The 57,671-nt window shown below is 55.9% G+C and carries 53 protein-coding genes (2 of these 53 cut by a window edge); 30 read left to right on the top strand and 23 right to left on the bottom strand.

Annotation, left to right across the window (positions count from 1 at the left end):
- Positions 1–1,098: the 5' portion of a tRNA (N6-isopentenyl adenosine(37)-C2)-methylthiotransferase MiaB gene (miaB, locus tag ACR0DU_RS16465; RefSeq protein ID WP_480876020.1), read on the bottom strand. Its footprint begins 222 nt before the window's first position; 1,098 of the gene's 1,320 nt are visible here — the first part of the coding sequence; the start codon lies at positions 1,096–1,098; its stop codon lies beyond the left edge, outside the window.
- A gap of 120 nt (positions 1,099–1,218) precedes the next feature.
- Between miaB and ACR0DU_RS16460 the strand changes: the two genes are divergently transcribed.
- On the top strand, positions 1,219–2,082 hold the full coding sequence (locus ACR0DU_RS16460; protein WP_170781539.1) for a hypothetical protein: 864 nt from the start codon (positions 1,219–1,221) through the stop codon (positions 2,080–2,082).
- A gap of 3 nt (positions 2,083–2,085) precedes the next feature.
- Here the strand turns inward: ACR0DU_RS16460 and ACR0DU_RS16455 are convergent, their stop codons facing one another.
- Complete coding sequence (locus tag ACR0DU_RS16455) at positions 2,086–2,883, bottom strand: phytanoyl-CoA dioxygenase family protein (protein WP_029621670.1); 798 nt, start codon at positions 2,881–2,883, stop codon at positions 2,086–2,088.
- Between the two features lie 85 nt (positions 2,884–2,968).
- Here ACR0DU_RS16455 and ACR0DU_RS16450 point away from each other — a divergent pair, with 85 nt between their 5' ends.
- Positions 2,969–3,865, top strand: coding sequence for a LysR family transcriptional regulator (locus ACR0DU_RS16450; RefSeq protein WP_480876018.1), 897 nt, complete (start codon positions 2,969–2,971; stop codon positions 3,863–3,865).
- Between the two features lie 3 nt (positions 3,866–3,868).
- Here ACR0DU_RS16450 and irrA read toward each other — a convergent pair whose 3' ends face one another.
- Positions 3,869–4,285 (bottom strand): iron response transcriptional regulator IrrA, encoded by a 417-nt coding sequence (gene irrA, locus ACR0DU_RS16445; RefSeq protein ID WP_170477572.1) that lies wholly within the window; start codon positions 4,283–4,285, stop codon positions 3,869–3,871.
- A gap of 187 nt (positions 4,286–4,472) precedes the next feature.
- Here irrA and fabA point away from each other — a divergent pair, with 187 nt between their 5' ends.
- From fabA to ACR0DU_RS16425, 4 genes are read left to right on the top strand one after another with little or no spacing between them, the layout of a single operon-like run.
- Complete coding sequence (gene fabA / locus ACR0DU_RS16440; RefSeq protein ID WP_170477575.1) at positions 4,473–4,982, top strand: bifunctional 3-hydroxydecanoyl-ACP dehydratase/trans-2-decenoyl-ACP isomerase; 510 nt, start codon at positions 4,473–4,475, stop codon at positions 4,980–4,982.
- 30 nt (positions 4,983–5,012) lie between these two features.
- Positions 5,013–6,242, top strand: coding sequence for a beta-ketoacyl-ACP synthase I (gene fabB / locus ACR0DU_RS16435; RefSeq protein WP_480876016.1), 1,230 nt, complete (start codon positions 5,013–5,015; stop codon positions 6,240–6,242).
- A 5-nt stretch (positions 6,243–6,247) separates the two neighbouring features.
- Positions 6,248–7,039 carry an enoyl-ACP reductase FabI gene (locus ACR0DU_RS16430; protein ID WP_170477581.1) on the top strand — a complete coding sequence of 264 codons (792 nt, stop codon included), beginning with the start codon at positions 6,248–6,250 and terminating at the stop codon, positions 7,037–7,039.
- A 59-nt stretch (positions 7,040–7,098) separates the two neighbouring features.
- Positions 7,099–7,287 (top strand): hypothetical protein, encoded by a 189-nt coding sequence (locus ACR0DU_RS16425; RefSeq protein WP_170477585.1) that lies wholly within the window; start codon positions 7,099–7,101, stop codon positions 7,285–7,287.
- Positions 7,288–7,298: 11 nt separating this feature from the next.
- Here ACR0DU_RS16425 and ACR0DU_RS16420 read toward each other — a convergent pair whose 3' ends face one another.
- Entirely contained in the window at positions 7,299–7,727 is a 429-nt protein-coding gene (locus ACR0DU_RS16420; protein WP_480876014.1) for an FKBP-type peptidyl-prolyl cis-trans isomerase, read from the bottom strand.
- Positions 7,728–7,851: 124 nt separating this feature from the next.
- Between ACR0DU_RS16420 and ACR0DU_RS16415 the strand changes: the two genes are divergently transcribed.
- The 8 genes from ACR0DU_RS16415 to ACR0DU_RS16380 all read left to right on the top strand — a co-directional run bounded on the left by ACR0DU_RS16415 (position 7,852) and on the right by ACR0DU_RS16380 (position 14,904).
- Positions 7,852–8,538, top strand: coding sequence for a haloacid dehalogenase type II (locus ACR0DU_RS16415; protein WP_480609266.1), 687 nt, complete (start codon positions 7,852–7,854; stop codon positions 8,536–8,538).
- Positions 8,538–9,365, top strand: a complete 828-nt coding sequence (locus ACR0DU_RS16410; protein ID WP_480876012.1) for an alpha/beta fold hydrolase — start codon at positions 8,538–8,540, stop codon at positions 9,363–9,365. Before ACR0DU_RS16415 ends, ACR0DU_RS16410 begins: the two co-directional genes overlap by 1 nt.
- Entirely contained in the window at positions 9,362–10,336 is a 975-nt protein-coding gene (locus tag ACR0DU_RS16405; RefSeq protein ID WP_480456825.1) for a threonine ammonia-lyase, read from the top strand. The genes ACR0DU_RS16410 and ACR0DU_RS16405 overlap by 4 nt, the downstream gene beginning before the upstream one ends.
- Positions 10,337–10,411: 75 nt before the next feature.
- The gene (gene pcaD / locus ACR0DU_RS16400; RefSeq protein ID WP_480456827.1) at positions 10,412–11,200 is read left to right on the top strand and encodes a 3-oxoadipate enol-lactonase; all 789 of its coding nucleotides are present in this window, start codon (positions 10,412–10,414) and stop codon (positions 11,198–11,200) included.
- 11 nt (positions 11,201–11,211) lie between these two features.
- Positions 11,212–11,925 carry an alpha/beta fold hydrolase gene (locus ACR0DU_RS16395; protein ID WP_480876011.1) on the top strand — a complete coding sequence of 238 codons (714 nt, stop codon included), beginning with the start codon at positions 11,212–11,214 and terminating at the stop codon, positions 11,923–11,925.
- Positions 11,926–12,155: 230 nt separating this feature from the next.
- Positions 12,156–13,250 carry a Zn-dependent alcohol dehydrogenase gene (locus tag ACR0DU_RS16390; RefSeq protein ID WP_480876010.1) on the top strand — a complete coding sequence of 365 codons (1,095 nt, stop codon included), beginning with the start codon at positions 12,156–12,158 and terminating at the stop codon, positions 13,248–13,250.
- Between the two features lie 20 nt (positions 13,251–13,270).
- Positions 13,271–14,503 carry a mandelate racemase/muconate lactonizing enzyme family protein gene (locus ACR0DU_RS16385; RefSeq protein WP_480456833.1) on the top strand — a complete coding sequence of 411 codons (1,233 nt, stop codon included), beginning with the start codon at positions 13,271–13,273 and terminating at the stop codon, positions 14,501–14,503.
- Between the two features lie 113 nt (positions 14,504–14,616).
- On the top strand, positions 14,617–14,904 hold the full coding sequence (locus ACR0DU_RS16380; protein ID WP_170477613.1) for an ArsR/SmtB family transcription factor: 288 nt from the start codon (positions 14,617–14,619) through the stop codon (positions 14,902–14,904).
- A gap of 5 nt (positions 14,905–14,909) precedes the next feature.
- On the opposite strand, the gene ACR0DU_RS16375 is transcribed toward ACR0DU_RS16380, so the two are convergent.
- A complete protein-coding gene (locus ACR0DU_RS16375) occupies positions 14,910–17,951 on the bottom strand; it encodes an ABC transporter transmembrane domain-containing protein (RefSeq protein WP_480876007.1) in 3,042 nt (1,013 codons plus the stop codon).
- A 169-nt stretch (positions 17,952–18,120) separates the two neighbouring features.
- Here ACR0DU_RS16375 and ACR0DU_RS16370 point away from each other — a divergent pair, with 169 nt between their 5' ends.
- Positions 18,121–18,510: a DUF3307 domain-containing protein gene (locus ACR0DU_RS16370; RefSeq protein WP_480876005.1), complete on the top strand. Its 390-nt coding sequence runs from the start codon at positions 18,121–18,123 to the stop codon at positions 18,508–18,510.
- Positions 18,511–18,513: 3 nt separating this feature from the next.
- On the opposite strand, the gene ACR0DU_RS16365 is transcribed toward ACR0DU_RS16370, so the two are convergent.
- Entirely contained in the window at positions 18,514–18,975 is a 462-nt protein-coding gene (locus ACR0DU_RS16365) for an Lrp/AsnC family transcriptional regulator (protein ID WP_010437964.1), read from the bottom strand.
- A 144-nt stretch (positions 18,976–19,119) separates the two neighbouring features.
- Here ACR0DU_RS16365 and ACR0DU_RS16360 point away from each other — a divergent pair, with 144 nt between their 5' ends.
- Positions 19,120–22,515: an indolepyruvate ferredoxin oxidoreductase family protein gene (locus tag ACR0DU_RS16360; protein ID WP_480876003.1), complete on the top strand. Its 3,396-nt coding sequence runs from the start codon at positions 19,120–19,122 to the stop codon at positions 22,513–22,515.
- On the opposite strand, the gene ACR0DU_RS16355 is transcribed toward ACR0DU_RS16360, so the two are convergent.
- From ACR0DU_RS16355 to ACR0DU_RS16330, 6 genes are all read right to left on the bottom strand, one after another.
- On the bottom strand, positions 22,512–23,816 hold the full coding sequence (locus ACR0DU_RS16355; RefSeq protein ID WP_480456838.1) for an NAD(P)/FAD-dependent oxidoreductase: 1,305 nt from the start codon (positions 23,814–23,816) through the stop codon (positions 22,512–22,514). The two genes, ACR0DU_RS16360 and ACR0DU_RS16355, sit on opposite strands and share 4 nt — an antisense overlap.
- Positions 23,803–24,486, bottom strand: coding sequence for a TetR/AcrR family transcriptional regulator (locus tag ACR0DU_RS16350; RefSeq protein WP_480876001.1), 684 nt, complete (start codon positions 24,484–24,486; stop codon positions 23,803–23,805). The genes ACR0DU_RS16355 and ACR0DU_RS16350 overlap by 14 nt, the downstream gene beginning before the upstream one ends.
- A complete protein-coding gene (locus tag ACR0DU_RS16345; RefSeq protein ID WP_480876000.1) occupies positions 24,487–26,031 on the bottom strand; it encodes a trimethylamine methyltransferase family protein in 1,545 nt (514 codons plus the stop codon).
- A gap of 2 nt (positions 26,032–26,033) precedes the next feature.
- On the bottom strand, positions 26,034–28,436 hold the full coding sequence (locus ACR0DU_RS16340) for a GcvT family protein (protein ID WP_480875998.1): 2,403 nt from the start codon (positions 28,434–28,436) through the stop codon (positions 26,034–26,036).
- Between the two features lie 98 nt (positions 28,437–28,534).
- On the bottom strand, positions 28,535–29,164 hold the full coding sequence (locus ACR0DU_RS16335; RefSeq protein WP_480875996.1) for a glutathione S-transferase family protein: 630 nt from the start codon (positions 29,162–29,164) through the stop codon (positions 28,535–28,537).
- A gap of 91 nt (positions 29,165–29,255) precedes the next feature.
- Positions 29,256–29,753 (bottom strand): class I SAM-dependent methyltransferase, encoded by a 498-nt coding sequence (locus ACR0DU_RS16330; RefSeq protein ID WP_029621662.1) that lies wholly within the window; start codon positions 29,751–29,753, stop codon positions 29,256–29,258.
- Between the two features lie 230 nt (positions 29,754–29,983).
- On the opposite strand from ACR0DU_RS16330, the gene ACR0DU_RS16325 reads away from it, so the two are divergent.
- Genes ACR0DU_RS16325 through ACR0DU_RS16305 form a run of 5 tightly spaced genes read left to right on the top strand, consistent with a single transcriptional unit; the run spans position 29,984 to position 37,208 of the window.
- Entirely contained in the window at positions 29,984–31,756 is a 1,773-nt protein-coding gene (locus ACR0DU_RS16325) for an ABC transporter ATP-binding protein (RefSeq protein WP_480875994.1), read from the top strand.
- Positions 31,749–33,662 (top strand): ABC transporter substrate-binding protein, encoded by a 1,914-nt coding sequence (locus ACR0DU_RS16320; protein WP_480875992.1) that lies wholly within the window; start codon positions 31,749–31,751, stop codon positions 33,660–33,662. Before ACR0DU_RS16325 ends, ACR0DU_RS16320 begins: the two co-directional genes overlap by 8 nt.
- 14 nt (positions 33,663–33,676) lie before the next feature.
- On the top strand, positions 33,677–34,705 hold the full coding sequence (locus ACR0DU_RS16315) for an ABC transporter permease (protein WP_010437945.1): 1,029 nt from the start codon (positions 33,677–33,679) through the stop codon (positions 34,703–34,705).
- Positions 34,702–35,856: an ABC transporter permease gene (locus tag ACR0DU_RS16310; protein ID WP_170774972.1), complete on the top strand. Its 1,155-nt coding sequence runs from the start codon at positions 34,702–34,704 to the stop codon at positions 35,854–35,856. Before ACR0DU_RS16315 ends, ACR0DU_RS16310 begins: the two co-directional genes overlap by 4 nt.
- Complete coding sequence (locus tag ACR0DU_RS16305; RefSeq protein WP_480875990.1) at positions 35,853–37,208, top strand: CoA transferase; 1,356 nt, start codon at positions 35,853–35,855, stop codon at positions 37,206–37,208. Before ACR0DU_RS16310 ends, ACR0DU_RS16305 begins: the two co-directional genes overlap by 4 nt.
- A gap of 85 nt (positions 37,209–37,293) precedes the next feature.
- On the opposite strand, the gene ACR0DU_RS16300 is transcribed toward ACR0DU_RS16305, so the two are convergent.
- Positions 37,294–39,681 carry a mechanosensitive ion channel domain-containing protein gene (locus ACR0DU_RS16300; protein WP_480875989.1) on the bottom strand — a complete coding sequence of 796 codons (2,388 nt, stop codon included), beginning with the start codon at positions 39,679–39,681 and terminating at the stop codon, positions 37,294–37,296.
- A gap of 382 nt (positions 39,682–40,063) precedes the next feature.
- Here ACR0DU_RS16300 and ACR0DU_RS16295 point away from each other — a divergent pair, with 382 nt between their 5' ends.
- From ACR0DU_RS16295 to ACR0DU_RS16260, 8 genes are all read left to right on the top strand, one after another.
- The gene (locus ACR0DU_RS16295) at positions 40,064–41,278 is read left to right on the top strand and encodes a glycosyltransferase family protein (RefSeq protein ID WP_480875987.1); all 1,215 of its coding nucleotides are present in this window, start codon (positions 40,064–40,066) and stop codon (positions 41,276–41,278) included.
- Complete coding sequence (locus ACR0DU_RS16290; RefSeq protein ID WP_170781575.1) at positions 41,275–42,522, top strand: glycosyltransferase family 4 protein; 1,248 nt, start codon at positions 41,275–41,277, stop codon at positions 42,520–42,522. Before ACR0DU_RS16295 ends, ACR0DU_RS16290 begins: the two co-directional genes overlap by 4 nt.
- Positions 42,522–43,598, top strand: a complete 1,077-nt coding sequence (locus ACR0DU_RS16285) for a glycosyltransferase family 4 protein (RefSeq protein WP_170781577.1) — start codon at positions 42,522–42,524, stop codon at positions 43,596–43,598. The genes ACR0DU_RS16290 and ACR0DU_RS16285 overlap by 1 nt, the downstream gene beginning before the upstream one ends.
- On the top strand, positions 43,595–44,173 hold the full coding sequence (locus tag ACR0DU_RS16280) for a histidine phosphatase family protein (RefSeq protein WP_170781579.1): 579 nt from the start codon (positions 43,595–43,597) through the stop codon (positions 44,171–44,173). The genes ACR0DU_RS16285 and ACR0DU_RS16280 overlap by 4 nt, the downstream gene beginning before the upstream one ends.
- Positions 44,174–44,175: 2 nt before the next feature.
- Positions 44,176–45,318, top strand: coding sequence for a glycosyltransferase family protein (locus tag ACR0DU_RS16275; protein ID WP_480875984.1), 1,143 nt, complete (start codon positions 44,176–44,178; stop codon positions 45,316–45,318).
- Positions 45,315–46,088 (top strand): polysaccharide deacetylase family protein, encoded by a 774-nt coding sequence (locus ACR0DU_RS16270; RefSeq protein WP_480875982.1) that lies wholly within the window; start codon positions 45,315–45,317, stop codon positions 46,086–46,088. The genes ACR0DU_RS16275 and ACR0DU_RS16270 overlap by 4 nt, the downstream gene beginning before the upstream one ends.
- On the top strand, positions 46,085–46,561 hold the full coding sequence (locus ACR0DU_RS16265; RefSeq protein ID WP_480875980.1) for a class I SAM-dependent methyltransferase: 477 nt from the start codon (positions 46,085–46,087) through the stop codon (positions 46,559–46,561). The genes ACR0DU_RS16270 and ACR0DU_RS16265 overlap by 4 nt, the downstream gene beginning before the upstream one ends.
- A gap of 293 nt (positions 46,562–46,854) precedes the next feature.
- A complete protein-coding gene (locus ACR0DU_RS16260) occupies positions 46,855–47,013 on the top strand; it encodes an Arm DNA-binding domain-containing protein (RefSeq protein WP_480875978.1) in 159 nt (52 codons plus the stop codon).
- Between the two features lie 588 nt (positions 47,014–47,601).
- Here ACR0DU_RS16260 and ACR0DU_RS16255 read toward each other — a convergent pair.
- Positions 47,602–47,862 carry a hypothetical protein gene (locus ACR0DU_RS16255; protein ID WP_139056590.1) on the bottom strand — a complete coding sequence of 87 codons (261 nt, stop codon included), beginning with the start codon at positions 47,860–47,862 and terminating at the stop codon, positions 47,602–47,604.
- A gap of 256 nt (positions 47,863–48,118) precedes the next feature.
- Positions 48,119–48,538: a DUF3010 family protein gene (locus tag ACR0DU_RS16250; protein ID WP_480875976.1), complete on the bottom strand. Its 420-nt coding sequence runs from the start codon at positions 48,536–48,538 to the stop codon at positions 48,119–48,121.
- A gap of 646 nt (positions 48,539–49,184) precedes the next feature.
- Between ACR0DU_RS16250 and ACR0DU_RS16245 the strand changes: the two genes are divergently transcribed.
- The gene (locus ACR0DU_RS16245) at positions 49,185–50,345 is read left to right on the top strand and encodes a hypothetical protein (protein ID WP_480875974.1); all 1,161 of its coding nucleotides are present in this window, start codon (positions 49,185–49,187) and stop codon (positions 50,343–50,345) included.
- A gap of 140 nt (positions 50,346–50,485) precedes the next feature.
- Here ACR0DU_RS16245 and ACR0DU_RS16240 read toward each other — a convergent pair whose 3' ends face one another.
- The 8 genes from ACR0DU_RS16240 to ACR0DU_RS16205 all read right to left on the bottom strand — a co-directional run.
- On the bottom strand, positions 50,486–51,118 hold the full coding sequence (locus tag ACR0DU_RS16240) for a tyrosine-type recombinase/integrase (protein ID WP_170514420.1): 633 nt from the start codon (positions 51,116–51,118) through the stop codon (positions 50,486–50,488).
- A 347-nt stretch (positions 51,119–51,465) separates the two neighbouring features.
- Complete coding sequence (gene doeB, locus ACR0DU_RS16235; protein WP_170514416.1) at positions 51,466–52,458, bottom strand: N(2)-acetyl-L-2,4-diaminobutanoate deacetylase DoeB; 993 nt, start codon at positions 52,456–52,458, stop codon at positions 51,466–51,468.
- On the bottom strand, positions 52,455–53,642 hold the full coding sequence (gene doeA / locus ACR0DU_RS16230) for an ectoine hydrolase DoeA (protein ID WP_170514412.1): 1,188 nt from the start codon (positions 53,640–53,642) through the stop codon (positions 52,455–52,457). Before doeA ends, doeB begins: the two co-directional genes overlap by 4 nt.
- 11 nt (positions 53,643–53,653) lie before the next feature.
- Positions 53,654–54,646, bottom strand: a complete 993-nt coding sequence (gene eutC / locus ACR0DU_RS16225) for an ectoine utilization protein EutC (RefSeq protein ID WP_170514409.1) — start codon at positions 54,644–54,646, stop codon at positions 53,654–53,656.
- Between the two features lies 1 nt (position 54,647).
- The gene (eutB, locus tag ACR0DU_RS16220) at positions 54,648–55,637 is read right to left on the bottom strand and encodes a hydroxyectoine utilization dehydratase EutB (RefSeq protein WP_170514406.1); all 990 of its coding nucleotides are present in this window, start codon (positions 55,635–55,637) and stop codon (positions 54,648–54,650) included.
- Between the two features lie 17 nt (positions 55,638–55,654).
- Positions 55,655–56,419 carry an ectoine utilization protein EutA gene (eutA, locus tag ACR0DU_RS16215; RefSeq protein ID WP_480875971.1) on the bottom strand — a complete coding sequence of 255 codons (765 nt, stop codon included), beginning with the start codon at positions 56,417–56,419 and terminating at the stop codon, positions 55,655–55,657.
- Between the two features lie 7 nt (positions 56,420–56,426).
- Positions 56,427–56,864 (bottom strand): universal stress protein, encoded by a 438-nt coding sequence (locus ACR0DU_RS16210; RefSeq protein ID WP_170514399.1) that lies wholly within the window; start codon positions 56,862–56,864, stop codon positions 56,427–56,429.
- An 11-nt stretch (positions 56,865–56,875) separates the two neighbouring features.
- Positions 56,876–57,671, bottom strand: partial view of a TRAP transporter large permease gene (locus tag ACR0DU_RS16205; protein ID WP_170514396.1) — the 3' portion only. It continues 491 nt past the right edge of the window; the window shows 796 of its 1,287 coding nt (coding positions 492–1,287); its start codon lies beyond the right edge, outside the window — the gene reads right to left on this strand; the stop codon is at positions 56,876–56,878.

The raw sequence follows: 57,671 nt of genomic DNA, 5'->3' as shown, positions 1-57,671 counted from the left end.
TTGTAACCGTTGCAGACGCTCGTCTGCCACTTCGGCATCGACCTGTGGCCGTTCTGCCGCAGGCGTACCGGGGCGGGTAGAATACTTGAATGAATACGCGTAGCCGTATTTGACCTCTTCCACCAAATCCAGAGTAGCCTGAAAATCCTCATCTGTCTCTTCGGGGAAGCCTACGATGAAATCGCCGGACATTAGAATATCGGGCCGCGCTTCGCGGATGCGTTCGATCAATCGCAGATAGCTTTCAGCCGTATGACTGCGGTTCATGCGTTTCAGAATTTTGTCCGATCCCGACTGCACCGGCAGGTGCAGATAAGGCATCAGTTTTTCGCAGGTCCGATGTGCCTCGATCAGCGCATCGTCCATGTCGTTCGGGTGCGAGGTGGTAAAGCGGATGCGCTCCAACCCATCGACCTTGTTCAACTCCCAGATCAGGCCCGCAAGGGTCATGTCCCCATTCGGCCCAGCCCCGTGATAGGCATTTACGTTCTGCCCCAGCAACGTGATCTCGCGCACGCCGCGTTCGACCAGATCCAGCGCCTCACGAATAATGCGGTCTGCAGGCCTGCTGACCTCGGCCCCGCGGGTATAGGGCACCACGCAGAATGCACAGAATTTATCACAGCCTTCCTGCACGGTCAGAAAAGCAGTCGGGCCACGCTTCGCTTTGGGACGGTTCTTGAGCTTTTCGAATTTGTCTTCTTCGGGGAAATCGGTATCCAGCGCCTTTTCACCCGCGCGCGTCTTCGCCTCCATCTCAGGCAGGCGGTGATAGCTTTGCGGACCCACCACCAGATCGACCAGAGGCTGACGGCGCATGATCTCTTCGCCCTCGGCCTGGGCTACGCAGCCAGCGACACCAATCTTCAAATCCGGCTTGTCTGCTTTCAGACCCTTGAACCGGCCCAGTTCGGAATAGACTTTCTCAGCTGCCTTTTCACGGATGTGGCAAGTATTGAGAAGGATCATATCCGCATCATCGGCCGATTTGGTCTCGACATACCCCTGCCCGCCCAGCGCCTCGGCCATGCGTTCACTGTCATAGACGTTCATCTGACAGCCATAGGTCTTGATAAACAGCTTTTTCGGTTCAGACATGACTTGGCCTTTGCAGTCGCTGGGTCGGCGTCGTCTATACGTATCGAACGCCGCTTGCAATGCTGGCGCAATTACCCGAATTTGGCGGGAATTTCCAGCGAGGCGGAAACAAAGCCAACGATGCAGTACGATTCCCTTGATCACCTTCTGAAATCCGGCGGTGATGCCCTAAACAAGGGCCCTATAGCGCTGATCTTCGCCGAAGATGAAGTCGAATTGGAAAGCACGCTTCATCACCACCTTAAACTGGGGTTCAAATCGGTGATTGCGTTCCTGCCAAGGGAATTTGCGATCGACGATGATCTGAGCGAGAGGGTCTACAGGGTTGTGATGACATGCGCGCCCAGAACAGTCGTTTTTGACGCCGTCAACCGGATCATCCAAGCCACGCAAGGCGTCTGGATATACTACTGCTACAACGCCGAATACCTGTTCTATCCGTTCTGCGAGACCCGCTCGGTTGGCGAGTTGCTCGCCTTCCATTCAGAAGAGCGGCGTCAGGCGATGTTGACCCACGTGATCGATCTGTATGCGAACGATCTAACGGCCTTTCCCAACGGCGTGGCCCCCGATCAAGCAATGCTGGACAAGACCGGATACTACGCCCACACGCGGCATGATGCATCTGGCAAGCCGCTAGAGCGGCAGCTGGATATGTCTGGCGGCCTGCGCTGGCGGTTCGAAGATCATATCCCCTATGAACGGCGCCGCATCGATCGGATTTCGCTGTTTAAAGCAAAACCCGATCTGAAACTTCTGCCGGATCACACGTTCAACGAGGCGGAATACAACACCTACGCCTGCCCTTGGCACAACAACCTGACCGCCGCGATCTGCTCCTTCCGTGCGGCCAAAGCACTAAAAACGAACGCCGGATCGACGTTCGATATCTCTGATTTCCGCTGGAACCATTCAACTCCGTTCGAGTGGGATTCGCGCCAGTTGCTGGATCTGGGCCTGATTGAATCGGGCCAGTGGTTCTAGATCCTAACGCTGCAACAGAACCGGGAACCAGTCCTCGCGTAGCCTTTGCCCCGGCACCATGTCATGCCCCGGAAATGGCGGCGATGTCCGCCCCGGACGTTCAACATAGCGCGCATCATCACCAACCAACCGCAGCGAGAAGGCCCTGCGCCGACTGTCGGAAGTATTGCCACGGGCCCCGTGGAGCGTGCGGTAGTTGAATGCCACGGCGTCGCCTGGCTCCATCTCGAATTCGACAACCTTCATCCCTTCTGCATCCGGGTCGGGGATCGGCATGTACTGCCCCTCATCAGGGAAGAACCCTTCCTCCGAGACCCAGCGAGTAGGCAGCACTTCTTTTTCCCAGCGGTGCGATCCGGCGACGCAACGCAAGGTCGCTTGTTTCACCGGGTCCAACGGTGACCAGAAGCTTATATTTTGTTGGCCATCGACAAAATAGTAGGGCCCATCCTGATGCCACGGAGTCGCCATTGAGGTCCCGGGCTCCTTCACCAGTACATGGTCGTGGAACATCTGCACGGATTGCGATTGCATAAGGTCGGCTGCAACTTCGGCAGCAGGGGATGTTTCGATCACTTCACGAAACTGCGGGATACGAGACCAGTTGCAATAGTCGTCGAAAAAACGGCCGGTCTCACCGTCTTTCTTGTTCTCTGACGCATAGGGACCCGGTTCATCCATATTTGCCGCAACCCCAGCCCGCAGGGTTTCTATGTGATCGGCGAACAGGCCTTTGACCAACACAACACCGTCCGTCTGGAAGTCGTCAATCATGGCTTGGGAAACAAGAGGGTGAGTCATCGCGGTCTCCTTGGATTTGTCACCCGATCTGCGCATGAATGAGCCCTCTGTTCAAATCATATCTTTCGATTTAGGTATTAACCTAATGTTATATCTTACACTCCGCCAATACGAATATGTCTGCGCCATTGGTCGACATGGCAGCCTGTCTGCGGCAGCACAGCGCCTGAACGTCTCGCAACCCGCCTTGTCCAATGCGCTGACCCGGGTCGAATCACATTTGGGATATCCACTCTTTGCCCGAAGGCAGGGTGCCGCGATGGCATTAACCCCGCAAGGCCGCAAGTTTATCGAAGAAGCCGAAGCCGTGTTGAACCGAGCAGCCCTATTAGAACAGTCAAAACAGCCGCTAACCGGCGAGAACCGATTGCGCCTGGGATGCTTCGTCGATCTGGCTCCCTTTCTTCTGGCCCAATCTCTGCACCGTCTGCGAGAGGCCTTGCCCGATGTCGTCCTGACACACGGGGTTGAAACGTTCGAAGGTCTGATTTCCGGCCTGATCGATGGCAGATATGATTTTGCGCTTACGTATGATCTGGGCATGGACGCCGGTTTTTTGTGCAAGAAGCTGTTCGACAGCACGCCACATGCACTGCTTTCACCCGATCATACACTGGCGAGGGCCGAACAGGTGACCCTAACCGAGCTCGCGGCACATCCATTGATTCTGTCCAAAGAGGGTCTGTCCGCGCAACATGTGCTCGCGCTCTTCAGACGCAAAGGTCTGAATCCCACAATCTCGCACCGGGCGGAATCACTCGAGCTTTCGCGTAGTCTGGCTGCTCATGGGGAAGGTATCGGGATAAGTTATGCCAGCCCTAAAAGCGGCTTCAGCTATGATCAGGTCCGCCTGGTAAGCCTGCCGATCACCGATCCGGACGCAACCGAATCCGTCGTTTTGGCGCGGCATGGCACGGGGCCTACAGATCCACTGATCACGCAGGCCGAACATGCATTGGTCACTCTGTTACGAAAGGACTAGCTGTTATTTCTTCCGCAAGCGGATCACCACATCGACCGATGCGATTTCGACGCCTTCAGGAGCTTCCGGCAATTGCTGAATCACCAATTGATCTGACGGCGCATCGCTTAGACGGCTCTCGTCTTCCCAATAGAAATGCGGATGGTCGTGCGTATTGGTGTCGAAATAGCTTTTGGATCCGTCCACAGTTATTTCCTGCAGAACCCCGGCATCGCAGAACGCGCGTAATGTGTTGTATACGGTCGCCAGCGAAACCGCGTCACCTTTGGCTTTTGCGGATTCAAACAGGCTTTCTGCGGTCACATGACGATGCAACCCGTCACCCACAAGCAATTCGGCCAAGGCAACCCTTTGGCGCGTGGGGCGCAAACCTGCGTCAACCAACCAATTTGCAGCGATGTCACGGCTCTGAGGTGTCATGAATCCGATACCTGTGTTTTGCTGCCCTTAATATAAGTGCGCCCGACCTGCAATTTCAAATGAAATTCATTCGCAAGAAGTATACGTGTCACGACATGATATGGCGTGCTGGTCTTGCAGGACCTTGCAAACGGGTGCTAGACGAGACCAGATATAACGAACAGACCCAGGCAGGAGAGGCGGCAGAATGGCCCAATTCCCAAGCAGTTTTGACAAGGACGATCTGCTGAAATGCGCCCGCGGCGAGCTTTTTGGCCCTGGCAACGCGCAGTTGCCCGCCCCGCCGATGCTGATGATGGACCGGATCACCGATATCTCGGGCGATGGTGGTGCGCACGGCAAAGGCCATGTACTGGCCGAATTTGATATTAAACCCGACCTTTGGTTCTTTGACTGCCATTTCCCCGGCAACCCGATCATGCCCGGCTGTCTGGGCTTGGACGGTCTGTGGCAACTGACCGGCTTCAACCTCGGTTGGCGCGGATGGCAAGGCCGTGGCATGGCCGTTGGCGTCGGCGAGGTCAAGCTTACCGGGATGGTACGCCCTGACCGGAAGATGCTGACCTATAAAATTGATTTCAAAAAAGCGATCCAAACGCGCCGTCTGACAATGGGTGTGGCAGATGGCATCGTCGAAGCCGATGGCGAATTGATATACGACGTCAAGGACATGAAGGTCGTTCTGTCAGACGCCTGAGCCTGACCGGCCGAAACAAGGAGTACGCACATGCGTCGAGTAGTCGTCACCGGTTTGGGGGTTGTGTCCTCGATCGGGAACAACGCTGAAGAGGTGCTTGCCTCGCTGAAAGCAGGCAAATCCGGCATTGAGGCCAACGAACAGATGGTCGAACATGGCTTTCGCAGCCAGATCGCCGGATCGCTGAAAATCGACGTGGCTGATCACGTCGACAAGCGCACGCTGCGGTTCATGGGACCGGGCGCAGCTTATGCCCATATCGCGATGAGCCAGGCCATCGCTGATGCCGGGCTGACCGAAGATCAGGTCGTCAATCCGCGCACCGGTCTGGTCGCGGGTTCGGGCGGGCCTTCGACCAGCGCGATGCTGACCGCACACCAAACCGTGCTGAAAACCGGCGCGACCAAACGGATCGGCCCGTTTGCAGTGCCTAAATGCATGTGCTCGACGATTTCAGCGAACCTTGCGACCGCGTTCAAGATCAAGGGCATCAACTATTCGATTACCTCTGCCTGCTCGACGTCGCTGCACTGCATCGGCAACGCGGCTGAACAGATCATGCTGGGCAAGCAGGACGTGATGTTCGCAGGTGGCGGCGAAGAACTGGACTGGACCCTGTCCTGCCTGTTCGACGCGATGGGTGCGATGTCGTCCAAATATAACGACACGCCCCACAAAGCCTCGCGCGCATTCGATCAGAACCGCGACGGGTTCGTAATTTCCGGTGGTGGCGGCATCGTAGTTCTTGAGGAGCTCGAACATGCGCTGGCCCGTGGCGCCAAGATTTATGCCGAAGTCACGGGTTATGCCGCGACATCTGATGGGCACGACATGGTAGCACCCTCTGGCGAAGGCGGCGAACGCGCGATGCGTCTGGCGCTGTCGACCGTGCCCGAAGGCCGCAAGGTCGACTATATCAACGCCCACGGCACCTCGACCCCGGTTGGCGATGTAGGCGAAGTCGAAGCCGTACGCCGTATCTTTGGCGAAGGCAGCGTACCTCCGATTTCATCAACCAAATCGATGACCGGCCACGCGCAGGGCGCGGCTGGCGCGCTTGAGGCAATCTTCTGCCTGTTGATGCTGGAACATGATTTCATTACTCCGTCGATCAATGTCGACACACTTGCCGAAGGCATCCTGCCCGGTGAAATTGCAACTCAAGTAGTTGAAAACGCAGGCCTGGACAGCGTGATGACCAACAGCTTCGGCTTTGGCGGCACCAACGGATCCATGGTTCTGTCGAAGTATAACGGGTGAACAAGATGTCGGATATTCTCAAGGGTAAACGCGGCCTGATCATGGGCGTGGCAAATGACCGCTCGATTGCATGGGGCATCGCCAAAGCCATGCACGAGGCGGGCGCTGAACTGGCTTTCACCTATCAGGGCGAGGCGTTCGGCAAGCGGCTTGAACCTCTGGCCCAGAGCCTTGGCAGCGACTTCATGGTCGATGCGGATGTCACCGATGACGCATCACTAGACCGCGCATTTGGCGAGTTGGGAAAGCGCTGGCAGACCATCGATTTTGTCGTCCACGCTATCGCCTATTCGGACAAGAACGAACTGACGGGCCGTTTCCTGAACACCACACGCGCAAACTTCAAGCATTCAATGGATGTGTCGGCCTATTCGTTTATCGAGGTCGCGCGCCGCGCCTATCCCCTGATGAAGGACAATGGCGGCACGCTTCTGACCCTGACCTATCAGGGCTCGAACAAGGTGGTGCCGAATTACAACGTCATGGGCGTAGCCAAAGCGGCGCTGGAATCTGCGACCCGTTATCTGGCAAACGATCTGGGCCCCGACGGCATCCGCGTCAACGCCATCTCACCCGGCCCTATGAAGACGCTGGCCGGTGCCGCCATCGGCGGAGCGCGCAAGACCTACAAGTTCTGCGACCAGAACGCCCCCATGCGTTCAAATGCAACGCTTGAAGCTGTTGGCGGCACTGCCGTTTATCTGGCTTCAGATGCGGGAAGCTACACCTCGGGTGAGATCATCCGCGTCGATGGCGGGTATCATATTCTGGGTATGCCTCAGCCCGAGGCCATGTGACCATATCTTTCCCTGCGGGTGCCAAGATTTGACCATCTTTGCCCCGCAGGGATTACGATATGAGCAAACTTGAACAAATCCTTGCGAGTAACGCACGCTCGCCAGCGTTGAAACGCAAGTCAGGAAGCGGACGTGCACGTCTGTTCCTGCTAATACTCACATCGCTGCTGATTGCCTTTGTGTTTCTGACCCAACCGCCCGTACGCGATGCGGTTGAGCCTATGTTGTCACATATCCCCGGCCTTTGATCTGAACGGGATCAGTTGATCGAAACTATTTCAATATCAAAGACCAGATCCTGCCCCGCCAATGGATGATTTGCATCCAGGGTCACCGTCGCCTCATCTACTTCGACAACAGTCACTGGCAGTGCCTGACCGTCCGGCGTTTGCATCTGCAACTGCGTACCAGGCTCTAGAGGTATGTCGTCCGGAATACCTTCGCGCGGGATCTGCTGTCGCATTCCCGGGTTGATTGGTCCATAGGCATCAGTGCAGGCAATCTCAACGCGCTTTTTCTCACCGACCTCCATGCCAGGCAGAGCCACATCAAGACCCTTGATGATCTGGCCTGAACCAACCGCAAACTCAAGCGGATCACGCCCCTCGGAACTGTCGAAGACTTTGCCGTCCAACAGAGTTCCGGTGTAGTGGATGCGAACCGTGTCGCCTTGTTTGATTGCGGTCATGGTGGCCTCCGGCCTGAAAAGAAATGAACGGCGCAGCCTAGAGGCTGACACGGCATTGTAAACCCTGCCCTCTTTAACCCCGGAACCGGTTGTGTTTACCTGCGCCCGATCAGGGGAGGATCGGATGGCTATCACCACTTGTGTGTTCGACGCGTATGGCACTCTGTTTGACGTGGCCGCTGCTGCCCGGCAGGCCGCAGCGGAACCGGGGTTCGAGGCGCTGGCGGATAAATGGCCTGAATTGGCCAATCACTGGCGTCTGAAGCAACTGCAATACACTTGGCTGCGTGCTGTCGCTGATGCGCACTGTGACTTTTGGGACGTCACGCAAGATGGGCTGGATTGGGCGTTGGAAGCGGTTAGCCTGCAAGGGGATAACACCCTTCGGCAGCGCCTGCTGGATTTGTATTGGGAGTTGCAGGCCTTTCCCGAAGTCCCCGAGATGCTGAAGGCGCTAAAAGAGGGCGGGATGCAGACGGCCATCCTGTCCAACGGTTCACCTCCTATGTTGGATGGTGCGGTTCAATCTGCTGGGATCGGAGATGTGCTTGATGACGTGTTGTCGGTTGAAAGCGTCGGGGTCTTCAAACCCCATGCCAGCGTCTATGACCTCGTGCAAAACCGGTTTGGCTGCGCGCGTAACGAAGTGCTATTCGTCAGTTCAAACGGCTGGGACGCCGCTGGGGCAAGCGGCTATGGATTTGTTACCGCTTGGGTGAATCGCGCAGGGGAACCGATGGACCGCCTGCCCTGGAAACCTGCCCATGTACTGTCTGACCTGACAACGATCCCGCAATTGGCGGAGCTTTGATGGCGTATTTCACCACTTCGGACGGCAGGCGCCTCTATTACGAAGATACAGGTACAGGTCAGCCACTGCTTTGCCTGGCGGGTTTGACCCGAAATTGCCGAGACTTTTCATTTCTTGCACCGCATGTGGCGGATCTTCGAATGATTTCGATGGATTATCGCGGGCGCGGAAAATCCGATTTTGATGCAGATTATACGAACTACAACATTCTGCGCGAGGGGCAGGATGCAGTTGAACTGCTGGATCACCTGGGCTTGGGCAAAGTGACACTATTGGGCACCTCGCGCGGCGGCCTGATCACCATGGTGCTGGCCATGAGCCTTCCTGACCGGCTGGCAGGCGTGATCCTGAATGACGTCGGACCGGTGATCGAACTCGGTGGTATTGCCAAGATCATGGACTATGTCGGCAACCGCCCAACCCCAAAAACCTACGACGATGCGGCTCACGCCCTTGGGGTCATGATGGAATCGCAATTCCCAGGTGTCTCTTTGGACATCTGGAGACAGCAGGTTGAGAACCAATACATCCAGACCGATACCGGACTGGAACTGCGCTATGACCCTGCCCTGAGAAACGCTCTGATCGAACAGGCGGCAAACACGCCCGCTCCTGACCTTTGGCCCATGTTCGACGCGTTGCACGATATCCCGACTGGCGTTATCCGGGGTGCGAATTCCGACCTGCTGAGCACTGCCACAGTACAAGAAATGCACGCGCGCCACCCCAAACTGATCTCAACCGAAGTACCGGACCGTGGTCACGTACCGTTCCTGAACGAACTGCAATCCCTCAACCTAATCCACCAAATATTGGATGCCACATGAGCAACATTGACATGATCGAAGCCGCAGCCAACAGGCTGAAAGGGCACGTGCGCGAGACCCCGCTTCTGTCATCACCTTTTCTGGATGAAATCGCGGGTCGCCGCGTATTGGTAAAACCCGAATGCCTGCAACACACCGGTAGTTTCAAGTTTCGCGGCGCGTGGTCCGCAATCTCTGCGTTGGATGACGCGGCGCGCAACCGCGGTGTGATCGCCTATTCCTCGGGCAATCACGCGCAAGGCGTTGCATATGCAGCAGCTCAACACGGGATATCTTCAGTCATCGTCATGCCGTCGGATGCGCCGAAGCTGAAGATTGAAAACACCCGCGCGCTGGGGGGTGAAGTTGTCCTCTACGACCGTGCAACCGAAAGCCGCGAAGACATCGGTGAAGCGTTGGCTACTGAGCGCGGTTTGACGCTGATCCGACCCTATGATGAGCCGCAAGTGATTGCAGGGCAAGGTACGACGGGATTGGAATTAGCGCGTCAAGCGCACGAGCTTGACGTGACCGAAGGCGATGTCCTCGTGTGTTGCGGCGGAGGTGGGTTGACCTCTGGCATTGCACTGGCTCTGGAACATCATGCGCCCGGCCTACGCGCGCGCCCATGTGAGCCCGAGTGTTTTGACGATGTGAAACGCTCTTTGCAAATTGGCGCAATCCAAAGCAACAATGCCTCATCCGGTAACATCTGCGACGCAATCCTGACACCGCAACCGGGGCGAATTACCTTTCCGATTCTTCAACGGCTTTGCGGCCCAGGACTTGCAGTATCTGAACAGGAGGCACTGCACGCCGTGGCCCTCGCCTTTTTGCGCCTCAAGATAGTGTTGGAACCAGGTGGAGCGGTGTCTTTGGCGTCAGCGCTGTTTCGGAAAGATCAGATTGAAGGGGATACCGTGATCGTCGTGGCCTCGGGCGGGAATGTAGATCCGCAGATATTTGAACAAGCGTTGGAATTCCTTACCTGACAATCGGAAGCGATCAGTGCAAAATCTGATCGAGTTTGTTTTATTAGGCACCCTGAACAGACGGGGACCGATTACATGCGTATCGCTGACCTGAAAGACGTAAGTCTACACTATCGAATTGACGGAGATGTCGATGGAGCCCCCATTGTATTCGCCAATTCACTGGGTACCGACATGCGCCTTTGGGACCCGATAATACATTTTCTGCCTAAGGGGTTACGGATCATCAGATTCGATAAACGCGGACACGGATTATCGTCCCAACCAGCCGCCCCCTACTCGATGGGGAGCTTGGTACGAGATGCTGAACAACTACTGGATCATATTGAGGTAAAAGACTGCGTGTTTGTCGGCCTGTCCATCGGCGGTATGATTGCGCAGGGATTGGCGGTAAAACGCATGGACCAAATCCGCGCACTGGTGCTGTCGAATACCGCTGCCAAGATTGGGACGCCTAAGATCTGGCAAGATCGTATGGCAGCCGTTCGCGCCGGCGGCATCGAAGCCCTTGCTGACGCCACAATGGAGCGTTGGTTCTCGAAACACTTCCAGTCCGGCCCTGAGATGCCCTTGTGGCGAAACATGATGGTTCGGCAACCAGTTGAGGGCTATCTGGGGTGTTGTGCCGCAATTTCGGGCACAGATTTCTACACGCCCACCAGCGGCCTGCGGCTGCCCACATTGGGAATTGCCGGCAGCGAGGACGGTTCGACTCCGCCCGATCTAGTACGTGAAACGGTTGATCTGATACCTGGCTCGCGCTTTGCACTGATTCGACGGGCGGGTCATCTGCCATGTGTCGAGCGCCCGCAGGAATATGCCGAATTGCTTGGCAATTTCCTGATCGAGATCGGCCATATCTGAGGGAGAAAGAGTTGGCGGACTTCTTACTAGTCCACGGGTCATGCCACGGTGCCTGGTGCTGGCGTGACCTGATTCCGGAATTGACTACATTCGGGCATTCTGCCCGCGCTATCGATATGCCAAGCCATGGTTCGGACCCAACTCCAATTCAGGATGTGACCCTCGAGTCGTGCCGGGATGCAATTTTGAAAGCCTCAACACCACAATCGATCATCGTGGCACACTCCTGGGGCGGTTATCCCGTCAGCGCCGCTGCCGAGGCTGATCCGGACGCCATGCGGGGTGTAATTTATCTCAGCGCATATGTCCCGCAATCCGGGCTTTCCATGATTGAAATGCGTAAACGCGCGCCTCGCCAGCTGATAGGTGATGCCGTCGAAAAATCTTCTGATGGTCTATCGTATACGGTTGTGCCGGATCGGGTTCATGATCTGTTTTATCATGACTGCCCGCATGAGGTTGTGGCCTACGCGTTTGGTCGCTTATGCCCCCAAGCTATCGCGCCGCAAGCGGCACCATTAGATACAGGCAAAAACTTCGCCAGCGTCCCAAAAGGATACATCCGGACGACTGATGACCGTACAGTGCCGACCGAGTATCAAGCCGAAATGGCTGGATGCGCAGACGCCGGTATGCGCCTGACCATCGACAGTTCTCATTCACCGTTCTTCTCGCACCCTGAGCATCTGGCCGGATTGATGCACCAGATCTCGGAACGAATGTGACCGGGGCCCGATGACAAGCGATCGCAATCACCGCGAAGGCGGGGTCCAAAACTGGCGCAGCTATTCGTTCGGCTCTTGTGGAATGCGAGGCGGAAAGATTGATAGCAGCCTGCTGCATTTATGAACGCGCGCGCCGCATTGGCATAACAACGACATATACGTGACGGAAACCACCTTGCAGGTTAGGCCAGGACGCGCCACCGTGAGCTCAAACGGGAACGGGGAAAAACATGCAATCCATCAAAGCAGCCGTGTGCCGGGCGTTCGGCGAACCGCTGATCATCGAAGACATTCTGATCGCGCCACCTGGAATGGGTGAGGTAGAAGTTACGCTTGAGGCCGTGGCAATCTGCCATTCGGATATCTCATTCGCCAGCGGGGCATGGGGCGGTCACCTACCTGCCGTCTACGGGCATGAGGCCGCTGGGATAATCTCGGCAGTCGGAGACGGTGCGGGCGATTTTAGGGTTGGTGATCCGGTGGTCGTGACACTGATCCGTGCGTGCGGGTCATGCCCCTCGTGCGCTGGGGGAAAACCCACCATTTGCGAAACGCCCTATGACACGATCAAAGGACCGCTACGAACCGCAGACGGGGGCGCATTGGAACAAGCGATGGCATGCGGTGCATTCGCCGAGAAGGTCGTGGTCAGCCATCGTCAGATCGTCAGAATTCCCGAGACTTTACCAAAGGATCTCGCCAGCCTGCTCTCGTGCGGCGTGATCACCGGGGTCGGTGCAGCCGTAAACGCCGCTGAATTGCGCCCCGGGCAGGATGTTGTAGTGATTGGTGCCGGTGGGGTTGGTCTAAATGCGATTCAAGGCGCACGTATCGCCGGCGCGCGCCGTATCGTTGCCGTCGACATGACCGAAGAAAAGCTTGAGATCGCTAAAGAGTTCGGAGCGACGCATGGCGTTCTGGGCAGCCTCAAGGAACCTTGGAAAGCCGCGTATAAAGCGCTTGGCGGGCGTGGAGCAGACGCGGTTCTGATCACCGTTGGCGCTATCCCAGCCTATGACCAGGCCCCGCGCTATCTGGGCCGCGGTGGCAAAGCGATCATGATCGGGATGCCGCATTCTGGTGACATGTCCAGCTATGAACCCGTCGTTTTGGCAGCGCTTGGGCAAGGCATGGTTGGGTCAAAAATGGGGGACGTTGTGATCCAGCGCGATATTCCGTGGATGATTGATCTCTATGAACAGGGGCGGCTGAAACTGAACGAGTTGATCTCGGGTCGCTGGTCCCTTTCACAGATCAACGAAGCCATCGAGGATACCAAGACCGGTGCTGCCAAGCGCAATGTGATCATGTTCGACCACGACTGAATCCCTGAAAGGAGCGCCTGATGAAACTGCAGGATCTCGATGTCATCGTTACCGCCCCTCCGGCCCCAGGCTGGGGTGGGCGTTATTGGATTCTGGTCAAAGTCTCGACCGATACGGGTGTGGTGGGATGGGGAGAATGCTATGCATCCTCGGTCGGACCGGATGCTATGACCCATGTCATCCGCGATGTGTTCGAGCGGCACATGCAAGGGGAGAATCCCGAGAATATCGAATTGATGTTCCGCCGTGCCTACTCCAGCGGATTTACCCAGCGCCCGGATCTAACTGTCATGGGCGCGTTTTCGGGCTTAGAGATCGCGTGCTGGGACATTCTTGGCAAAGATCGGGACCGACCGGTCTATGCACTTCTGGGCGGCAGGATGAACGACCGTATCCGGGCCTATACCTATCTCTACCCGCTTCCTCAGCACGATCTGGCTGACTTCTGGACCTCGCCGGAACAGGCCGGTGAAAGTGCGGCAGAAATGGTTCGACGCGGCTACACAGCTATCAAATTCGATCCGGCGGGGCCCTATACGATCCGCGGCGGGCATATGCCTGCTATGTCGGATATCTCAATGTCAGTTGCATTCTGTAAGGCCATCCGCGAGGCCGTCGGAGACAAGGCCGACTTGCTATTCGGCACCCACGGTCAGTTCAACACCGCCGGAGCAATTCGCCTGGGGCAAGCGCTGGAACCCTATTCTCCGTTGTGGTTTGAGGAGCCCACTCCTCCGGACATGATCGAAGATATGGCTCGCGTGGCGCGCAATGTCCGCATACCTGTCGCGACGGGTGAGCGGATGACGACCAAGGCCGAATTCGGCGCGGTATTGCGCGCAGGCGCCGCCGAAATACTGCAACCCGCACTTGGCCGTGCAGGCGGCATCTGGGAGATGAAGAAGGTCGCCGCCATGGCCGAGGTTTTTAACGCGCAGATGGCGCCGCATCTATATGCGGGCCCGATTGAATGGGCTGCCAACATTCATCTGGCGGCATCGATTCCAAACCTGTTGCTTCTGGAAAGTATCGAAACGCCGTTTCACGACCAACTGATCAAAGGAAGCATCCGCGTCAACGAGGGCTTTGTCACTCCTCCCACCAAGCCCGGGCTTGGTATTGACGTTGACGAGGACCTTGCACGCGCACACCCCTACATAGGTGATGGTCTGCACTTAGAGATGCAGGAAGCGCCCTGCGACTATGTAAATGGAAATGCATTTCAGGGCGGCGCTCCTGTGGTCGAGGGGTGACAATCGGACGGCAAGTAAGGCATATTGATCCGACCCAGAAGTAGATCTTAGGTTGTTGCGTGAGACCTCAGGATAACGACACTCAAATTTTGTCGGGGGAAACCCCCGCAGATATGAAAGAAAGTGCGGCACGGGCAGCGGTATTCCTCAAGGCCCTGGCACATGAAGGTCGCCTGATGATCCTGTGCCACCTGGGAGACGGCGAGCGTTCTGTAGGAGAGTTGGAGGATTTGCTGGAGCTTCGGCAGGCAGCGGTCAGCCAGATGCTTGCACGCTTACGCGACGAAGGACTGGTGAAAACCCGACGCGATGGCAAAACGATCTATTACGCACTGAATGATGGCAAAGCTGCGCAGATGATCGAACTTCTCTATAGCCTGTTTTGTGAGCCAGATGCCTAGGCCGATCAGTTCGAGACATATCCTGCAATCACCTGCAGCAGCTTGAAGGCTGTGGCAGCATCATTTTCGACCACGGCCAGGAATTCTTCTTCACCAATTCGCAGACAGGACAGGTCCGTTTCTGCCACCATGCTCAAGGCCCGTGGCTCTTTACGGATCAATCCGAGCTCACCAACCAAAGCACCCGCGCCAACGGTTATGATAAGTTGGTCGTCCTCGCCCGAACGCGGCAGATAAAGACCCGCTTCGCCCTCGAGGACGACATAGGCCCCATCGGTTGGCTGGTCGTCCTTTAGGAACACCACCTGGCCAGCCTTGGCCTCGAACCAACGCGCACCAAAGGCCAGCAGGCGGAGCTGACGGCGGTCAAGACCCGAGAACAACGGTGTTTGTTCCAGCGCTCGCAATTTGCGACTCAGGTCGGCAGATGCAGCGCTGTCACCCTCGACGTCGGTTGGGCCTTCGCCAGTCACGACCCGACCCTGACGAATTTCGACATGCATGTCGAAAACATCTGGATTTTCGAACGTATCATTCAGGTAGATTACCGTAGTTTCGGGCAAAAGTTCACGCAGATTTTTGTAAACCGCGACCTGCGTTTCCATGTCATAGCTGGCCAACGCAGTTTCCAGGATCAAAATGTCCGGCTTTTTGATCGTTGCGCGCGTAAAGGCCAAGGGTTCAGCAAACACCGCCGGCAAGTTCTGACCACCAAGTGAAACCGGCACATCATAGATCAGTTCAACCACCAACGGACGCGCGCCATTTTCAGCCAACGCATCGACGATCAGCTTGCGTGCCTCATCGGTTCGCGCACCACCAATCTGGCTGACCTTACCGAATAACACATTTTCCATGACAGTCAGGCCGGGTGCAAAGGCGTTCTCATTCAAAGGCACAAAAACATCGTGCAGAGGTTCCAGCAATTTTTCCGAGTGGCTGTGGCGAAGCTCGAGGATGCGATTTTTCAGCTCGTCCGAAAACGCAGGACCGATCTGTTCCGCCGAGATCACAAACGGCACCGACAACAAGGTGGCCAATTGCTCGTCGTCCAAGCCCTGTGCGCCTTCTTTGCGGGTTTGCTCAACCAATTCGACCGCAGCCTCGTAGGTTTGAGCCTCAAGCCCGAGTTTGCGGAACAATGGGTGGTCGGTTCCATCCAGTCCGAAGATCTGGCGCAGCATTTCAATCACGTCACGGGTCAGACTGACCAGAGTTTCATCCAGCCCCAGTTCACGCAACTGACCCAGAAACACGGTTTGGCGCGCCAGAAGTTGTTGATTGACTGGCACGCAGGGCGTCGCGAACAAGAGGTTTTCAGCAACCGGTAATGCGGGGTTATAAGTGGACCGGTCAAAAACCAAAGCTTGCTCGGCCAGACCAGCCTCGCGCACTGCCTGTTGTACCAATGGCCGCAGCTCAATCAGTTTGGCCGCCAACTCCGGATGTTCATTGGGATCAAAGGCCTGTTCTGCTCCGCGCTGAAACAGAGCGGCACCTGAACCCATGCCGTCTATCAACTGCAGCCACCATTCACGCAACTGATCGGTATCGTCAAAACCGGCCAATCCCGGATCAAACCATTTGGTATCTATTGGATCCGCGCTGTTACCCGCGCGCAGCGTTTCCGCGAAATTCGGATCATCAGATGAAGTGGACAATGGGCGGGGGCGCATCGGCATAATCACGTTCTCGCCCAACGTACCCTGAAACATCACCGGCCGAGAGGTAGCCAGACCGATCCGCGCTGCCACAACGCTCTGATGCAGGCTTGCCAAATTGATGCCGCCGATTTCGATCCGTCCAGAGGTCGGTGCAATCTCTCGGATCAGCAATTCGGTCAGTGCATCACGATCTTCTTCGCTGGTTGCCGAGATACCAATGGTCTTACCCGCCGGAAAAGTCAGGTTCAGATCGTCAAGCACCTGATTGCCATCAATATCGCGAACCGAGACCCGGTCCAGCACGATATCACCATTCAAATGGGGGCGTTCAGAAGGCTCGCCTTCGAACAGCGCCTCGTCAATCATGCCTTCCGGTGCGAATCGCTCGATCACAACATCCCATCGCAGCGACATGTCCTGCGTTTGGTTGTAGTAAGTCAGCAGTTCCTTCCAGGGAGAGCTCAGGTCCTTGTACGCGGCCAGCGCGGCCACCAATGCGCCCAGAGAAACCGACCCCTGCAATACCAGCAGGCCTCCGACGAGATAAAACATGAATGGCGTCAGCTGCGAGATGAAGTTGTTGATGAACTTCATAAAGAACTTTTTCTGATAGATCTCAAAGCGGATGGCGAACAACCGCCCCAGCTGATCCGAGATCATCGCACGACGATACCGCCAGCCCCCATTGGCACGCAAAGTCGATGCACCGGCGGCATTCTCACCGATCTGGGCGGCCAGTACGCGGACCTCCTGAATGCGCTTCTTGTTCAGCAAATTGATTTGGCGCTGCAGTTTGGGGATCAACCAGGCCTGTAATGGAATCAAGGCGACGGCAGCCAGACCGAACCAGACGCTTTGCAGAAACAGAAAGGACAGAATCGTGATCATCTGACCCGCCTGCAGCACAGGCTGACTGATCGCATCCCCCATCAAGCCTCCCATGGGCTCGCTTTCAGCGGTGACCATCGACACCATTTCGCCCTGACTCACACGCTCAAAATAGGGCTGCGGAAATCTAAGCGCGCGATTGATCAACTGATACCGAAATCGACGCAGCATCCGTTCGCTCAAAACACCCTTCATGGTGTTGATGCGCATTTTCATCAGACCATGCGCCAGCACCGCAGCCAAAAAGGCAAAGCAGAGAATCGTCAGGAATGCGGTTTGTGTCAGGCTATATCCCCAAACGTCGACAATCTGACTGGTCGCGCCGATTGCATCATTGATGATGCGTTTGGGGAGCTCCAAGGTGAGATAGAGTAATGGAAATAGCGTCGCGGTCACGGCCAGTAGAATCAGCTGATCGCGTTTCGAGTATTTCCAGATGAACCGAAAGATCGTTCGCTCGATTGAACCCGCCCCTACTAATGACCCACCGCTCAAATCACTGATTTTGGTGTGAATACAACGGCACGAATTTACCGCAATCGTATCCTCAGACGCAAATAAAAATCCGATTTGCGCTTATTTCGCGTTGTGTGAACAAGTTCATTTGCGCGGCAGGCCATTACCCCCTAATCTTCTGATTCAGGACGATATCGGGAGGATTCATTTGCCTGCCAACTTTGGCGCTGTGTTTCTGTTGCTCTGCCTGCTTCAGATCAAGCACATGTTCGCCGATTATTATTTACAGACGCCCAAAATGCTTTCCGGGCGTGGCACGTATTTCCACATGGGACGCGCGCAACATGCAGCTGTGCATGTTGTGGGATCGGTTATTATCTTTACGCTCTTTCGTGCGCCGATAGAATTTATTCTGATCATTGCTGCATTGGAATGGATCGTGCATTTCCACATAGATTTCGCAAAAGCCAATTACTCAGATCGCAAACAGCTACAACCCAATCAGGCAGCTTTCTGGCGCGCTGCTGGTCTGGATCAATTGCTTCATAACCTGACCTATATCGGGATGGCCTGGGCTTGGGTGGTCTTCGCAGCCTGAAGCTTAAGGCACGATCGGTTGATTTCTTTTGATTGTACGCAACACCACATTGGTCTGCGCACTGGCAACGGCTGGCAGTCGAAACAGGAAGTCCTCCAGAAACGTATTGTAAGCCGCCAGATCTCGGCAAAGGACACGCAAGTGGTAGTCCGCCTGCCCCGTAGTTGCATAGCATTCCTGGATTTCGGGGCTTAGTTCCACCGCTCGGATGAAGTCGACGATTTTGTCCGGATCGTGTCGCGTCAGATGCACATGTACGATTGCTTCGAACGTCAATCCCATCGCCGGTGGATTCACCAAGGCACCATAGCGTTCGATTATCCCTGCGTCTTCAAGAGCGCGCACTCTGCGCCAAAGCGCCGAGGCCGACATCCCCACTGTGTCGGCTAAATCTGCATTCGAAATTCGACTGTCATTCTGCAGCAGCGTCAGAATTCGGCGGTCTCGGTCATCTAGAGTAATCATATTGGATGTTCTAATCTGTATTTTGATCCATTGTGAGTTTTTTTTCCAAAATATCGTATCTCGGCACACAAAATGGAACGGTTAACCATTCGAACTGGGTTAAAATTTCCTCAACCAAAGGCATAATCCCATGGACCCGATGCAATGAGCCACCTCGACCGAAATATTCGCACCTATCAACTCGACGATCGCTATTCCCTAACTCAAGGCCGGGTCTTTTTGACGGGCACTCAGGCCCTCGCGCGGATCATGATGGATCAGGCGCGGCGCGATCGGCAGGCAGGTTTGAATACATCAGGTTTTGTCTCTGGCTATCGCGGATCGCCACTGGGCGGGTTGGACCTAGAGCTGTGGCGCGCCAAAGAGCGATTAATAGCTGACAGAATCACCTTCATGCCCGCTGTGAACGAGGACCTGGGCGCAACAGCCGTACTGGGTGCTCAGCAGGCCACGTTGGACCCACATTGCGAAGTCGAGGGCATCTTTTCGATGTGGTACGGCAAAGGCCCTGGCGTCGACCGCTCAGGCGATGCGCTAAAACATGGCAATGCTTATGGTTCCGCCCCGAAAGGCGGCGTGCTTGTGGTGGCGGGCGACGACCACGGTTGCGTCAGTTCGTCGATGCCGCACCAATCGGACGTGGCCTTCATGGCGTGGTTTATGCCCACATTGAACCCGGCCTCGGTCGAGGAATATCTGGAATTCGGCGAATACGGATTCGCTCTTTCCCGCTTTTCAGGCACGTGGGTCGGGTTCAAGGCGATCTCGGAAACAGTCGAAAGCGCGCGTTCGGTCGATCTGCGCCCGGACCGCAGTTTCACCCTACCCCGGATCGATCTTCCAGAACGCGGCTTGCATGTGCGGACAGCCGACCTGCCCTCGCCTGAAATCGAGACCCGCATACAACACAAGCTGCGTGCCGTCCGGGCATTTGCCGAAGAAAACCCCATCGACCGGCGCATCTATGACATCGACAACGCCAAGTTCGGATTTGTGACCACCGGCAAAGGTCACCTTGATTTGATGGAGGCGCTGCGTCTACTCGGCCTTGATGAAGCCGCTTGCCGCCGCTTGGGGATCGACATCTACAAGGTCGGCATGGTCTGGCCGCTGGCCCGCCGCAACGCGTTGCGCTTTGTGAAAGGCAAGGCCGAGGTTCTGGTTGTCGAAGAAAAACGCGGCATCATCGAAAGTCAGTTTAAAGAGTACTTCTATGACTGGCCCGGCGATAAACCCCATAAGATGGTGGGGAAGTATGACAGTCACGGCGAGCCGCTGATCCCGTGGACCGGGGAACTTAGCCCATTGATGCTGGCCCCCATAGTGGCCGCCCGCCTTGACACGTTCTTTCCAGAAGAAAACCTGCCCGCCAAGGCACAGGCTTTAACCGAGACTCCTCCGCCCGAAATCAAAGTCTCGGGCGCGACGCGGACGCCTTACTTCTGCTCGGGATGTCCTCATAACACTTCGACCAAAGTTCCCGACGGGTCCACCGCTGCTAGCGGGATCGGCTGCCATGTCATGGCCTCGTGGATGGATCGCGAAACCGTCGGCTACGCACAGATGGGCGGAGAAGGCGTGCCTCACGTGGTGGCCTCACAATTCAATGGCGACAAGCATATCTTTCAGAATCTGGGCGAAGGAACATGGTACCATTCGGGATCCCTCGCGATCCGTCAGGCGGTCGCGGCAGGAACGAACATCACCTATAAAATCCTCTACAATGATGCGGTCGCAATGACCGGAGGGCAGCCGGTGGACGGGCCAGTCAGCGTGGCAGGCATCGCGCAAACCTGCCGCGCCGAGGGGGTCGAGCGGATCGCACTGGTCTCGGATGACATCACCAAGTTCGGCCGTGCCGAATTCCCTGCGGGAACTACATTTCATGACCGGGCAGAAATGGACAGCCTGCAACGCGAGCTGCGCGACATACCCGGTGTCACCGTTCTGATCTACGAACAGACTTGCGCGACCGAAAAGCGACGCCGCCGCAAGCGCGGCACGATGGAAGACCCACAGAAATTTGTTTGGATCAATGATCTCGTCTGCGAAGGCTGTGGCGATTGCTCCGTCGCGTCGAACTGCCTAAGCGTTGAGCCGCGTGAAACGCCGCTGGGCCGCAAGCGCAAGATTAATCTGAGCTCCTGCAACAAGGATTTCTCGTGCCTGAACGGGTTCTGCCCCAGTTTCGTCACCATTGAGGGCGCAACTCGGCGCAAGCAGAGCGTTAATATGGATCTTGATGCGCTTGAGGCGGAACTGCCCCTGCCCTCAGCCGCATCTTTGGAGTCCCCCTTTGATCTGCTGGTGACAGGCGTCGGAGGCACCGGAGTGGTTACAGTCGGGGCCTTGATCACCATGGCGGCGCATCTAGAAGGTAAGGGTGCTTCGGTTCTGGATTTCACCGGATTTGCACAAAAATTCGGAACCGTACTGAGCTATATCCGCCTCGGTAAAGAACCTGATACGCTCAACCAGGTGCGCATTGATAAGGGCGCTGCGGATGCGGTGATCGGATGCGATGTGGTCGTAAGCTCGGCCCCCAAAGCATCGGCTCACTATGCGCCGGGGACGCGCGTCGTTCTGAACCGAGCCGAGATGCCTACCGGAGATCTTGTGCTGCATCGTGATGCCCAACTACGGGTTAACGCGCGGGAGCAGGCGATTGCAGACGTAGTGGGTGCGGAAAATTTAACCAGCCTTGACGCAAACGCGATGGCCGAGGCGCTTTTAGGCGATACGGTCTTCGCCAATGTCATTATGTTGGGCTATGCTTGGCAAAAGGCGCTGGTGCCTGTGTCACATACCGCTCTGTCTCAGGCCATCCTCCTCAACGGAGTTGCGGTTGAGAAGAACCGGTTGGCTTTTGCTCTTGGGCGATGCTTAGTCGTCGACCCCGATCGGGTTCAGGGATTGACGCAGCCGATCCAGGCAGAAGAAACACTGGACCAAATGATCGCGCGCCGGATTGCATATTTGACTAACTATCAGGACGCCGAATATGCCAACCAATACGCACAGCGGATTAAGGCAATCCGATCGTCAAACTCAGACATCCCGGACGGACTTGCTGAGACGATTGCCCGAAATCTGTTCCGTTTCATGGCCTATAAGGACGAATTTGAGGTCGCCCGACTGCAGACATCCCCGGACTTTTCCGCGGAACTCTCACAGCAGTTCGAAGGAGATTACAAAACCAAATACCATTTTGCCCCGCCACTGCTGAGTTGGCGCAAGGATGAGCGCGGGCGACCGGTCAAGTTTGCGGTGGGCGTATGGATGCGCCCGGTTCTGCGTGGGCTTTCGAGGCTGCGCAGATTGCGCGGATCACCTCTGAACCCGTTCGGATATCACGCCGAAGCGCGGCTGCACCGTAATATCCTGAATTGGTTTGAAGGGCTTCTGGACATGTATCAGACCAATCCGACAGCACGATCAGAAGCAGAGTGGTTGCGCGCGTTCTCGGCGGCGGACCAGATACGAGGGTTCGGACCGGTACGCGAAGAGAGCTTCGAAACAGCGCGCGCAGAGGTGTCTTAACCGAGAACCGAAAAGCTGCTTTCGGTATTGATGGGCCGTTTGCGGGAATAAAATCCGGTGTCGATTGTCCGGCCTAAATAGGGCAACTCGAACCGCAACGGATTGGCATCATGATCTGCGCCGCCTTCGACATAGCCGATCAAAGCGGTCATCATCTTGCCCGCGATCGGAGCATTTTTGTATTGGTTCCCGCTGGTGCCGCAGGCCATATAGAAACCCGGAAGGCTGGATTTATCATAGATCGGAATCCAATCTGTCGATGCATCGTACAAATCCACGACGCCCCGGGTGCGTGAAGGTATCCCCAGGCTGGGAACGCGCTGCGCGTATCGCATGGCTTGCGTTGTCCACTGGTCTGTAAATTCGTGGTTATAATTCACGTCATCTTCGCACCACTGATGCGGATCGCACGCCGGATCTTCCGAGCCGATCAGAATGTGGTTGCCATGCTCAGGGCGGCAATAAAGGGCGATGTCGCTATCTGAGACAATTGTTCCTTGTGTCTCAAAATCAAACCCTTCGGGTGCCGGGACATGCACGACTTCCTGCCGCAGCGGGCGAGTCTGGATGGTCATGTCACCCAGAACCCCAGCCATTTCGTTAACAATTGCCGACCCGGGCCCAGCGACGTTTACAACCACTTTGGCATGGATCTCTTCACCCGAGGCAAGTTTGACGCCCGCAACGCGGCCCTCGCTGGTCAGTATTTCACGCACCTCAGCACCGGTGCGAACGTCGGCACCATGCAACTTTGCCGCATCCATCAGGTTTTGGGCCGACAACGCCGGATCTGTCACATATCCCGCGTTCGGCCAGAAAACCGCGCCTTGAACATGTGCCCCGTTCGATTGCCCAAACTCTGGATCATCCATGCGCCGCGCCGGAGCGAAGCTGTCTAACGTGTAAATCGGCATACGTTCAGTGATCTTCTCCGGTGTCCATTCTTCAAAAGGACAATCCAGTTCGGTACTATACTTCTTATGGTTTTCAAGAAATCCATTGGCCTCCGTCTTCATGACCATACAGCCGGTTTCACGGAACTGTGCCAGATTGGCATCATCGGACAATCCCAGATAATCTGCCCAATCACGCCAATAATGGTATCCCTCCCAGGCGAAGGCCGTGCCATCAAAAGTCGAATAATGCATCCGGACGATGGCGCATGAACCGGCGGTCGATCCATGCCCAACTTGCGTATTGCGGTCCAGTGACAGAGTCTTCCAACCCGCCTTTGCCATCTCGAAGGCGATGGCGGCCCCAATTACGCCGGTTCCGATAATGATTGCATCAGGTTGGCTCATGTCCTGTCCTCTCCCAAAGGCGTTTCGCATAGTCGCTGAATTCGGATACTTCTTCGGGTCGCGGCTCAACCCCAGTGAAGACGTAAAGATAGTGTGCCACCATCGATAGCCTGGTCGCCATCGGCTCATTCAACTGTGCTAGATCATATCCGATCTGCATATAGTACAGTACGCGTGCACGAGTCTCGGCTTCGATCTCATCATAGTTGAAACGGATGAACATCGTGCGCAGCGCTGCCAGACGTCTCGCGTCGGATTGATCCAACATGCGTCGCACCTTTCCCGATCGTCGCGCCCAATCTCGAACGGCAAAATCAAGCGCCGTATCAAAAAGCTCTGAGTTCACGACACAACGCTGAACATTGCAAACAGCCGCCGTTATCGTCTCTGCAGGCAGTTCGGATTGTGCTATCAATGCTGCCGTGTTGGTTGCCTGCCATCGCGCCAGCAACGCATCCAACAACTCCTGCCTAGACTTGAAGTACCAGTAGAACGAGGAGCGCGAGACCGCCATACGTTCCGCCAGGTTCATGACCTTCACCTGCTCGACCCCATCCGAGATCAAGACGTCCATGGCGACGTTCAACCAGTCATCACGTGTGACCTTGATATTGCCGGTCAAGGGTTCAGCTTCCGGATCGTCCCGGTGGAGGATTGGTTTTGTGCTCATTCAACTCTCCGGCGGTGCACCGCCTGCTTCCGTGCGACGTGCGACGAAATCATGCAACGCGCCAAGGCGGCTCACATCCTGGGCTGGGGCTTCGAAATTCGCTAGAATTTCTTTCCAAACGCCTGTCGCCCGGTGATTTGCGTCGACCGAACCACGCTCGGTCCAAGTCCCGAAATTGGCGTAGTCATGAATATGTGGCTCGTAAAATGCAGTGTTGTAGCGTTCCATCGTCTGGCTGGTCGCGAAGAAATGCCCGCTGGGTTCAACTTCGCACAGCGCGGAATCGAAACCTATCTCTGAATTCCCTGCCTGCGCTCCGGCGCAAAGTTCGGCCACCATGTTCAGGACTTCTGCATCACAGATCATCTTTTCGAAGGACACCGTCAGGCCACCTTCAAGCCAACCGGCTGAGTGAATGATCACTGTCGCTCCGGCCATCAGACATCCCCAGAGACCGAACTGGTTCTCGTTGGCTGCCTGTACGTCATTGAGGTTCGAAGCCGACCCTGCCGCCGATCGCCAAGGCAGGCCTAAGTATCGTGCGAGTTGCCCCGCGGCCAGTGAAGCCTGAAAATGCGATGGTGTTCCAAACGCGGGCGCACCGGATTTCATATCAACGTTGCTGGTGAAGGTCCCATAGCACACTGGCGCGCGGGGGTTTGTCAGCTGCGTCAGGGTCAAAGCCGCGAGCACCTCGGCATGCGACAGGGTGATGGCCCCCGCAACAGTGATTGGCGCCATCGCGCCCATCAGGGTAAATGGAGTGATGATCGACATCTGCCCGTGGCGCGCAAAATCGATCAGCCCCTGCGCCATCGGAATATCCAGCGTCCGCGGGCTATTGGTGTTGATAATCGTGTAACAATGCGGATTACCCCGGAACTCATCATCGCTAAGCCCGCGCGCCATGGACAGCATCTCAAAACAGTCCATCACCTGAGGCGTTCCGCGCGAGAAGAAGAAGGGGAATTTGTCCGTCAATTCCATTTGCGCTTGGGTGGTGAAATAGTGCCTGACGTTGGTCGGTACGTCCTGCGGTTCGACCTGAGGCGAGATCATCTGGAAGACATCAAAATGATGCGTGAGCTTGAGGAACTCCAGATAGTCTTGCCCGTTCGCAGGCCTGCGCCCGCGCTCCAGGTCAGTCGCATTCGGAGCACCAGCCCCGGGTTGGAACACCAAAGAACCGAGCTCCAGCGTGAAATCCCTGCGCCGCGCCCCGGCGCGGCAGGCAATGGATTTCGGGGCCGACGCCACCGCAACCTCGACCATGTCGCGCCCGATGAAGACCATCTCATTATCTTCATTCACACGCGCACCGCCCTGCGCATAAATCCGGCGCGCCTCGGGCAGCAGGACCTTCACACCCAATTCTTCCAGCGTGCGCAAGGCCGTCTCGTGCATGTCAGCAATCTGATCCGCCGGAAATACTTCCATCTGCGGAAACGGATTGCGCAGCTGACGATAGTTCACGTCACGACTGGGTTGCGGGACCGCCTCTGCCCCACGCCCTCGGCGACGGCGTCTTCCGGCCTCTGCTTCCATGATCAACCTCGCATCGCTTTGCCCTGCGGGTCGTACGGCGACGGCTCAACCACGCGGGCTGGGCGTTCAACGCCAACCACATGCACCGACAGCTCTGTCCCTGGGTTAGCCTTGTCGCGATCTACCAGAGCCATCGCCAGGGACTTGCCGGTGTGGTGTCCAAAGCCTCCTGACGTCACAAAACCCACACGTTCGCCGCCTGCCCAAATGGGTTCATACCCGCTGGCATCCGCGTCCAACGCGTCGACTTCAAGCGTCACCTGTACCTGCGCTGGTCCGTTGCCATCGCGCTCGGCTAGCGCCGCATCTTTGCCGACAAAATCCTTGTCCCAGTCGATCCAGCGATCCATCCCGGTCATGCCGGGTGTATAGAGCTGGGTGAATTCTGCAGACCAGATACCAAAGCTCTTCTCAAGCCGCGTCGACAGCATCGCGTTGAAACCGCATTCGCGGATTTCCTCATCGGCCCCGGCCTCCAACAGCATACGGCGTAGCTTGATATGGTCGCCATAGCGGCAGTTGATCTCGTACCCCTTCTCGCCCGTCACTGACATCCGGGCAACGCGGGCGCGAACCAGTCCAATATCGAAGTCGCCACAGCCCATGAATTTCAAGCCCGAGATGTCCTGTTCTGCCAGTTTCTCGACCACGGTCTCTGACCTCGGCCCAACCACGGCTAATCCACAGTATTCTTCACCCAGATCGCGGACCGTGACGCCATCCATCATGTGATCATCGAACCAACGCATATGCCAGGCACGCAGATAGTAGCTGCCCATGATCCACCAGGTGCCATCGCCCCAGTTGAGCACAGTCAGATCACCCTTGAGCCGTCCGTTCTCGCCCAGCATTGGAGCCAGTTTAGCCCGACCCGGCGCGGGGAGTTTTGAGGCCATGACTTTGTCGAGCCACGCCTCGGCATTCGGACCTGAGACCTCAAACCGCGAGAAACCCGAGATATCAAGCAGGCCCACACCTTCGCGGATGGCCTTGCATTCCTCAGCCACGATGTCATGCGCGTTGGACCGCTTGAGCGTCGGCGTCTCCTCGAACCCGTTCGGCGCGAAATAAAGCGGCACTTCAAGGTCCCAGCTAACTCCCCATTTACAGCCTGCCTCGGTCATCGCGTCATGGGCCGGAGCCATTTTCAGCGGGCGGCCTGCGGGCAGCTGCTCGTTCGGGTAGGTCATCACGAACCGGCGCGAATAGAACTGTCCCGTTGTCTCGCGGATATAACGTTTGTTCTGAGCGAAATCGCCATAACGTGCCACGTCCATCGGCCAAGCGTCGGCTTCGGGCTCGCCATGGATCATCCACTCGGCCAGCGTCTTGCCGACGCCACCACCCTGCAGGAACCCGGCCATCACCGCACAGGCTGACCAATAACCGCGCTTGCCCGGGACCGGACCGACCAACGGGTTGCCATCAGGCGAGAAGGTAAACGCGCCATTCACCCATGTCTTGATGCCGACATTCTGGATCGACGGATAGCGTTCAAAGCCCAGCGTCAATTCGTTCTCGATCCGGTCAAGCTGTTCCTGAAACAGCTCTTCGCCGTAATTCCAAGGCGCACCGTCCATGGCCCAGTGTTCATGATCGACTTCGTAGATGCCAACCAGAACACCCTTCTGGTCCTGCCGCATATAGGTAAAACCTTCGAGGTCGACAGTCATCGGCATCTCAAAATCAGCCTCGGCGACCTCAGGCACTGTATCAGTGATCAGATAGTGGTGTTTGAGTGGCGACACCGGCAGTTCCACCCCTGCCATACGGCCCACCTGCTTGGCCCAAAGACCTGCGGCATTGACGACATGCTCACACGTGATGGTGCCCTTGTCGGTCACAACTTCCCAACCATCCGCGGTCTGCGTCAGGCGTTCGACCTTGGTTTCCTCATAGTACTCGGCTCCGCGCTTTTTAGCCGCCGTGGCATAGGCCTGAACTGTTCCAGTGGTGTCGATATAGCCTTCGCGGTCCGCCCACATTGCGCCTAGCACGCCGTCGGTTGACATGATCGGGCAGCGTTTCTGTGCCTCTTCCGCGGATAACAATTCGCAATCATCAATGCCGATAGATTGAAAGATGCGGTAGTTGGCCTGCAACCACTCCCACCGTTCAGGCGTTCCGGCCAACGTCAGGCCGCCGGTCATATGCAGGCCGATGTTCTGACCCGATTCCTTTTCGATCTCGCTTAGCAGATCAATCGTGTAGGCCTGAAGCGATGCCATGTTGGGATCGGCGTTCAACGCATGGATGCCACCCGCCGCATGCCAGGACGAGCCCGAGGCCAGGCGCCGACGCTCCAACATCACCACATCCGACCAGCCGAACTTGGCAAGGTGATACAGAACCGAAGCGCCCACAACGCCGCCGCCAATTACCACTACGCGATACTGCGATTTCATCCCAACCTCCCTGGATGACTCGCAAGGGACGCTAGACGCACTGTTCACTTCTGTCTAGACATTTCTGTACAGTTCTGTGCCTTCTATAAAAACGCGCGTTAAATCCGGGCACTTGGTCGCGCGCGAATGGAATCAAACCAAGCTTGTGTGGCTGTGTTGTCGTCAGGAATGCGCATCTTGATGACACGTGCAAAATCGACAAATACAAATGCGGTGATGTCGGCGAGCGTGAATGAGCCCCCTGATACGAAATCATTTTCGCGCAGACGAACTTCTAATAAATCAAAAAAAGCACCCACCCGTGCAATTCCGCGCTGCGCCATTTCGGGAATCTGCGCATGGTTCGTGGGGCCTGTAATGGCGCGGTCTTTGAACGAGGGATGGGTATTGCGCAACGTCTCGGCAATCGGCGCACCGCATTGCTGCTCGGCAATGGCGCTCCACATCAAAACTTTGCCCTTTTCATCCGCTGTTCGGCCCATCAACGCAGGCTCAGGAAAACGCGCTTCGAGATAGGCCGCAATGCCGAGATTTTCGGTGAGCACGGTACCTTCATCCGTGATCAGCACCGGGATCGTCGCGCCGGGGTTCACCGCCCGAAAAGCATCACTCAGTTGCTCGCCATTTACGATCGAGATTTCGCGCGTCTCAATCTCCAACCCTTTTTCTGCAATGAACATCCGGGCTCGGCGTGGGCTGGGCGCGGTCGAGCAATCATAGAACAGCATTTGACGATCCCCTCTGAGGCTTCACACCCCAAACGTTAGACCGCCCCAGTGCAACAGCGCGAGTCCGATCACAAAGTGACCCTACGGCAGATCAGCGTTGATAGATGAAGCAGCGACCCTCAACCGCACCACTCGGCAGCGGCAGCTCGGTCAAATCCTCGAAATACATGCGATCACTCGAGACCATCAACCCACCACGCGCCAACAGCGGCTCGATCAAAGGTGAGACGAGACGGGCAAATGTATCGTTCTTTTGCCGGTTATGTCCCCCTAGATCGGCGTGGATCAGACTGGCCGACGCGCCAAACTGCGCGACCGATGCGGGCAGCGTTTCACGCACGTCACCCAAAATTACGCGATCATCGGGCGGTGTTGAATCGGGGTGCGAGGCGACCGCACGTTCAAAAACATAAACTGGGCGGTCCTTTATATGCTGAACCATGTGATGATAAGTGCGCCCATTTCCCAGCCCAAGCTCAAATACCGGGCCTTCATGCCCAGTGGTCTGCGCGATTGCATAATCCAAACAAGCACGCTGCGAGACCATGCGATCAATAAACAAATCTAGACGACTTTGAGCTTCTGGCACAACGATTACCCCTATTTGTAGACACGGCACATTACGTGTGCCTTTCGACCAGGTAGTGACAAATTCTCAAGGGAATGTGTAGGCGCACTGCCAAGAATTCACGATTCCGCGACGTTTCAGGTGCAGAAGGTGTTTGACTACCCCGCCCGAACCGCGCGAAACTACGAAAAAAAAGACAGGGAGTTCACAAAGCCGATGTTACCTAGCGGCCAGACGGGTGGAAAACCCGCATGAGTGCGTTGTTGTCCGTTCGGAACCTCAGCATCGGCTTCGGCAAGGGTCCTTCCGTGGTTCGAGATGTCAGCTTTGATGTCGAGCCTGGACAGACGCTTGCATTGGTTGGTGAATCTGGATCGGGCAAGACGATTTCGTGTCGCGCTGCTCTACGCATTCTGCCCCGCACCGCTCAAATCCGCAGCGGTACGATTACCCTGAACGATTCCAGAGGCACAGCGGAGTTAACTCAACTCAGCGAACGTCAAATGCGTGACATTCGAGGCAATCGGGTGTCGATGATCTTTCAGGAGCCGATGCGCTCGCTCTCTCCGCTTCACAAAATTGGAAACCAGGTCAGCGAAGTTCTTTGGCTGCACCGCGGCGCATCTGAATCTGAGGCACGCAAAGAAGTACTGACGCAATTTGAACGGGTGGGCTTTCCCGACCCGGCCCGCGCCTATGACAGCTATCCGTTTGAATTGTCCGGCGGCATGCGACAGCGGGCCATGATCGCGATGGCGATGGTTTCCAAACCTGAATTGCTCATCGCGGACGAACCAACCACTGCGCTGGATGTAACAACTCAGGCGCAGGTTCTTGGGCTCATCAAAGAACTGCAGCGTGAAACCGGTATGGCGCTAATTCTGGTCACGCATGATTTGGGTGTCGTCGCCAACATGGCCGAGCAGGTTGTTGTCATGCACAAAGGTCGTGTGATGGAGGCCGGTCCAGCCGCCCTGATCCTGAACGACCCGGCCCATCCCTACACCCAGCAACTGTTCGATGCAGCGCCAGAAATACCTGACCAGGATGCGGTGGGCATGCCGATGCCCGATGAAGACCTGATATTGCAGATGACCGGGGTTTCGAAGACCTACACAATGCGGTCCAGCAAAGGCTGGAGAGCCGACAAGCTGATCCACGCTTGCCGCGGCGTCGATATGAAGCTGGCGCGCGGCAAAACACTTGCGATCGTAGGCGAAAGCGGATCGGGCAAAACCACCGCAGCGCGTATCGCTCTGGGTGCCGAACTGCCGGACCCTGGCGGAGAGGTGCTGTTCCGGACAAACAAGGAAGCCGAGCCGCTCACAGTTCACAACATGACGCGTGCTGAGCGTACTGCCTTCCAGCGCAAGGCGCAGATGGTGTTTCAGGACCCCTACAGTTCACTAAGCCCCCGAATGCGCATTCAGGATGCTATGACCGAACCGTTGGAAATTCACCACCTCGGAACAGTAGCAGAACAACGCGATAAAGCAGCCGAAATGTTACAGAGGGTCGGACTGAACGCGGACATGCTCAAACGTTATCCGCACGCGTTTTCAGGCGGGCAGCGGCAACGTCTGTCTATCGCCCGCGCGATGATGTTGGACCCGGCTTTGATCGTTTGTGACGAGCCTACTTCGGCCTTAGATGTATCCGTGCAGGAACAAATTTTGACCCTGCTTGAAAACCTGCAAGACAGTCTGAACCTGTCTTACCTGTTCATCTCGCATGATCTCGCCGTTGTCGCGCGCATCGCTGATGAAGTTGCCGTAATGCGTCGGGGGCTGGTGGTTGAACAAGCCCCACCTGAAACTCTCTTCTATAATCCACGTCATCCTTACACAAAGGCATTGATCGCCGCCCAGCCCGAACCGGATATCAATCGTCCGATAGACCTGAAACTGGTTGCTTTGGGCGCGGGTTCGCCCGACAGTTGGGATGACGCCTTTCGATTTTCCGACACCATGATACCCTCGCTGGTAGAGTTGGAGCCCGGCCATAAGGTACGTTGCCATGTTTAAGACCACTCATCGATTGTTTCTGGCGACCGCGCTGGTCGTTGCAGCAGGTCTGCCCGCCACGGCAGAAATCCCGGCCAATCTTCAGGAAATCCCCTACTGGGAAGCCGAAGTTGAAGGTGGAAAGCTGCCACCTGTCGCCGACCGCATTCCGCAAGACCCGCTAATCGTTGATCTGACCGCAAAGGGGCGCGATTTCGGAACGCCCGGCGGAACGTTGCGAACCATGGTTACCCGGTCCAAGGACATTCGCCAGATGGTGGTATATGGCTATGCGCGGCTTGTCGGCTTTGACCATGAATACAACATCGTGCCTGATCTGCTGGCCTCTTTCGAAAACGAAGACAATCGCAAGTTTACCTTGAATTTACGCCCTGGCCACAAATGGTCGGACGGCACTCCGTTTACGTCTGAGGATTTCCGATATTGGTGGGAAGACGTCGCCAATAACGAGTTGCTCAGCCCATCAGGCCCACCTGATTTTTTGCTGGTTGAAGGTAAGGCTCCCACTGTCACTTTCCCTGATGAAACGACCGTCGTGTTCGAGTGGGCAAATCCGAACCCGGATTTTCTGCAATCTCTTGCACAGGCACGCCCACCGTTTATCTACCGCCCATCAGAATTTCTCAAAAAATACCACGAGAAGTTTGCCGATCCTGAAGAACTGGCTTTTCAGGTCGAAGACGCGCGGGTCAAAAGCTGGGCGGCGCTGCATAACAAGTTGGATAACCTGTACAAATATGACAATCACGAATTGCCCACATTGCAGCCCTGGCTCAATGCAAGCTCGGGCAAGAAAATCCGGCACAGCTTCGTCCGCAACCCCTACTATCACAGGGTCGATTCAAATGGGGTGCAGCTCCCTTATATCGATGTGGTCGAGATGGAGATTGTTGCCCCAGGTCTTGTCGCGGCCAAGACCAACGCGGGTGAAAGTGACCTGCAAGGGCGTGGGCTGGCATTCCGCGACGCGTCGATCCTGAAAAAAGGTGAAGCGCAAGGAGACTACAAAACGCTCTTATGGAAGACCGGGGTCGCCTCCCAAATCGCCATCTATCCCAACCTGAACTTCGAAGACGAAGCCTGGCGCAACGTATTGCGTGATGTGCGCGTCCGCCGGGCCCTTTCCCTCGCGATAGACCGCAAAACAATCAATCAAGCGCTCTATTTTAAGCTGGCCCATCCCGGCGCGATGTCGGTTTTGCCTGCGTCGCCATTCTATGACGAAGCAAATGCAAAGGCTTGGGCAGACTACGACGTCGATATGGCGAATGCGCTGTTGGATGAGGCTGGATTGACCGAGCGGGATAAAGACGGCATTCGCCTACTGCCTGACGGACGTCCGATGGAGTTGATTATCGAAACTGCAGGCGAGAGGCAGGAAGTAGAAAATGCCCTCCAAATCGTTACGGATACCTGGCGCGAGATCGGTGTCGAACTTGTGATGCGCCCCTTGGATCGGGACATTCTGCGCAATCGGGTCTTCTCGGGCAACACGATGGCCTCAGTCTGGTTTGGCTGGGATGACGGCATCCCGCAATTGCACACCTCACCTGCCTATCTCGCACCTACTGATCAGGTCTTTCTGGCCTGGCCCAAGTGGGGGCAGCATTACCAGACAGCTGGAGGATCAGGCGAGCCACCAGACATGCCCGAAGCCGAACTTCTCATGAAACTCGCGCATGACTGGGAAATCGCCACAACTGATGAAGAGCGCGCGGCAGTCTGGACTGAAATGCTGAAAATTCACGCGGATCAGCTGTTTGCCATTGGTATTCTTAACGGCGCACCGCAGCCCATCGTTGTGTCAAACCGGCTGAAGAACGTGCCCGAACAGGCCATGTGGGCCTGGGAGCCCGGTGCGCATTTCGGCATTCATCGTCCCGACGAGTTTTTCTTCGCCGACTGATCAGGAGCAGCTAAATGGTCATGCTGCGCTATGCGGTGTATCGCTTTTTCACGATGCTGCTGACGCTGTTGGTGGTGTCGGTACTGATCTTCGTGATCATCAACCTTCCCCCAGGCGACTACCTCAGCAACCAGATCGCTGAGTTGCAGGCCTCCGGCCAGTCTGCGGGCGTGGCTAAGGCCGAGTTTCTGCGCAAAGAGTATTCTCTGGATCGTTCGTTGCCGGAACAATATCTGATCTGGATAGGCTTCTGGCCCGGCCCGCACGGGTTTGAGGGTCTCTTGCAGGGCAATTATGGCTGGTCATTCGAATTTGACCGCCCCGTGCGCGAGATCGTGGGTGATACGCTCTGGTTGACTGTCGTGGTTAATCTGGCTGCCATTCTATTCGTCTATGCTGTGGCCCTGCCGCTGGGTGTTCTTGCGGCGGCCAAGTCAAGAACATGGATCGATTATACCTCTGCTTTTGTTGGGTATCTGGGCCTTGCGACTCCAAACTTCCTGCTGGCACTGATCCTGTTCTATTACGGCCATCGCTACTTTAACCTGCCAATTGGCGGCCTGATGGACCCTTCCTTTGAGGGTCAACCGATGAGCTGGGACAAGTTGAAATCCATCCTCGTTCACCTGATCGTTCCGACCTTCGTCATCGGCACCTCGGGCGCTTCGGCTATGATGCAGCGCCTGCGTGCCAACATGCTGGATGAGCTGGGCAAGCCTTATGTTGAAACCGCTATCGCCAAGGGGATGGCCCCGTCGCGGATGTTGACGAAATACCCGCTGCGAGTGGCCTTCAACCCCTTTGTTGCCGATATTGGCAACCTACTGCCTTCGATGGTTTCAGGTTCGGTTCTGGTCTCGGTTGTTCTGGGCCTGCAAACCATCGGGCCAACATTGCTGACCGCGCTTAAAACACAGGATCAGTTCCTGTCTGCTTTCATTCTGATGTTCGTGGCCTTGCTGACGCTGATTGGTACCATGATCTCGGACATCCTGCTGGTCATGCTTGACCCGCGCATTCGGTATGAGGGGCGAGAAGCATGAGTGAACGCCCCGATGGTCGCTATGTCGACGAAGCCCCGTTTGATCCGCAAGCCTCGCTCCAGCAACTTGAGCGTGCAGATCTCGATGCCCCGAATTGGGTCTTGGTCTGGCGCAAGTTCAGAACACACAAGCTGGGTCTGATTTCAGGTATATTCCTGCTGTTGTGCTATCTGATGCTACCCTTCGCGGGATTCATCGCCCCCTATGGACCGAACGACAGAAACGGTGAGCACCTCTATGCCCCACCCCAGTCTGTCAACTGGTTCCACGAGGGCAAATTCATAGGTCCTTATGTCTATCCCATTGTTGCAGAAGCGGACCTTGAAACCTTCCAATGGAAGTTCGTACCCGACACAGAGGACCCGCGCCCGATCCGGTTCTTCTGTGAGGGCTCCGAGTACAAACTGGCAGGCCTGATAAAATCCGACACCCACCTGTTTTGTGCACCTGAAGGCGCCACGCTGTTCCTATGGGGCTCGGACCGCTTGGGACGTGACGTCTTCAGTCGAATTCTTTACGGCGCACAATTGTCGCTGACTGTAGGCCTGATCGGCATCTCAGTGTCTTTCTTCCTCGGCATCCTGTTCGGATCAATGGCCGGGTATTTTGGTGGGCGCATCGACTGGGTCATAAACCGTGTGATCGAAATTTTGCGTTCCCTTCCGGAACTCCCGCTTTGGCTGGCTTTGTCTGCAGCCGTGCCTTCGAATTGGAGTCCTGTTGCAGTCTTCTTCATCATCTCGATCATTCTCGGCATACTCGACTGGCCCGGCCTTGCCCGATCCGTACGCGCCAAATTCCTTTCGTTACGGGAAGAGGAATATGTTCGCGCCGCCGAGATGATGGGCGCAAGCTCGGGTCGCGTGATCCGCAAGCACCTGCTTCCGAACTTCATGTCGCACCTGATTGCCTCAGCCACACTATCGATACCAGCGATGATCCTCGGTGAAACCGCGCTCAGCTTCCTTGGTCTTGGCCTGCGCGCACCGGCAGTCAGCTGGGGGGTCATGCTAAATGACGCGCAGAACCTTGCTTCGATCGAGATCTACCCGTGGACGGCGATTCCGATGCTACCAATCATCGTAGTCGTGTTGGCCTTCAACTTCCTTGGCGACGGACTGCGCGACAGTCTTGACCCCTACCAGCAATGAGCCTGCTATCCGCCCTCCCTTCAACTGACACATATCGGGTCAACGGGGCGGGCGCGTTGCCCAGCGCTTTTGCAGTCTCGGAACTGGCAACGGCCAGTTTTGCTGCTGTTGGTCAGGAAATGTCACGCCTTGTGACTGTGCTCAACCTGTCGCCAGAACCGCCGGATGTTTCCGTGGACCATCGGTTGGCTTCTCTATGGTATGGCTACTCATTCAAACCTGACAGATGGGACATGCCCAACCTTTGGGACGCGATCGCAGGAGACTATCGGGCCTCAGATGGTTGGATCAGACTGCACACCAATCTGCCGCATCACCGCACTGCTGCTTTGAAGGTACTAGAGGTCAACCCTGATCGGTCGTCGGTTGAACGCGCGATCCGAGACAGGGCCATTTCGGAACTCGAATCCGCAATTGTCGCCGAGGGTGGGGTTGCTGCCGCGATGCGCAGTCGCGCAGAATGGCATGACCATCCGCAGGGACGTGTACTCGCACGTGAACCATTGATCGGCTGGCAAGGCCCACGGAATATCAAGCTACGCGACCGGCCACAGGCGACCGTCGAGCGCCCCCTTGCAGGGCTACGCGTGCTCGACCTCACACGAATACTGGCAGGTCCGGTTTCTACACGAACACTTGCAGGTTTTGGGGCCGAAGTCCTTAGGATCGACCCTCCTGGCTGGGATGAGCCTGGCGTCATTCCCGACATCTCACTGGGCAAGCATTGCGCCTATCTGAATCTGAAATCACCCGCGGGAATTGGACAACTTCAGGAACTTCTCAGACAAGCTGACGTATTTGTTCATGGGTATCGCCCCGGTGCCCTCGACGCGCTTGGATTGGCTAAATCCAAGCGTGATCAGCTTGCCCCCAACAGGGTCGAGGTCACATTGGACGCCTATGGCTGGCAAGGTCCTTGGGCGACACGCCGGGGTTTTGACAGTCTGGTCCAGATGAGCGCCGGGATCGCGCACGCAGGAATGGAATGGGCTGGGGCCGGCGATCCAACCCCGCTACCTGTGCAAGCACTCGATCACGCGACTGGATACTTGATGGCTGCTGCTATTCTTTCGGCTCTGGCCGAGGCTGCATCCGGTCAAGCGGTCATGGATGCCCGACTTTCACTTGCACGCACCGCAGAACTGCTCGCCACTCTCGCCAAAAGCGATACTGAAGTGGATATCACCGGTGCGTCACTTGCAGATTATTCGGATGTGCAAGAACATTCCGGATGGGGGGCAGGTCACCGTTTGAAACCAGCACTGACTGTAGGCACTTCCAAGATGCGATGGTCCCTACCCGCCTCAAAGCTTGGATCATCAGAACCTGTCTGGCCTTCACTCGCCACGTAGACCAACCGCCGCGCGGAGCGCGGCCCCGCCCAACGCTTTGTATGGCGTCTCATTCGAGACGCCGTTCAAAGAGGCGGGAGCCGCCTTAGCGATCGTCGCCGCCGGGCCCAATATCATCCAGATAATCCTCGTCAATCGCAGCCTGAACAGCGCCTGTAACCGCTTCGCGCTGTTTTGGCGTTAAGTCTTCGGCCTCTTTGCCGTCTGCCAACCTTACGGTGACCTCGCGATGCGCGAACCGGATACCTTCGCGGGCAAACAGTTCACGGATATCTTGATATACTTTCTTGCGCACCAGCCACTGATCGCCTGGTTTGGTCATGAACTTGACCCGGATAATCATCGCCGAATCCTGCATCTCGATCACACCCTGAGATTTCAGAGGCTGGATAAAGTTTTCTCCGATCACCGGATCACTCAGCAATTCCTGACCCAATTTTTTGATCAGCTTCCGTACTTTTTCGACATCCGTGTCATACGTCACACGCAACGGCAGCTTCATGATCACCCAATCGCGCGAGTAATTGGTCAGCACCTTGATCTCACCAAAGGGAATCGTGTTGAGCGCGCCCAGATGGTGTCGCAACTGGAAGGACCGAACCGAGATCTTTTCCACCGTTCCCTTCACATCGCCGATATCGATATATTCACCTTTACGGAATGCATCATCCATCAGAAAGAACGCACCCGAAAAGATATCGCGCACCAGCGTTTGCGACCCAAATCCTACGGCCAATCCTACAACACCAGCACCCGCAAACAGCGGGCTGACATTGATCCCAAGTTCCATCAATACAATCAGCGCGATGGTGACAACGACCACAGCCAGGATCGCACCGCGAAACAGGGGAAGCAATGTCGCAAGCCGGCTCTGTCCACCTTCGCCCCCTTCATCGCCAAGCTCGGCACCGGCGGCACCATCGTCAACCTCTTCTGCAATCTTGCTGTCGATCCAGACCCGGAAAAAATGAAACAGAATGTAGCCGATGAACAAGATCACCATCACATCAAGCGCTCGCTCGATGGGCAGATCATCGCTCCAGTTGGCTTGCGGATTCCAGATCACGACCAGCGCGTATAGCCCCACCACAAAGGCCAGAATACCGGCCACCCTTCGGGCAAGATCTTCGTAGGTCAATATGGCGTGTTTGCGCTTTTCAGCCTCGGGTGTGACAAGCGCTGCAGCCTCACCTACCTCGGCCTCATCTGCTTCGGTGTTCAGTTCCGCGATCTGACGATTGCGATCAAAGTAGCGTTCCAGCAGATAGTTCATCGCACCATATGCAACGACCACTGACATGAATATTGCATAGCTGCTGGCTACGATCGGGACGGAATCCTCGATCTCCAAAACCAGATCAACTGCTAGCTTGAACCAGCTGAACACAATGTAGAGCATCAATACCGGCGCCCAGGCGAACGAGATAAATCGTAATATCCACGAAACTTGTTCGGGCAAACGCCCGCCACGGATCGCATGAGAAATCGCGCGGGCATTGAACAATATCATCAAGAGATTGCCCAGCGCACCGGCCAGAGTCAGGCTGCCATAAACCAAGGCATAAACATTGTAGTTCAGCCCAAAATCCGCAACCCAAGTCGAGAAAAGCACGACCGAGATATCAAACGTCGCGATTGCCGACGCCCACCGGTATAGCCGCTTGGCGTCCCGATCGGAAAACGGGGGCAAACGGTACTGGCTGAGAAACGGTGACAAGATCATCCGCCACAAGTCCGCAACCGTGCGCGACAGGAAGAACGCAGTAAAAATCGCGGTGACAGTGAACTGAATGGATATATCCTCGGCTTCGCCAAAGAACAGATACCCCACGATCAGCGCCATCAGCATCGCAAAGATCGTCCCACCGATGCCCATTACGAAGCGGTAAACCAAGAAAGGCATTTTCTCGCGATAGCCAACGGGGTTTTCCTTGATGCGGGCAACAACCCAACGCTTGGCGATACGCTTTCCGTAAATCTCGGTCGATAACCAGCGTCCCAGCAGAAGAAAAACAATGTTCCAGGCCAAGACCTCGAAATAGGTCTGAATACGGCCATCCGGGCTGGTTTGTCTCAGAACGTACTGCACCTCAAAAACCGAATACGGAAGCGCTTCTAAACGCGAGCGCACAGATTCCCGAAATTTCGAGAACCGCTCCTGAGCCTTCATCAGTTGAGACCCTTCCGCCATCGGGTCAGCAACCTCTGGATCAGATGTTGCACCGCCATTATTGGCTGACGAAACCACCTGTCCCGCGCTGTCGATTACGATGACACTTGCACCAGCTTCAGAAGCCGCGCGGATCGCAGCTGCCAGATCGCCCTCTTCTGCCGAACTTGATGTGCTGGTTTCTTCGGACGATCCAATTGGATATCCCGGGATCAGCGAGGTTTGCGCCTCTGCTTCGGGTACGCATGCAAGGATTGCGGCCCAAAGCACCAGAAACAGCCCGGCCAGAATATTCGTTTTCATAGTGTCTCGCACCCAAATCACAGTTGCCGGCAAGACTACAGAAGCTTGGTCTGCTGTTCAAATCATCCGCGCACGCAAAGGCATCTTTGCGTAAGGCCAGTGGCCTCGGCGCAAACGACTGGATAAGGTATTTTCAAGCAACCAAAAATTGAATATGACGGCCTGAGCCCTAGGATCGTACGCAATCTTGTTCATTGCGGGCAATCGCCAACAAAGGGGCCGCGTCACATTGACGATAAGGCAACGAATATGCTGTTGCCAATTCGCAATGTTTGGCGCATTTGCAGGGAAAAATTCCCACCTTTTGCGCGCAGGCGCGAATGAAATAGGATACTCAGGTGCAAACGCGCGGAGTTGCATCGGAACCGAAACAGGCGAAGGCATGAGCCGAGGTAACAAAAACGAACATCACGGCCGCGCGCCTCGTATCCTGCTATACAGTCACGACACGTTCGGTCTGGGCCATTTGCGCCGGTCTCGAGCTTTGGCGGCAGCGATTACACAGGCCGATCAACGCGCTTCGGCTTTGATCTTGACCGGCTCTCCGGTAGCGGGTCGTTTTACTTTTCCACGGCGGGTCGACCATGTTCGCTTGCCTGGCGTCACCAAACGCGCGGACGGTTCTTACGCCTCACAAACCATTGGCATGGGGATTGATGATGTAACTGAGCTGCGTGCAAGCCTTATCCAAACAGCTGTTACGCAATTTGACCCAGAGGTTTTGATCGTCGACAAAGAACCGACCGGGTTTCGCGGTGAATTGTTACCGACGCTGGACTATCTTGAGAACTCGGGTTCGACCAAGCTGGTTCTGGGTCTGCGCGATGTTCTGGACGAACCCGATGTATTGGCCGCCGAATGGGAACGCAAAGAAGCGATCTCGGCAACCGAGCGTTTCTACGATGAGATCTGGGTATATGGCTTGCGCTCGATCTATGACCCGACCCAAGGTCTACCCCTCAGTCCGACAACGCAACAACGCATGCACTGGACCGGATATCTAAGGCGTGATCTGGGGCCTGTCGGTGAGCCGCCCGAGCAACCTTATATCTTGATTACGCCCGGCGGTGGCGGCGATGGCAAAGCTATGGTCAACCTCGTGTTGTCAGCCTATGAGAAAGACCCGGACCTTTCTCCGCGTGCCGTGCTGGTCTATGGGCCATTCCTGTCAGGTGAATTGCGCGAGGATTTTGAAACCCGCGTCGCCGCACTTGATGGCCGGGTCACAGCTGTAGGCTTCGAATCTCAGATCGAAACGCTGTTCGCCGGAGCAGCCGGTGTAGTCTGCATGGGCGGCTACAATACCTTCTGCGAAGTACTGTCCTTCGACAAACGCGCGGTCATCGTCCCGCGCACAACACCCCGTCTGGAACAATGGATACGCGCCTCTCGCGCGGAAGATCTGGGACTCGTGCGAATGCTCGATGAAAATCGTGACGGTCTGACGGCGGACGCGATGATCCACGCGATCCGTAATCTTCCCCTTCAGCCCTTGCCGTCGCAAGCCATAAGCGCCGGTTTGCTGGATGGTCTGAACTACGTCACCCATCGCATCACCGCACTACTAGCCGCAGAACAAGAGCGCGCGACAGGATGATCAAAACACACCCCAGGCTTGCGGTGCTAGTCAAAGGCTGGCCGCGCCTGTCCGAGACGTTCATTGCCCAAGAACTCGTTGCCTTGCAGGAGGCTGGCCACAACTTCGATATCTGGTCTTTGCGCCATCCGACCGACGCCAAGCGGCACCCGCTGCATGATCGTTTCAATGGGCAAGTACGCTATCTGCCAGAATACCTTTATGACGAACCTGAACGGCTTGCCGCTGCACGCGCCGTCGCTTCGGGTTTGCCCGGATACCCAGAGGCATATCGGGTCTGGCGGCAAGACCTGCGCCGAGACCAAACCCATAACCGCATTCGCCGGTTCGGACAGGCCTGCGTGCTAGCTGCCGAGTTACCTGAGGAAACGCAAGCGCTGTACGCGCATTTCATGCACACGCCATCGTCGGTCGCCCGTTACGCCGCGATCATGCGCGGCCTGCCGTGGAGTTTTTCAGCGCACGCCAAAGATATTTGGACCTCGCCAGACTGGGAAAAGAAGGAAAAACTGCACCTGAAAAGTCACGGAGCCACTTTTGGGGCAACCTGCACCGCAATCGGTGCAGCGCATCTGCGCGAATTGGCTGATGATCCTGCGCGCGTTGAGTTGATTTACCACGGTCTGGACCTGTCCCGTTTTCCGACCCCTCCTGAGCGTGGCCAGCGGGCGGCCGACGCACCCTTTCATATGCTTTCAGTCGGGCGGTTGGTCGAGAAAAAGGGCTTTGATCGCCTTATCGACGCGTTTGCTCTGCTCCCTGACACTTTGGACTGGCACTGGACCCATATCGGCGGGGGAACACTGGCCAAAAAACTGAGTGCACAGGCCGATGCTGCAGGGCTGTCAGGTCGGATCACCTGGATGGGTGCATGCGACCAACCTGAGGTCATTACGGAGATGCGCCGCTCTGACCTGTTTGTGCTGCCCAGCCGGATTGCTGAAGATGGTGACCGAGATGGCTTGCCGAACGTGCTGATGGAGGCGGCGTCTCAGCGCCTTCCGATTTTGTCGACGCCGATATCAGCGATCCCAGAGTTCATCGAAACTGGCGTCCATGGAATTCTATCGCACGACGACCCGGCCTCTTTGGCCTCCGCCATTTCCAACCTTGCCCAGAACCCGGCCAAAACCGCGCAAATGGCAGAGGCAGCGTATGACCGTTTGATCGCCGACTTTCGTATGGATCCGGGCATACATCGCCTGTCCGAGCGGTTAAACGCATTGTGCACGGATGGTCGGTGATGGCTCGGGTGGCTTTTTATGCGCCGATGAAATCCCCCGACAGCCCCAAGCCTTCGGGCGACCGCGAAATGGCACGCAACCTGATCACTGCAATCCGCGCCCAAAACAACATTGTTGAACTCGCATCAGACCTGCGGATTTACGACAAGAAGGGTGAGCGCGCACTTCAGAATCAATTGCGAGATAAAGCGATGGTCGAAGCTACGCGGCTGATCGCGGAACTGCCATCGGACACGGACCTTTGGGTGACATATCACAACTACTACAAAGCGCCAGATCTATTGGGCCCCGCAGTATGTCGCGCGCGGGGTATCCCATATGTACAACTGGAAAGCACCCGTGCCACCAGTCGGCTCTCGGGTGCATGGGCCGGGTTTGCCCAGTCGGCGCACGACGCCTGTGATGCCGCGCAGATAATATTTTATCACACAGCCAACGATCTGATCACACTAAAGCGCGAGAAATTCGGCGCACAAATATTGGTAGAATTGCCCCCGTTTCTACCTGTTGCTGAATTGCCTTCCCCATCTACCCGCGATGGTCCGATGTTGACTGTGGGTATGATGCGTTCCGGGGACAAATTGGCCTCGTACACGATTTTGGCCAAGACGCTGGAACATCTCAACGGCGATTGGTTACTGGACATAGCAGGCGATGGCCCTGCCCGCCCCAAGGTCGAAGCGCTGATGGCGCAGTTCGGGTCCCGCGTCAGGTTTCTGGGTCAGCTTGATCGAGGCACATTGCAAGAGCACTACCGTCAAGCATCGATGTTTGTCTGGCCCGGCGTCAACGAAGCCTATGGTATGGTCTATCTTGAGGCCCAGGCCAGCGGTGTTCCGGTCGTGGCACAAGATCGCCCCGGCGTGCGTGATGTACTGATGCCCTCTGATCATCCCAATGTAAGTTCGGGCACCAAAGGGCTGGCCGCTCGTATACAGTTGCTCTTGGATGATCCCGACCTTCGGCGAACCGAGGGTGATCGCGCCCGCGCCTACATCGCGCAACGCCATCTGATCCCGTCGGCGACGGATCGGTTCTGGACTGCCGTGCGCCCCTTGTTGGAGAAAGAAGAATGACCCGCCTCGCCCTATTGCGCCACGGACATACCGAATGGAACCGCGCTGGTCGCATTCAGGGTCGCAGCGACATTCCCCTGGATATTGATGCCCGTGCCGAGCTTGCGGGATATTGTCTGCCATCGCCGTGGGACACTGCATCGATCTGGTCCAGCCCGCTAAGTCGCGCAGCTGAAACCGCTGAACTTGTATCTGGCAAAGCCCCCAAAACATCCAAAGCCTTGACCGAGATGAACTGGGGAGATTGGGAAGGGCATCGCGGCGTGGACCTGATCGCGATTCCCGATAGCGGCTATCGTCATATTGAAGAGTGGGGTTGGGATTACCGACCACCTAACGGTGAAAGCCCGGCAGAACTTTGGGCAAGAATCGCACCTTGGATGGATGGCCTGACGGGCGACAATCTTGCCGTCTGCCATATCGGCATCATGCGGGTGATTTTGGCCAAGGCCTGGGGCTGGAACTTTGCAGGCCCCGCCCCGTTCAAAATCAAACGCAACAGGTTATTTGTCATCGAGTCGAATCCGATGCGGGCCCAGCCCGAACCCGTCCGCCTGCTTGCGCGTGAGGCCTGAAAATGAAGGTGATGATCGTCGTTACCCACCTGTTGGGCACCGGGCATCTGAGCCGGGCACTGACATTGGCGCGCGCATTCGCTGATCAGAACCATGAGGTTCTTGTCGTTTCCGGAGGTATGCCCGCACCGCAGCTGGATACGACCGGGATGTCTCTGCTGGGTTTGCCGCCGCTGAGGTCGGATGGCACCGATTTTACCCGATTGCTAGATCAGGATGGTACCGTTGCAGACGCCGCCTATTTCGAAGCACGCGCAACCGGACTGGTTCAGGCAGTACGCAGCTTCGGGCCGCAGGTTCTGATCACCGAGCTATATCCGTTTGGACGACGTTCGCTCGCAGCGGAGTTCCAAGCGGCAATAAAAGCCGCGCGGGGGATATCTCGCCCCCCTGTTATACTGAGTTCAATCCGCGATATTCTTGCGCCGCCATCAAAGCCTGCAAAAGCGATCCGAACGGACGAAGTTATTGCAGAGTTTTATGACGGTGTTCTGGTCCATGCCGACCCTCGGATCACACCCCTCGACGTCAGTTGGCCTGTTTCATCGCAACTGGCAGCACAGCTGCACTACACGGGTTTCGTCGCACCGAGCGCACCGCCAAGCCATCCGGAGGGTACAGGTTGGGACGAGATCATCGTAAGTGCCGGTGGCGGATCAGTTGGCCAACCGATCTTTCAGGCGGCCATTGAGGCCGCCCGAAAGATGCCCAACAGGCGCTGGCGCCTGTTGGTGGGAGGACAGGATGCCAAAGCGCGCATCGCCGAGCTTTCGCAGTTGGCCGAGGGGACAACGGTTATTCTGGAACCCGTTCGCCCAGATTTTCGTCAAATGCTTCCGCTTGTTGCAGCCTCGATTAGTATGTGCGGATACAATACAGCCATGGATCTGCTGCAATGCGGGCCCCCTGCTGTGTTGATCCCATTTGACGACGGCAAAGAGGTCGAGCAGGGATTGCGTGCGCGTGCGCTTTCGCAATTGGATGGGGTTGAGGTGCTGAACAGTTCTGAACTATCCGGACCCTCACTTGCAAACGCTCTGGATCGTGTCATGTCGGGTATTGCTCGTCCTCCAATGTCTGAAGGGTTTGATGGCGCCCGCCGATCGGTGGAAATTGCGACCGACTTATATGAGGCCCGCCGATGAGCCCTGATTGGCAACCCTTGATGATTGAGTTGCAGCGCTGGGAAGAAGCGGATTTGACGCTGCCCTTGTGGTGGCGCGATGACGACGCGATCTCGGTGACGCCACAGCTCGAAAAACTCACCTTGATGTCCGTTGAGCTGGGGCTACCAGTCCATCTGGCTGTGATCCCGCGCCCAGCTGAGGTGTCACTGGCGGATTATGTGCATGATCAGACCGCCTTATTCCCAGTTGTGCATGGCTGGGCGCATCAGAACCACGCCCCCATAGGTGAAAAGAAAGCCGAGTTCCGTTTGCACCGACCAATCGAAGCCATTGTTTCTGACGCAAGGTCCGGACTGTCTCGGCTACAGAATCTGTTTGGTGATCAGTTACGCCCGATGTTTGTGCCACCTTGGAACCGGATTGATCCTGAAGTTACAGCTCATCTCCGAGGGCTGGGTTTTCGGATAGTATCGACCTCAACACCTCGGAAAACACCACTCGCCGCTCCTGGTCTCGAGCAGGTAAATACGCATCTCGATCCTATCGACTGGCGCGGAACTCGCGGCTTGGCTGACCCGGAAGAGCTGATTTCGCAAGTGGTCACACTGCTACAAGATCGACGCGCAGGACGGGCAGACAATGCTGAAGCATTTGGGGTGTTGACGCATCATCTGGTCCATGATCAGGACATCTGGACGTTTACGAAAGACCTGTTGCAAAGGCTGCTTGATGGGCCTGGTATTCCTTGGATTGCACCATGCAACAAAACGCTGGGAGAACCCGAATGAGTCGACTGGATTCCATGCTAAGACGCCTGACCGCGCAACGTGACGGGTTGAATTGGGCCGCTGAACAGATCGACGCCATGGACGGAGATGTTCTAGACTTGGGGCTGGGCAATGGACGTACCTATGACCATTTACGAGAGATCCTGCCTTTACGCCGAATTTGGGTAATGGATCGCGTGTTGCAATGCCACCCCGACAGCACGCCTCCTGCAGAAGATTTTCTGCAAGGCGAAGCGGAACCGATGTTACTGAAATTGGCGGAAGCTGGCCATACTATCGCACTAGCGCACTATGATTTTGGTCGCGGGATCAAGTCAGACGATGTTGCCGAAGCAGCCCGCCTGAGCCCTCTGGTCAAACAGGTGATGTGCCCCGGCGGCTTGCTGATATCAGGACAACCCCTGGTAGGTTTCACCCCGATACGGGGCCCTGAAACCATCGCACCTGATCGCTATCTGTTTTATCGCGCCTGATGCAACTTCATATGCTGCTCCAAGCGATCAATAAGCAATTTGGTCACCAAAATGAGCAAGTTTACTGTACTTTGGGGATGCTGGTAGCGGAAGAGACTGCCAAACTACCTTCTCATGTGATTTCTGAAATTCTTACTTCATTCTGTAAACAAAGAAAAATATCCAGCTTGTCGTCCTATCCTCTCTCATACCATCTCGCACGGTCTTAGTTTTTTTATCGATCAAATGATGGGACAGAAAAAACGGTGCCTTCTCTTACAGTATGAAAAGTTCAAAGCCTTGAAGAGCCGGGGATGTATCGCGATGGAGGCGGTCTGTATCAGCGCATTGGCAAAGCCGGGGGTAAGTCTTGGATACTTAGGACTGTCGTATACGGGAAAAGAGGAGACCTAGGGTTGGGCTCCGCCTCGTTGGTCAGGCTGTCCGAGGCCAGAGAGCTAGCGCGTGAGTAATGAAAAGTGGCTCGGTCTGGCAGCAAACCGGATACCGTCAGAAAACGGGAAACGCTGACGTGTCGCGAAGCCGCCCTGCGCACACACGCAAATCTGCTGCCAACGTGGCGTAGCAAACGGCATGGGGAAATTTGGCTTTTGGCGATTGAGAGATATGCCTTTCCTAGCTTGGGGGACCGACAAATTTAGACCATCGGGACATCTAGTCTGATGGCGGTGGTACAACCGATTAGTAAGGACGTATTCTCAGGAGAAGATGTAGAAAAAATGCAAGCGTTCACTAACGATGCTATGCGGTGGTTAGATAAGAGTCGTAGAGAGATTAAAGCCAAAGGGAAATCTTCACGGCATCTACGCCGGACTTCCGTCTCCTCATCGGTAGCCCGCCTAAACGCTCCAATTCAGACTATTACATCTCTATGTGGGCGACCTGTACTCTGATAGCGCTACACAGAACCACATCTGAAATGCTGGAGCGCTCTGAGATTTGTCGCCAGCGTAAACACTGGCTGCTCCGGCAAAATTGGTCCGGTCAGTCGTGAAATGGGCGGCCAGCGCCGCCCACTATGATTCTCAATTCCAGCTGTGTTACCGTCCTTCGAACCTATCAAGCGCCGAAGGATAGTTTCTATCGTCCCGCGAGCCTCCGTTTGTGCTCTTTGACGAACTTGTGCCGCCTGAGAAACTCCCTGCATTTGTGGTGTCGGCACCGTTGCCCCAGCCGTTGTCCCCTTTCTTCGTTTGGGTGGGCGGGTCAGGGTCATCAGGTACGTCCTCGGCGTAAACAGGCACAGAGAAAGCCATGGTCGCCGCTAATAAGCTGATGATAGTAAGTTTGGATTTTGACATAATATTCCCCCAAAAATAGTCGGATAAACACTTGGCCAAAATTGAGGCAAGCAATACCAATTTACTTGAACGAGATTGAACCAAATTTGAATGCATCGTTCACGCTACGTTAACATTCTCTAATGCCCTCAAAACTGGGAAACCCTGAAGCAAAAAGGGCTCAGTGGCAGGTAGCCATTTGATAATGGTGGAAAATGGAGCGCTGGGCATGGAATCACACACATGGGCTTCCTGCCACAATTGGCAAGATCAGACATCAGCCCTTGACCAATGTATAAGCACCAGAAAGAAAGGCGTTCTTTAAATAGACCGGCAGCTTCTCGGGATACTCTTTCACTTCCTTCGTGGCGAAATTGGACAAAGCCACCGGATTAACGAACCTAGTGTGACATCCTTCTGTAAGTTGGATCAGAGTCTCGATTTTGAAAGAGACCGCACCGCCTGCCATACGGCCTTTCTTTGCGCGCGTTTTGATCGCAAATGTTCCAACCTCGTTTTCGCGAGCAAACTCATCTAGCGCGGCCATGAATGAACGCAAATCTGCCTCGGATGTATCATCCTCGAGTTCAATCCTTGTGGTCTTCGGTCGGAGCATCTCCGCCTTGCCCTCGTCATCCAGGTCGACAACTGCAAGCCGAACTTCTTGTGCCGATATCTCGCAACCGCATACTCTCATCTGTCATTCCTTTGTGTGACAGTTCCTCACTAACATCTTTCGGACCAGAATATATGCCAACTATACCGATGTGCGCGCGTTATCGCGGTCAACAAGCTTAGTTTTTACGATCCTAAACGCTAGGCATAAGACAAGACGGTAGAAGGCGGTCATGCCGCGCCAGAGAGCCCAAAAAGTCCACCCAAGTCTCTCTGTGAGGTTTTCCGTAGGCACCGAAAGGAATTTCTGAATTGTGAGTTTTGATCTTGCTTAGCTCAACAAATCGGACATTCGCTTGGCTCACGTCGAACAACCGCTGTGCGGACAAAACCGAACTTGAGCACAATGGGCGCAAATTCCGCGTTCAGATCAAGCTTGATCTACTTCGTTCTCGCTTGTCGGGACTTAGCGGATGCAGCAACGCATTTAACCGATGCATCTGCTGCTTAAGAAATATGGAAAGTAGCCTCTTATTGTGGCCGCTGCGATTTTTCACCCCTTCGTCAATGATCAACGGACTTTTGAGCCCTCAGTAGAGATTATTTATGAAGAACTAGGGAGCCACTCGCAAAGTCACATTCACCTTTCATCATTATGAGAAAGCTGTTGAGATTAAATGACACGCGTGACTGAATGAAATGGGCGGCAGACATGAAAGGATCAAAGGTTGAAAGACAAAGAAAAGACAGCGTTTGGCGCGAAAACCAAGGGTGGTGCGACTAATTTCATTCTGACCAACCACAAAGTTTTGAAAGACAGCTTTCATCTCGTAGCATTTGGCGACGATGAGAAAGTTTCGGTACCAGGAAAAAAAATAACTCGCGGAAAGATCGTGACAAAAGGTAAAACGGTGATCCTTTGCGCAGAGGACCCAAACAAAATTAAAGGGAAGGTTCTCGACAAGTTAAACAAACAACTTAGCGGAATTTGCACTCTAAAGGTGGCTAATATTGACATGGCAGCTTCGTTGTCTGACGACCAAGATGCAGCCTCTGTTGTACCCCCGGTTCGCCAACCGACCCAAAAATTACCTAGCGCCGGTGCTTCAGGTACATCTACCGCTGACTATGGTAACGCCATATTAGCAGACGACGAAGACAACGATGACGACCGACAAAAACTTGTGCGATTGGTCATGGGTAAACTTGCACCGCTGGTTCGCGACCTCGGACCAAAAGGGCGTGCGCAAGCCGAGCCAGAGTTGGACGAAGTCGCCAAAGCAATAGATAAAGAAAACTTCGATGCCGATATCGCGAAGCGTTTAATCAAGTCGCTTACGGCCAAGCTTGCAAACGGAACGTTTTCAAAACTGGACCCACCGGCCCGAAAAAAGCCAACCCAACCACTACCATCGGCGAGTGCGGCGGCGGGTGCAGATGGAGTTGACTATAATACTTCGTCTGGCTCTGTTGGGGGTGGGTCGGACGGTGTCGACTACAATACCTCGTCTGGCTCTGTCGGGGGTGGGTCGGACGGTGTCGACTATAATACCTCGTCTGGCTCTGTTGAGGATGGTTCGGACGGCGTAGACTACAATACCTCGTCTGGCTCTGTTGGGGGTGGGTCGGACGGTGTCGACTATAATACCTCGTCTGGTGGACAAGGTGCGGATCAAATGCGCTTAAGGCTGCGGTCGTTGGTGTTTAAGAAATTGGCGCCAGAGATCAGAGGTCTCGGCCCCAAAGGAAAAGCCGCAGCGGCCGCAGAACTGGAAGCAGCTGTGAAATTTTTAGATCTGAAATCATACGATGAACAAGCTGCCAGGCGCCTGCTAAGCGTAATTAAAAACAAACTCGAAACAGGCATTTATGAAGCGATGGAAGACTAACCGCCGATTTAGCTCGCTGAAAGCGGACATTTAACCCCAGCGCAGCATCCGTCGATTTGGGCTCAGCACCGACCAACGCCGCACAGAGGACAAAGACCCGCATTGAAATGGCGAACGGCAGGACCGTCCGCCAAGTTAGCTCAGATATCGATGCGCTCAGCGATGCTCAGAGCATCTTCGAGTTCAACGCCAAGGTAGCGCACTGTGCTGTCCACCTTTGTGTGACCTAACAGCAGTTGCACTGCGCGGAGGTTGCCGGTCTTTCGGTAGATCTCCGCTGCCTTTGTCCGGCGGAGCGAATGGGTGCCATATCCACTTGGCTCCAACCCAATCGCCGCGACCCAATCACGAACAAGCCGTCCATACTGGCGGGTCGAGATGTGTGGGCGGTCATGGAAGCGGCTTGGGAACATAAATCGACATGCAAACATCTCAGGTGATTTGACCCATGCCAAGACGGTTTCACGCGTGTTTTCCATGAGTTCAAACTGGACAGGGCGCTTGGTCTTGCTTTGGATGACCGATACGCGTTCCCGGACGCGATCATCTTTGACGAGATCGGAAACGGCCAATTTGACCAGATCACAGCCACGCAGCTTGCTGTCGATGGCGACGTTGAACAAAGCCAGATCGCGTAGATAACCTGCCAGTTCGAGCCGCGCTCGGATCGCCCAGACTTGTTTGGGTAGCAAAGGCCGCTTTTGACCGATAATCCGCCCCTTGTTCCATGCTCGGCGTTTCGGGGTAGTTGCAGGAAGTTGGACTCTTGGCATGATATGCCTCCTATCCTCCCTCCAAGCCCAATCATCAGCACCGCGCCGACGAGACAAATCTACAGGCTCAATGAATGACCGGTGCCAGAGACGCCCGATGTCGGTCGTTGTCGCACAAGCATCGGGCGGCTCAGAGCCCAACTTGATCACTCGTCAGGACGCAACGAATGTCGGGGCTGGCACCCTGCTCATTACGGGGTGAGCCCTATGCCACTTAGTCGAGCGCGTTCAGTAAAGCCGGTTTCAATGCGTTCAGGAGGGTTTGATTTTATACGTCCCGCACTAACCTCATTTGCCCGAATTGGATGGTTTTTCGGGCAAACAAACGAACAGAGCACTTCCAAGCGTTACTGGGTAACGGCCACGACAGCCAGACAATCGCCCAGCTTGATCAGGCCGGGGAAATGTCGTGCTGCCAGGATCCCAGTCTCATTTGAAATCACCTTTGAAGGCTTTTTCCCAGACCCATCCAACGGCCAGATCCTTGCGATGGTGTCGCCCGCTGCCACTTCATCCGCGAGATCGAATAGCATCTCGAGCATTCCATCGCTGGGTGAAAAGTGAAAGCAATCGCCGCCCGTCGTATCGATCCGAGTGGTGCCAGTGCCAATTGGCTCACCTTCCAAGATCCCGGCGTGTCTCAGGATGTTTTCTGCGCCCCTGCGCGCTATGCCGGCTGAGCGTGCTGTGGCGGAGCCGCCACCGCCGAGCTCGGTGGAGACAAAAATCTTCCCTGCCTCCTCGACCGCTGTGTCATACATGCCGGTGGGGTCGATTTCCTTTAGCGTCATCGAGTATGGAGCGCCGAAAGCCTCCATCGCGGCGATGCAGGCCGCTTCTTGGGTTTTGTCCTCAAGCAAGTGGGCTGCAGCAAATGGAATGAAGTCCAGAGACTTGCCACCGGAATGATAGTCGAGAACGATATCTGCCAAGGGGATGAGCCGGTTCAGGAAATAATCTGCAATCTTTTCTGTCACCGTACCATTGGGTTTGCCGGGAAAGATGCGGTTCATGTTGAGCCCATCTACCGGCGAAATACGCTTCGCGGCCCGAAATGCGGGGTAGTTCATGTAGGGCACGATGATCACCCTGCCACGAATCTCTTCGGCGCTCAGATCATGTGCAAGCGACTGGAGAGCAATTGGGCCTTCGTATTCGTCCCCGTGGTTGGCCCCGGTAAGCAGCGCGGTTGGGCCATCCCCGTTTCGAAACACTGAAATCGGAATTTGTATAAGGCCCCATGCGCTGTCCTCGCGACTGTGCGGAAGAGATAGAAAGCCATGAAACTCTCCGTCCTGATCGAAGGGAACAGTGCTTGAGATCGGATTGGTTGCGGTCATGGTTTGATCATCAGTTTGCGTGGTACATTGGCGAGCAATTCTGGTTCACCGTCTCGAATGACAATGCTCTCGGTAATCTCAAAGCCCCATTCGTCCATCCAAAGACCCGTCATGAAGTGGAATGTCATGTTTGGCTCCAGAACCGTTTTGTCGCCCGCGCGCAGGCTCATGGTCCTTTCGCCCCAATCCGGGGGATAAGATAGCCCGATCGGATAGCCTGTTCGGTTATCTTTCTCGATACCGTGGCGGGACAAAACCGCAAAGAAGGCTTTGGCGATGTCCTCGCAGAGGTTTCCTGCACGGGCTACTTCAAGGCCGGCTTCCATCCCCTCTTGAACCGCTTTCTCGGCTTCAAGAAATGCTTTCGGCGGCTGACCAAGAAAGACCGTTCTCGACAGCGGGCAATGGTACCTACGATACACGCCCGCGATTTCGAAAAACGTACCTTCGCCGGTCTTCATGGGCTTGTCATCCCAGGTCAGGTGCGGCGCGGCGGCGTCCGCTCCGGAGGGCAAAAGCGGGACAAGCGCGGGATAGTCGCCCCCAGCACCAATCTGATTGTCATAGCGCAGACCGGCGTCATAAATCTCGGCCACGAGCGACGACTTTGGAAGACCAGGCTCAACCACTTCGAAGATGCGTTTGTGCATCTTTTCGACAAACCGCCCAGCTACGCGCATATAGTCAAGCTCGGTCTCGGACTTCACGGCGCGCTGCCAGTTCACCAGCGCCGTTGCATCGGAAAACGATGCGTCAGGCAGACCGCTGGTCAAGGCGGCATAGGCTTTGGCCGAGAACCAGTAGTTGTCCATCTCGACGCCGATGCGCTTGTTGCCCTGACCACGTTCAATCAAACGCGCGGCGAGATAGTCCATCGGATGGCGTTCGGTGGATTGAACATAGTGGTCGGGGTAGCCAATGATATCGGCTTCGGGCAGCCACGTGGTCCGCCGCGCGCCTGCAGCATCTTGTCCGCGTCCGAACCAGACAGGGTCAAAGTCAGTGCCAACGACGACAGCCTGATGCACATAGAAAGACCAGCCGTCATATCCGGTTAGCCACGCCATATTGGACGGGTCGGATATTACAAGCAGATCCAATCCCGCCGCCGCCATTGCGGTTCGGGTCTTGGCCAGCCGGTTTGCGAACTCATCGGGCGTGAAGTGGAGTGTAGGTGCGTTCATGGTGTTTTTCTTCAGCTGTTGAATGTAGTGCCCGCGCCTTTGGTCTCGGCGCGATGCCTTGCGAGCGTGGCGATGGCGGTGTCCTGCACGCCAGTGCCGGTCAGATCAGCGATGACAATATCGCTGTCCGACCGCCGACCAGACGCATTACCAGTGACGATGTCGCCCAGCTCTGAAAATTGCTGGTCGGGAGGAACAACACCGGCGGCAAGGGCATAGCGCAATTCACCTTTGACGGCGCATTGCGACTGACTGTCCGGCACATATAGCTCCGCGCGGGCCAGACAGGTTGGGTCCAGCTCAACCTTGTGTTCCTGATCTGACCCCATCGCGATGATCAGTTGCCCAGGTTGCAGCCAATCCGACAGGACAAGAGGCGTGGTGGAGGGGGTGGTCGTCACGACGATATCCGTCGAAGACACGGCTGCGGCCGCGCTCTCTTCCGGGCTTACGTCGATGCCCATCTCATCCCTCAGTTCCGTCGCCAGACCTTCGGCTTTTGCATTGTCGCGCGCCCAGATCACGGCGCTTGCGATTGGTCGCACAAGGGAAAGAGCTTTCAATTGCAATCTGGCCTGAACTCCGGCCCCGATCACGCAAACCGTGCTTGAGCCTTCTTTCGCAAGGTGGCGTGCCGCCACGGCTCCGGCAGCGGCGGTGCGCACATCCGTGAGATAGCCGTTGTCCAGAAGAAGGGCTTCGAGAATACCGGTCTTGGACGAGAACAGGACCATCAGTCCGGACGTGCTCGGCAGGCCCAATTTGGGATTGTCAAAAAATCCGGGGCTCATCTTCATGGCGAAACTGTCGATGCCGGGGACATAGGCGGATTTTACACAGACCTCGCCATTATGGTCCGGAACCATCAACGTCATGATCGGGGGCATCACGACGCTGCCTCCGGCCAGCACTGCGAACCCCTGTTCAACGCAGTCAATCGCGTCGGTGTCCAGCGGAACCAGCGTGCGAAGATCTGCCTCGGTCAGTATTTTGATTTCTGGCACCTCAACTCTCCTGCGCAACATCTACATCTTCACCGGAAATGATCCGATGATGCAGGTTCATATCGATATTCTGCCCCGAAACGACGGAGATGCACTTGCCGGGATCTTTGATTTTCCCCGACATCAGCGCGGCAATCCCCACGCTGCCAGATCCTTCGATCACCAGACGTTCTTGCCAATAAGCGTGGCGGATGGCTGTGGCGATCTCGGCCTCGCTCACCAGAACGATTTCATCGACAAAGCTGCGGGTCATCTCAAAGGTGTATTCGTTGTCCAACCCAACGCCACCACCGAGACTGTCGGCGAGGGTCGGAAGTTCGGGAATCATGATTGGCTTGCCCGCCTGTTGGCTTTCATACATAGCTGCGCCGCGTTCCATCGAAATCCCGATCACGCGGGTTGACGGGCTCAGCGCTTTGATGACCATGCCCACTCCGGAAATCAGCCCACCGCCGGACAAAGGAACCAGGACGGTATCCGGGTCCGGTGACTGTTCCAGCATCTCAAGCGCCAGCGTGCTTTGTCCTGCGATGATCTGAGGGTGATCAAACGGCGGCAACATTACCATGCCTTCGGCAACAAGCTTGTCGACTTCCAGCTGGGCATCATCCTGCGATCGTCCGACGATACGTACCTCGGCCCCTTCTGCCTTGATCCCGTCCACCTTGTTTTGCGGCACAAGCTCAGACATGCAGATGATGCACCGGACGTCCGCTTGTTTTGCCGCGTATGCCAGACCGCGACCGTGATTGCCGGTGGAGACACCGACTACGCCGTGCGCACGTTCGGCTTCGGTCAGCGACAACACAGCGTTGGTCGCGCCGCGAAGTTTGAAACTACCGGTTTTTTGTAACTGCTCAAGTTTGAGGTCAACGGTGCCGCCAATTGTTGCGCTCAGGCTGGGTGAGGCGATCATAGGCGTAGTTCGGATATGGCCACAAATGCGCTGCCGCGCCGCATGGCTGTCCTGAAGAGTGATTTCTGATTTCATTGTTTAGTCCGAGCACATTAAGTCTTAAACAGCAAGCCACCGCGTGGCACGTCCGAGGGTATCCCCAGATGCCTCATACACCGCCAGACCATTGCCTGATTGGACGTCACAACCGGCTTGCCCAGCCAATCTTCCAATTCCTCCACGCATCCGGCAGCCCGGACGGCGGTGCAGGAAATGAAAAGCGCATCCGCATCTTCGGCGCATGCCGCAACCCCGCCTTCGACAATGCTGTCTTTGGATATACGCGCCATTTCGCGATCGTCAGTCAGCCCGAAACAGGCGGCGTTCACGACGGTTGCGCTGCGTTGCGAGAAATAGGCGGCAAGGGAATCCGTTACATCTTGCGTGTAGGGGGTCAGAACACTGACCTTCTTGACCCCCAGAGCATCGAAGGCATCGAAGGCGGCGGAACTCGGGGTCACGCATGGCGCGCCGGGCTTGGCCTTGTTCATGTGTTCGGCAACCGTGTCGTTGCCAAGAACCACAGAGGCGGCGGTGCATCCGTACACCAGAACATCCAGCGCCTCACCCGGCAGAATGTCGGCCGCGGCATCAGTTAGACGCGGGCCGGTGCGCAGAAGGCTGTCATGAGTGGTCGGGTTTTCGAACGCAATGCGATTCACATAGACACCAACATCGTGACCTTGCAGCATCCGCGCAAAGTCCACTTCGGTGGTGTGGTCAGTGGCCAGGGCGACCAATCCGATACGCTTGGCAACGGGTCGGGCATCAAGGTGGGAAGCAACGGTTGAAACCGAAGACTGTGCTGCCAATTCCATTTCTACCTCAAACCACAAGTACAGGGCATTGAGCCAGGCTTGTCACCTTGTGCGAGACGCTTCCCAGCAAATACCCCTCGATTGACCCCAGACCACGGCTTCCCATGACAATCAGGTCGTTCTCATGTTCTTGCGAGAAGCCAACAATCGTGCGCGCGACAGGTCCCCCCTTTACGAACGCGCGAATGTTCTCGCACCCCGCATCCCGGGCGATTGACGCGCCGGTTTCCGCGATTTCCTTGGACCTTTCGCGCATGATTTCGTCAATGTTATCGGGCTGTTCTACGTCTGTGACATACATTGACCCTTCAAGCACCGAATGGTGCCGGTAAAGGGTTAAGATCGTAAGCTCCGCGCCCGACAGTTTTGCCAGCTCCGCCGCCTTTTTAACCGCCGCAACCGCGCCTTCGGACCCGTCAAAGGCCGCGAGTATCGATGTAAACATGTGCCAATCCCCTATTTGCCAAAGGCCACATCGCGCAGGAAAAGCGCCAGCTGTGGGAAGAAGATCAAAAGAACCGAGACGGTAAGAAGCATGAACACGAACGGTGGTGTTCCACGGATGACCTCAAGATAGGGCCGCTTGAAGACCGCCACTGCAGTAAAGATATCGCATCCAAAGGGCGGTGTGGCCGACCCGATTGCGGCCTGCAACGTGATCAATGTGCCAACCAGGATCGGATCAAGCCCGGTTTGCGCGACAACCGGTGCAAAGATTGGCACAAAGATCAGGATCACCACGATTGGGTCTACGAACATGCAGCCGATGAAGAATGCGATCGCAATTGTGAACAACACACCGATCTGACCCATCTGGTCGATCCCGAGTGCACCCAGTAACTGCTGTGGGATTTGTGCGAAGGACAGAACCCAGGCAAATGCGGCCCCGGCACCGACAAGGATAAAGACCACGGCGGTGACCATGCCGGTCGACAGGGCCGTTTGATAAAGGTCCGTGATTTTCATGGTTCTGAAAATCACCACTTCCAGAAACAGCGCATAGGCCACACTGATTGCAGCCGCCTCTGTCGGGCTGAAAATACCGAAGAAAATCCCGCCAATGATCAGCACGGGAAAACCCAATGGCCACAAGGCTCCGCGAATTGCGACCAACCGCTCACGCCAGGAGGCTTTCGGCTCGGTCGGGACATCGTTTAGCTTGGCGTAGATGACACTGTAGATCGAAAACATGATCAGGATCAGAATGCCCGGCCCCAGCCCGGCGATGAACAGTTCCGGAATGGATGCTTTC

It is taken from the genome of Ruegeria sp. G2 (assembly GCF_056533505.1).
The sequence above is the reverse complement of the archived record's forward strand: the minus strand, read 5'-3'. Positions and strand labels throughout refer to the sequence as shown.

What these genes read in the sequence shown, in the direction of transcription:
- ACR0DU_RS16295 (WP_480875987.1), top strand. Translation starts at nt 40,064, where the DNA reads ATGAGCCGAGGTAACAAAAACGAACATCACGGCCGCGCGCCTCGTATC.
- ACR0DU_RS16270 (WP_480875982.1), top strand. Translation starts at nt 45,315, where the DNA reads ATGAGCCCTGATTGGCAACCCTTGATGATTGAGTTGCAGCGCTGGGAA.
- ACR0DU_RS16325 (WP_480875994.1), top strand. Translation starts at nt 29,984, where the DNA reads ATGAGTGCGTTGTTGTCCGTTCGGAACCTCAGCATCGGCTTCGGCAAG.
- ACR0DU_RS16410 (WP_480876012.1), top strand. Translation starts at nt 8,538, where the DNA reads ATGGCGTATTTCACCACTTCGGACGGCAGGCGCCTCTATTACGAAGAT.
- ACR0DU_RS16210 (WP_170514399.1), bottom strand. Translation starts at nt 56,864, where the DNA reads ATGTTTACATCGATACTCGCGGCCTTTGACGGGTCCGAAGGCGCGGTT.
- ACR0DU_RS16450 (WP_480876018.1), top strand. Translation starts at nt 2,969, where the DNA reads ATGTTATATCTTACACTCCGCCAATACGAATATGTCTGCGCCATTGGT.
- ACR0DU_RS16305 (WP_480875990.1), top strand. Translation starts at nt 35,853, where the DNA reads ATGAGCCTGCTATCCGCCCTCCCTTCAACTGACACATATCGGGTCAAC.
- ACR0DU_RS16240 (WP_170514420.1), bottom strand. Translation starts at nt 51,118, where the DNA reads ATGCCAAGAGTCCAACTTCCTGCAACTACCCCGAAACGCCGAGCATGG.
- ACR0DU_RS16360 (WP_480876003.1), top strand. Translation starts at nt 19,120, where the DNA reads ATGAGCCACCTCGACCGAAATATTCGCACCTATCAACTCGACGATCGC.
- fabA (WP_170477575.1), top strand. Translation starts at nt 4,473, where the DNA reads ATGGCCCAATTCCCAAGCAGTTTTGACAAGGACGATCTGCTGAAATGC.
- ACR0DU_RS16355 (WP_480456838.1), bottom strand. Translation starts at nt 23,816, where the DNA reads ATGAGCCAACCTGATGCAATCATTATCGGAACCGGCGTAATTGGGGCC.
- ACR0DU_RS16350 (WP_480876001.1), bottom strand. Translation starts at nt 24,486, where the DNA reads ATGAGCACAAAACCAATCCTCCACCGGGACGATCCGGAAGCTGAACCC.
- irrA (WP_170477572.1), bottom strand. Translation starts at nt 4,285, where the DNA reads ATGACACCTCAGAGCCGTGACATCGCTGCAAATTGGTTGGTTGACGCA.
- ACR0DU_RS16315 (WP_010437945.1), top strand. Translation starts at nt 33,677, where the DNA reads ATGGTCATGCTGCGCTATGCGGTGTATCGCTTTTTCACGATGCTGCTG.
- ACR0DU_RS16425 (WP_170477585.1), top strand. Translation starts at nt 7,099, where the DNA reads ATGAGCAAACTTGAACAAATCCTTGCGAGTAACGCACGCTCGCCAGCG.
- ACR0DU_RS16405 (WP_480456825.1), top strand. Translation starts at nt 9,362, where the DNA reads ATGAGCAACATTGACATGATCGAAGCCGCAGCCAACAGGCTGAAAGGG.
- ACR0DU_RS16275 (WP_480875984.1), top strand. Translation starts at nt 44,176, where the DNA reads ATGAAGGTGATGATCGTCGTTACCCACCTGTTGGGCACCGGGCATCTG.
- ACR0DU_RS16265 (WP_480875980.1), top strand. Translation starts at nt 46,085, where the DNA reads ATGAGTCGACTGGATTCCATGCTAAGACGCCTGACCGCGCAACGTGAC.
- ACR0DU_RS16255 (WP_139056590.1), bottom strand. Translation starts at nt 47,862, where the DNA reads ATGTCAAAATCCAAACTTACTATCATCAGCTTATTAGCGGCGACCATG.
- ACR0DU_RS16455 (WP_029621670.1), bottom strand. Translation starts at nt 2,883, where the DNA reads ATGACTCACCCTCTTGTTTCCCAAGCCATGATTGACGACTTCCAGACG.
- doeA (WP_170514412.1), bottom strand. Translation starts at nt 53,642, where the DNA reads ATGAACGCACCTACACTCCACTTCACGCCCGATGAGTTCGCAAACCGG.
- ACR0DU_RS16285 (WP_170781577.1), top strand. Translation starts at nt 42,522, where the DNA reads ATGGCTCGGGTGGCTTTTTATGCGCCGATGAAATCCCCCGACAGCCCC.
- ACR0DU_RS16385 (WP_480456833.1), top strand. Translation starts at nt 13,271, where the DNA reads ATGAAACTGCAGGATCTCGATGTCATCGTTACCGCCCCTCCGGCCCCA.
- eutB (WP_170514406.1), bottom strand. Translation starts at nt 55,637, where the DNA reads ATGAAATCAGAAATCACTCTTCAGGACAGCCATGCGGCGCGGCAGCGC.
- ACR0DU_RS16430 (WP_170477581.1), top strand. Translation starts at nt 6,248, where the DNA reads ATGTCGGATATTCTCAAGGGTAAACGCGGCCTGATCATGGGCGTGGCA.
- ACR0DU_RS16380 (WP_170477613.1), top strand. Translation starts at nt 14,617, where the DNA reads ATGAAAGAAAGTGCGGCACGGGCAGCGGTATTCCTCAAGGCCCTGGCA.
- ACR0DU_RS16300 (WP_480875989.1), bottom strand. Translation starts at nt 39,681, where the DNA reads ATGAAAACGAATATTCTGGCCGGGCTGTTTCTGGTGCTTTGGGCCGCA.
- ACR0DU_RS16365 (WP_010437964.1), bottom strand. Translation starts at nt 18,975, where the DNA reads ATGATTACTCTAGATGACCGAGACCGCCGAATTCTGACGCTGCTGCAG.
- ACR0DU_RS16345 (WP_480876000.1), bottom strand. Translation starts at nt 26,031, where the DNA reads ATGGAAGCAGAGGCCGGAAGACGCCGTCGCCGAGGGCGTGGGGCAGAG.
- eutA (WP_480875971.1), bottom strand. Translation starts at nt 56,419, where the DNA reads ATGGAATTGGCAGCACAGTCTTCGGTTTCAACCGTTGCTTCCCACCTT.
- ACR0DU_RS16290 (WP_170781575.1), top strand. Translation starts at nt 41,275, where the DNA reads ATGATCAAAACACACCCCAGGCTTGCGGTGCTAGTCAAAGGCTGGCCG.
- ACR0DU_RS16320 (WP_480875992.1), top strand. Translation starts at nt 31,749, where the DNA reads ATGTTTAAGACCACTCATCGATTGTTTCTGGCGACCGCGCTGGTCGTT.
- ACR0DU_RS16280 (WP_170781579.1), top strand. Translation starts at nt 43,595, where the DNA reads ATGACCCGCCTCGCCCTATTGCGCCACGGACATACCGAATGGAACCGC.
- ACR0DU_RS16415 (WP_480609266.1), top strand. Translation starts at nt 7,852, where the DNA reads ATGGCTATCACCACTTGTGTGTTCGACGCGTATGGCACTCTGTTTGAC.
- fabB (WP_480876016.1), top strand. Translation starts at nt 5,013, where the DNA reads ATGCGTCGAGTAGTCGTCACCGGTTTGGGGGTTGTGTCCTCGATCGGG.
- ACR0DU_RS16260 (WP_480875978.1), top strand. Translation starts at nt 46,855, where the DNA reads ATGTATCGCGATGGAGGCGGTCTGTATCAGCGCATTGGCAAAGCCGGG.
- ACR0DU_RS16390 (WP_480876010.1), top strand. Translation starts at nt 12,156, where the DNA reads ATGCAATCCATCAAAGCAGCCGTGTGCCGGGCGTTCGGCGAACCGCTG.
- ACR0DU_RS16420 (WP_480876014.1), bottom strand. Translation starts at nt 7,727, where the DNA reads ATGACCGCAATCAAACAAGGCGACACGGTTCGCATCCACTACACCGGA.
- ACR0DU_RS16310 (WP_170774972.1), top strand. Translation starts at nt 34,702, where the DNA reads ATGAGTGAACGCCCCGATGGTCGCTATGTCGACGAAGCCCCGTTTGAT.
- ACR0DU_RS16335 (WP_480875996.1), bottom strand. Translation starts at nt 29,164, where the DNA reads ATGCTGTTCTATGATTGCTCGACCGCGCCCAGCCCACGCCGAGCCCGG.
- ACR0DU_RS16460 (WP_170781539.1), top strand. Translation starts at nt 1,219, where the DNA reads ATGCAGTACGATTCCCTTGATCACCTTCTGAAATCCGGCGGTGATGCC.
- ACR0DU_RS16340 (WP_480875998.1), bottom strand. Translation starts at nt 28,436, where the DNA reads ATGAAATCGCAGTATCGCGTAGTGGTAATTGGCGGCGGCGTTGTGGGC.
- pcaD (WP_480456827.1), top strand. Translation starts at nt 10,412, where the DNA reads ATGCGTATCGCTGACCTGAAAGACGTAAGTCTACACTATCGAATTGAC.
- ACR0DU_RS16250 (WP_480875976.1), bottom strand. Translation starts at nt 48,538, where the DNA reads ATGAGAGTATGCGGTTGCGAGATATCGGCACAAGAAGTTCGGCTTGCA.
- doeB (WP_170514416.1), bottom strand. Translation starts at nt 52,458, where the DNA reads ATGACCGCAACCAATCCGATCTCAAGCACTGTTCCCTTCGATCAGGAC.